At 65.6% G+C, this 53,233-nt stretch carries 55 protein-coding genes and 1 riboswitch (2 of these 56 running past the window's edge); of the genes, 25 read left to right on the top strand and 30 right to left on the bottom strand.

Annotated elements, in window-relative coordinates:
* The 9 genes from FLQ44_RS03690 to FLQ44_RS03730 form a co-directional block, all read right to left on the bottom strand.
* Positions 1-412: the 5' portion of a biliverdin-producing heme oxygenase gene (locus FLQ44_RS03690; protein WP_147693105.1), read on the bottom strand. Its footprint begins 176 nt before the window's first position; the window shows 412 of its 588 coding nt (coding positions 1-412); its start codon is at positions 410-412; its stop codon lies beyond the left edge, outside the window.
* Between the two features lie 67 nt (positions 413-479).
* Positions 480-3,452 carry a TonB-dependent receptor gene (locus FLQ44_RS03695; protein WP_147693106.1) on the bottom strand — a complete coding sequence of 991 codons (2,973 nt, stop codon included), beginning with the start codon at positions 3,450-3,452 and terminating at the stop codon, positions 480-482.
* 105 nt (positions 3,453-3,557) lie between these two features.
* A complete protein-coding gene (locus FLQ44_RS03700; RefSeq protein WP_147693107.1) occupies positions 3,558-4,592 on the bottom strand; it encodes a FecR family protein in 1,035 nt (344 codons plus the stop codon).
* Positions 4,589-5,068 carry a sigma-70 family RNA polymerase sigma factor gene (locus tag FLQ44_RS03705; protein ID WP_147693108.1) on the bottom strand — a complete coding sequence of 160 codons (480 nt, stop codon included), beginning with the start codon at positions 5,066-5,068 and terminating at the stop codon, positions 4,589-4,591. The genes FLQ44_RS03700 and FLQ44_RS03705 overlap by 4 nt, the downstream gene beginning before the upstream one ends.
* A 62-nt stretch (positions 5,069-5,130) precedes the next feature.
* Positions 5,131-6,684: a sensor domain-containing diguanylate cyclase gene (locus FLQ44_RS03710; protein WP_147693109.1), complete on the bottom strand. Its 1,554-nt coding sequence runs from the start codon at positions 6,682-6,684 to the stop codon at positions 5,131-5,133.
* Positions 6,685-6,889: 205 nt separating this feature from the next.
* A complete protein-coding gene (locus FLQ44_RS03715; protein WP_147693110.1) occupies positions 6,890-7,897 on the bottom strand; it encodes a class I SAM-dependent rRNA methyltransferase in 1,008 nt (335 codons plus the stop codon).
* 182 nt (positions 7,898-8,079) lie between these two features.
* Complete coding sequence (locus tag FLQ44_RS03720; RefSeq protein ID WP_147693111.1) at positions 8,080-8,820, bottom strand: sporulation protein; 741 nt, start codon at positions 8,818-8,820, stop codon at positions 8,080-8,082.
* Positions 8,821-8,973: 153 nt separating this feature from the next.
* Entirely contained in the window at positions 8,974-11,046 is a 2,073-nt protein-coding gene (locus FLQ44_RS03725) for an SEL1-like repeat protein (RefSeq protein ID WP_147693112.1), read from the bottom strand.
* 191 nt (positions 11,047-11,237) lie between these two features.
* Positions 11,238-12,206: a tetratricopeptide repeat protein gene (locus FLQ44_RS03730; RefSeq protein ID WP_147693113.1), complete on the bottom strand. Its 969-nt coding sequence runs from the start codon at positions 12,204-12,206 to the stop codon at positions 11,238-11,240.
* A gap of 124 nt (positions 12,207-12,330) precedes the next feature.
* On the opposite strand from FLQ44_RS03730, the gene FLQ44_RS03735 reads away from it, so the two are divergent.
* A complete protein-coding gene (locus tag FLQ44_RS03735; protein WP_147693114.1) occupies positions 12,331-13,455 on the top strand; it encodes a TPR end-of-group domain-containing protein in 1,125 nt (374 codons plus the stop codon).
* A gap of 84 nt (positions 13,456-13,539) precedes the next feature.
* Here the strand turns inward: FLQ44_RS03735 and thiC are convergent, their stop codons facing one another.
* On the bottom strand, positions 13,540-15,444 hold the full coding sequence (gene thiC / locus FLQ44_RS03740; protein WP_147693115.1) for a phosphomethylpyrimidine synthase ThiC: 1,905 nt from the start codon (positions 15,442-15,444) through the stop codon (positions 13,540-13,542).
* Between the two features lie 104 nt (positions 15,445-15,548).
* Positions 15,549-15,683: riboswitch (TPP riboswitch) on the bottom strand.
* Positions 15,684-15,812: 129 nt separating this feature from the next.
* On the opposite strand from thiC, the gene FLQ44_RS03745 reads away from it, so the two are divergent.
* The 3 genes from FLQ44_RS03745 to ung all read left to right on the top strand — a co-directional run bounded on the left by FLQ44_RS03745 (position 15,813) and on the right by ung (position 17,587).
* Complete coding sequence (locus tag FLQ44_RS03745) at positions 15,813-16,472, top strand: protein-L-isoaspartate O-methyltransferase family protein (protein ID WP_147693116.1); 660 nt, start codon at positions 15,813-15,815, stop codon at positions 16,470-16,472.
* Positions 16,472-16,798: a rhodanese-like domain-containing protein gene (locus FLQ44_RS03750; RefSeq protein WP_147693117.1), complete on the top strand. Its 327-nt coding sequence runs from the start codon at positions 16,472-16,474 to the stop codon at positions 16,796-16,798. Before FLQ44_RS03745 ends, FLQ44_RS03750 begins: the two co-directional genes overlap by 1 nt.
* 75 nt (positions 16,799-16,873) lie before the next feature.
* Complete coding sequence (ung, locus tag FLQ44_RS03755; RefSeq protein WP_147693118.1) at positions 16,874-17,587, top strand: uracil-DNA glycosylase; 714 nt, start codon at positions 16,874-16,876, stop codon at positions 17,585-17,587.
* A gap of 4 nt (positions 17,588-17,591) precedes the next feature.
* On the opposite strand, the gene FLQ44_RS03760 is transcribed toward ung, so the two are convergent.
* The 6 genes from FLQ44_RS03760 to FLQ44_RS03780 form a co-directional block, all read right to left on the bottom strand.
* On the bottom strand, positions 17,592-18,134 hold the full coding sequence (locus tag FLQ44_RS03760) for a cysteine hydrolase family protein (RefSeq protein WP_147693119.1): 543 nt from the start codon (positions 18,132-18,134) through the stop codon (positions 17,592-17,594).
* 565 nt (positions 18,135-18,699) lie between these two features.
* Entirely contained in the window at positions 18,700-19,065 is a 366-nt protein-coding gene (gene speD / locus FLQ44_RS03765) for an adenosylmethionine decarboxylase (protein WP_147693120.1), read from the bottom strand.
* Positions 19,062-19,220, bottom strand: coding sequence for a hypothetical protein (locus tag FLQ44_RS23500; RefSeq protein ID WP_170252749.1), 159 nt, complete (start codon positions 19,218-19,220; stop codon positions 19,062-19,064). Before FLQ44_RS23500 ends, speD begins: the two co-directional genes overlap by 4 nt.
* Position 19,221: 1 nt before the next feature.
* On the bottom strand, positions 19,222-20,688 hold the full coding sequence (locus FLQ44_RS03770; RefSeq protein WP_147693121.1) for a DUF4178 domain-containing protein: 1,467 nt from the start codon (positions 20,686-20,688) through the stop codon (positions 19,222-19,224).
* Between the two features lie 34 nt (positions 20,689-20,722).
* Positions 20,723-21,739, bottom strand: coding sequence for an SPFH domain-containing protein (locus FLQ44_RS03775; RefSeq protein WP_206208659.1), 1,017 nt, complete (start codon positions 21,737-21,739; stop codon positions 20,723-20,725).
* A gap of 142 nt (positions 21,740-21,881) precedes the next feature.
* Positions 21,882-22,283: a DUF350 domain-containing protein gene (locus tag FLQ44_RS03780; RefSeq protein ID WP_147693123.1), complete on the bottom strand. Its 402-nt coding sequence runs from the start codon at positions 22,281-22,283 to the stop codon at positions 21,882-21,884.
* A 67-nt stretch (positions 22,284-22,350) separates the two neighbouring features.
* On the opposite strand from FLQ44_RS03780, the gene FLQ44_RS03785 reads away from it, so the two are divergent.
* Complete coding sequence (locus FLQ44_RS03785; RefSeq protein WP_147693124.1) at positions 22,351-23,862, top strand: polyamine aminopropyltransferase; 1,512 nt, start codon at positions 22,351-22,353, stop codon at positions 23,860-23,862.
* Complete coding sequence (locus FLQ44_RS03790) at positions 23,862-25,457, top strand: NAD(P)-binding protein (protein ID WP_147693125.1); 1,596 nt, start codon at positions 23,862-23,864, stop codon at positions 25,455-25,457. Before FLQ44_RS03785 ends, FLQ44_RS03790 begins: the two co-directional genes overlap by 1 nt.
* 3 nt (positions 25,458-25,460) lie before the next feature.
* Here the strand turns inward: FLQ44_RS03790 and FLQ44_RS03795 are convergent, their stop codons facing one another.
* Positions 25,461-26,378: a LysR family transcriptional regulator gene (locus FLQ44_RS03795; RefSeq protein ID WP_147693126.1), complete on the bottom strand. Its 918-nt coding sequence runs from the start codon at positions 26,376-26,378 to the stop codon at positions 25,461-25,463.
* Between the two features lie 111 nt (positions 26,379-26,489).
* Here FLQ44_RS03795 and gstA point away from each other — a divergent pair, with 111 nt between their 5' ends.
* Together gstA and FLQ44_RS03805 are read left to right on the top strand one after the other, a co-directional pair.
* Positions 26,490-27,095: a glutathione transferase GstA gene (gstA, locus tag FLQ44_RS03800; RefSeq protein WP_147693127.1), complete on the top strand. Its 606-nt coding sequence runs from the start codon at positions 26,490-26,492 to the stop codon at positions 27,093-27,095.
* Positions 27,092-28,183, top strand: coding sequence for an NAD(P)H-dependent flavin oxidoreductase (locus FLQ44_RS03805; protein ID WP_147693128.1), 1,092 nt, complete (start codon positions 27,092-27,094; stop codon positions 28,181-28,183). Before gstA ends, FLQ44_RS03805 begins: the two co-directional genes overlap by 4 nt.
* Here the strand turns inward: FLQ44_RS03805 and FLQ44_RS03810 are convergent.
* Both FLQ44_RS03810 and FLQ44_RS03815 read right to left on the bottom strand, forming a co-directional pair.
* Positions 28,178-28,525, bottom strand: a complete 348-nt coding sequence (locus FLQ44_RS03810; protein ID WP_147693129.1) for a hypothetical protein — start codon at positions 28,523-28,525, stop codon at positions 28,178-28,180. The genes FLQ44_RS03805 and FLQ44_RS03810 overlap by 6 nt on opposite strands.
* Before the next feature lie 11 nt (positions 28,526-28,536).
* On the bottom strand, positions 28,537-28,935 hold the full coding sequence (locus tag FLQ44_RS03815) for a hypothetical protein (protein WP_147693130.1): 399 nt from the start codon (positions 28,933-28,935) through the stop codon (positions 28,537-28,539).
* A 208-nt stretch (positions 28,936-29,143) separates the two neighbouring features.
* On the opposite strand from FLQ44_RS03815, the gene FLQ44_RS03820 reads away from it, so the two are divergent.
* Positions 29,144-31,177: a M3 family metallopeptidase gene (locus FLQ44_RS03820; protein ID WP_147693131.1), complete on the top strand. Its 2,034-nt coding sequence runs from the start codon at positions 29,144-29,146 to the stop codon at positions 31,175-31,177.
* A 60-nt stretch (positions 31,178-31,237) separates the two neighbouring features.
* Here FLQ44_RS03820 and FLQ44_RS03825 read toward each other — a convergent pair whose 3' ends face one another.
* Positions 31,238-32,002 (bottom strand): response regulator, encoded by a 765-nt coding sequence (locus FLQ44_RS03825; protein ID WP_147693132.1) that lies wholly within the window; start codon positions 32,000-32,002, stop codon positions 31,238-31,240.
* Positions 32,003-32,208: 206 nt separating this feature from the next.
* Between FLQ44_RS03825 and FLQ44_RS03830 the strand changes: the two genes are divergently transcribed.
* Complete coding sequence (locus FLQ44_RS03830) at positions 32,209-32,781, top strand: hypothetical protein (RefSeq protein WP_147693133.1); 573 nt, start codon at positions 32,209-32,211, stop codon at positions 32,779-32,781.
* 2 nt (positions 32,782-32,783) lie between these two features.
* Here FLQ44_RS03830 and FLQ44_RS03835 read toward each other — a convergent pair whose 3' ends face one another.
* The gene (locus FLQ44_RS03835) at positions 32,784-33,452 is read right to left on the bottom strand and encodes a flagellar basal body L-ring protein FlgH (protein WP_206208649.1); all 669 of its coding nucleotides are present in this window, start codon (positions 33,450-33,452) and stop codon (positions 32,784-32,786) included.
* 190 nt (positions 33,453-33,642) lie between these two features.
* Between FLQ44_RS03835 and purT the strand changes: the two genes are divergently transcribed.
* Positions 33,643-34,845, top strand: coding sequence for a formate-dependent phosphoribosylglycinamide formyltransferase (purT, locus tag FLQ44_RS03840; protein ID WP_147693135.1), 1,203 nt, complete (start codon positions 33,643-33,645; stop codon positions 34,843-34,845).
* A gap of 86 nt (positions 34,846-34,931) precedes the next feature.
* Here purT and FLQ44_RS03845 read toward each other — a convergent pair whose 3' ends face one another.
* From FLQ44_RS03845 to FLQ44_RS03865, 5 genes are read right to left on the bottom strand one after another with little or no spacing between them, the layout of a single operon-like run.
* On the bottom strand, positions 34,932-35,681 hold the full coding sequence (locus tag FLQ44_RS03845; RefSeq protein ID WP_147693136.1) for a proteasome-type protease: 750 nt from the start codon (positions 35,679-35,681) through the stop codon (positions 34,932-34,934).
* Positions 35,681-36,472 carry a transglutaminase family protein gene (locus FLQ44_RS03850; protein ID WP_147693137.1) on the bottom strand — a complete coding sequence of 264 codons (792 nt, stop codon included), beginning with the start codon at positions 36,470-36,472 and terminating at the stop codon, positions 35,681-35,683. Before FLQ44_RS03850 ends, FLQ44_RS03845 begins: the two co-directional genes overlap by 1 nt.
* Positions 36,469-36,990, bottom strand: coding sequence for an arsinothricin resistance N-acetyltransferase ArsN1 family B (locus FLQ44_RS03855; protein WP_147693138.1), 522 nt, complete (start codon positions 36,988-36,990; stop codon positions 36,469-36,471). Before FLQ44_RS03855 ends, FLQ44_RS03850 begins: the two co-directional genes overlap by 4 nt.
* Complete coding sequence (locus FLQ44_RS03860; protein WP_147693139.1) at positions 36,987-37,910, bottom strand: alpha-E domain-containing protein; 924 nt, start codon at positions 37,908-37,910, stop codon at positions 36,987-36,989. The genes FLQ44_RS03855 and FLQ44_RS03860 overlap by 4 nt, the downstream gene beginning before the upstream one ends.
* Positions 37,907-39,340: a circularly permuted type 2 ATP-grasp protein gene (locus FLQ44_RS03865; RefSeq protein ID WP_147693140.1), complete on the bottom strand. Its 1,434-nt coding sequence runs from the start codon at positions 39,338-39,340 to the stop codon at positions 37,907-37,909. The genes FLQ44_RS03860 and FLQ44_RS03865 overlap by 4 nt, the downstream gene beginning before the upstream one ends.
* Before the next feature lie 323 nt (positions 39,341-39,663).
* On the opposite strand from FLQ44_RS03865, the gene FLQ44_RS03870 reads away from it, so the two are divergent.
* From FLQ44_RS03870 to FLQ44_RS03880, 3 genes are all read left to right on the top strand, one after another.
* On the top strand, positions 39,664-41,175 hold the full coding sequence (locus FLQ44_RS03870) for a GGDEF domain-containing protein (RefSeq protein ID WP_170252760.1): 1,512 nt from the start codon (positions 39,664-39,666) through the stop codon (positions 41,173-41,175).
* Between the two features lie 158 nt (positions 41,176-41,333).
* Complete coding sequence (locus FLQ44_RS03875; RefSeq protein ID WP_147693142.1) at positions 41,334-42,080, top strand: SDR family NAD(P)-dependent oxidoreductase; 747 nt, start codon at positions 41,334-41,336, stop codon at positions 42,078-42,080.
* Complete coding sequence (locus tag FLQ44_RS03880; protein WP_147693143.1) at positions 42,077-43,609, top strand: FAD-binding domain-containing protein; 1,533 nt, start codon at positions 42,077-42,079, stop codon at positions 43,607-43,609. Before FLQ44_RS03875 ends, FLQ44_RS03880 begins: the two co-directional genes overlap by 4 nt.
* Positions 43,610-43,697: 88 nt before the next feature.
* Here the strand turns inward: FLQ44_RS03880 and FLQ44_RS03885 are convergent, their stop codons facing one another.
* On the bottom strand, positions 43,698-44,300 hold the full coding sequence (locus FLQ44_RS03885; RefSeq protein ID WP_147693144.1) for an FMN-dependent NADH-azoreductase: 603 nt from the start codon (positions 44,298-44,300) through the stop codon (positions 43,698-43,700).
* A 121-nt stretch (positions 44,301-44,421) separates the two neighbouring features.
* Between FLQ44_RS03885 and FLQ44_RS03890 the strand changes: the two genes are divergently transcribed.
* The 4 genes from FLQ44_RS03890 (at position 44,422) to FLQ44_RS03905 (ending at position 47,734) form a co-directional block, all read left to right on the top strand.
* Positions 44,422-45,360, top strand: a complete 939-nt coding sequence (locus FLQ44_RS03890) for a LysR substrate-binding domain-containing protein (RefSeq protein WP_147693314.1) — start codon at positions 44,422-44,424, stop codon at positions 45,358-45,360.
* 42 nt (positions 45,361-45,402) lie between these two features.
* Positions 45,403-45,552, top strand: a complete 150-nt coding sequence (locus tag FLQ44_RS03895) for a DUF2256 domain-containing protein (protein WP_017507755.1) — start codon at positions 45,403-45,405, stop codon at positions 45,550-45,552.
* The gene (locus FLQ44_RS03900) at positions 45,549-46,826 is read left to right on the top strand and encodes a DASH family cryptochrome (protein WP_147693145.1); all 1,278 of its coding nucleotides are present in this window, start codon (positions 45,549-45,551) and stop codon (positions 46,824-46,826) included. Before FLQ44_RS03895 ends, FLQ44_RS03900 begins: the two co-directional genes overlap by 4 nt.
* A 116-nt stretch (positions 46,827-46,942) precedes the next feature.
* The gene (locus FLQ44_RS03905; RefSeq protein WP_147693146.1) at positions 46,943-47,734 is read left to right on the top strand and encodes a DinB family protein; all 792 of its coding nucleotides are present in this window, start codon (positions 46,943-46,945) and stop codon (positions 47,732-47,734) included.
* Between the two features lie 30 nt (positions 47,735-47,764).
* Here the strand turns inward: FLQ44_RS03905 and thiE are convergent, their stop codons facing one another.
* Both thiE and thiD read right to left on the bottom strand, forming a co-directional pair.
* Entirely contained in the window at positions 47,765-48,373 is a 609-nt protein-coding gene (gene thiE, locus FLQ44_RS03910; RefSeq protein WP_147693147.1) for a thiamine phosphate synthase, read from the bottom strand.
* Positions 48,370-49,224, bottom strand: coding sequence for a bifunctional hydroxymethylpyrimidine kinase/phosphomethylpyrimidine kinase (gene thiD, locus FLQ44_RS03915; RefSeq protein ID WP_147693148.1), 855 nt, complete (start codon positions 49,222-49,224; stop codon positions 48,370-48,372). The genes thiE and thiD overlap by 4 nt, the downstream gene beginning before the upstream one ends.
* 113 nt (positions 49,225-49,337) lie before the next feature.
* Here thiD and FLQ44_RS03920 point away from each other — a divergent pair, with 113 nt between their 5' ends.
* The 6 genes from FLQ44_RS03920 to FLQ44_RS03945 are packed head-to-tail and all read left to right on the top strand — an operon-like array spanning position 49,338 to position 51,979.
* The gene (locus tag FLQ44_RS03920) at positions 49,338-49,502 is read left to right on the top strand and encodes a rubredoxin (RefSeq protein WP_026107757.1); all 165 of its coding nucleotides are present in this window, start codon (positions 49,338-49,340) and stop codon (positions 49,500-49,502) included.
* A gap of 29 nt (positions 49,503-49,531) precedes the next feature.
* Positions 49,532-50,341 (top strand): M48 family metallopeptidase, encoded by an 810-nt coding sequence (locus tag FLQ44_RS03925; RefSeq protein WP_147693149.1) that lies wholly within the window; start codon positions 49,532-49,534, stop codon positions 50,339-50,341.
* A gap of 13 nt (positions 50,342-50,354) precedes the next feature.
* Positions 50,355-50,705 carry an MmcQ/YjbR family DNA-binding protein gene (locus tag FLQ44_RS03930; RefSeq protein WP_147693150.1) on the top strand — a complete coding sequence of 117 codons (351 nt, stop codon included), beginning with the start codon at positions 50,355-50,357 and terminating at the stop codon, positions 50,703-50,705.
* A 2-nt stretch (positions 50,706-50,707) separates the two neighbouring features.
* On the top strand, positions 50,708-51,124 hold the full coding sequence (locus FLQ44_RS03935; protein ID WP_147693151.1) for a CopD family protein: 417 nt from the start codon (positions 50,708-50,710) through the stop codon (positions 51,122-51,124).
* Positions 51,124-51,534 (top strand): DVU_2496 family lipoprotein, encoded by a 411-nt coding sequence (locus FLQ44_RS03940; protein WP_147693152.1) that lies wholly within the window; start codon positions 51,124-51,126, stop codon positions 51,532-51,534. The genes FLQ44_RS03935 and FLQ44_RS03940 overlap by 1 nt, the downstream gene beginning before the upstream one ends.
* Positions 51,518-51,979, top strand: a complete 462-nt coding sequence (locus tag FLQ44_RS03945; RefSeq protein WP_147693153.1) for a CYTH domain-containing protein — start codon at positions 51,518-51,520, stop codon at positions 51,977-51,979. Before FLQ44_RS03940 ends, FLQ44_RS03945 begins: the two co-directional genes overlap by 17 nt.
* Before the next feature lie 46 nt (positions 51,980-52,025).
* On the opposite strand, the gene FLQ44_RS03950 is transcribed toward FLQ44_RS03945, so the two are convergent.
* Positions 52,026-52,910 (bottom strand): LysR substrate-binding domain-containing protein, encoded by an 885-nt coding sequence (locus tag FLQ44_RS03950; protein ID WP_147693154.1) that lies wholly within the window; start codon positions 52,908-52,910, stop codon positions 52,026-52,028.
* A 100-nt stretch (positions 52,911-53,010) separates the two neighbouring features.
* Between FLQ44_RS03950 and FLQ44_RS03955 the strand changes: the two genes are divergently transcribed.
* Positions 53,011-53,233, top strand: partial view of an EamA family transporter gene (locus FLQ44_RS03955; RefSeq protein WP_147693155.1) — the 5' portion only. It continues 188 nt past the right edge of the window; 223 of the gene's 411 nt are visible here — the first part of the coding sequence; its start codon is at positions 53,011-53,013; its stop codon lies off the right edge, out of view.

Consider the following 53,233-nt stretch of genomic DNA (forward strand, 5'->3'; position numbering starts at 1 on the left):
CGTGGGAAAGGCCCAGGGCTTGTGCCATTTTCAGCAGGATGGCGGCGCCCAGCTTGCTGCCTTCTACCACGTATAGCCAGCCCATGGCGGTAGCCACGTCCAGCTGACTGTCGATGGGGGCGGTGGCGGTTTGGGCGGGCAGCGGGCAGCCCAGGTCGTCCAGGTCGGCGGCAATCAGGGCGTGGCGGCGGCGGCTGGCCAGGTCGCTGAACAAGGCGGCCAGGCCCGGGTTGTCGTACAGGGCGTCGGCGTCGCGCAGGAACAGGTATTGCGCTTGCAGAAACTGGCGGTAGTGGCTGTGGCTGGCAAACGGGCGGTAGGTCATGATGCGCTGGTCTAGCGCGTCATGGGTGGCGTGGGTGCTGGCTTTCAGGCGTTGGGTGCGGCTGAGGGTGTGTTCGCTGGTGTGCATGTTGGCAGTGTCTTTATGGTGGTGGTCAGGGTTGGCCGCACGCGGCGGCCTGCTGGTTTCGGGGTGCTCAGAAGCGTGCGCTGATGGCGGCCCGGTAGGTACGGCCCGGCCCTGGCATCAGGCTGAGGGTGAGCGGGTCCAGGTAGAAGCGGTTGGTAACGTTGTCTATGGCCAGCTCCACACTGGTGTGGCGGCTTAGCTGGTAGCTGGCAAACAGGTCCACGATGGTGTAGGGCCGGGTGAGTACCTGGTTGGCGGTGCCGTTGTAGCTTTCCCAGCCGCGGCCGGTGGCGGCCTGTTCTGCAGTGGGGCCGCTGGTGTACACCACGCGCGTGCCGGCACTGAGGGTGTCGTTTAGCCAGCGCCCGCCCAGGGTGAGGTTGGCGCTGAGCCGTGGCGGGATATGGTTGCGTACGTAGGCGGTGGAAAAGCCGGTGGGCGAGCAGTTACCCAGCGTGGCGTAGGGCCGGGTGGTGTAGAAGGTGCCGCTGTTTTCGTCGTATACGTCGTATTGCTTGATGCGGAAGTATTCGGCGGTTTGCTGGTCGCAGATTTGCACCTGGCGGTGGTAGGTGGCCGACAGCTCGCCAAAGAAGCCGCCGTTGTCGTAGCTGGTTTGCAGCTCCAGCCCTTTGATCCGGTAGCTGTCCATATTGGCGATGGTGAAGTTCTGCATGCCGGGCAGCCCTTTGAACGGGCGGCGCGTCAGGTAGCCATTGGTACGGTTGTCGAAGTAGGCCAGGCGGGCACGCAGCTTGTCGTCGGGTGCGAGCCAGCCATCGCGCAGCAGGCTGATGCCGATTTCACGGTTTTTGCTGCGTTCGGGTGCCAGCGGGTTCAGGTAGGGGGCTGATGAACCCAGGGTGGATTCCATCAGGCTGGGCATGCGCAGGCCTTCGCTGTAGCGGGCGTAGGCGCTAAGGCCGCCCCCCAGCTGTACGCTCAGGCCGGCCATGGGGGCAAAGCCGCTGTCCTGGCGGCGGAATGCCGGGGCGTATTCGTAGCGGGTGGCCAGCACGTCGCTGTATTCGTTGTTTTCGTCTACTTCCAGGCGGCTGGCTTTGGCGGGGTCGAAGCTGACCGGCGTACCGGACCACGGGTAGAGCTGGGTGCCAGCCTGCTGGCGGGGGTCGGTGGCGGCACTGTACTCGCCGTTGGCATCGGGCAGCCATTTCAGGTAACCCACTACTTCTTCCGTATCGCCTTCTCCCTGGTACACGTCGATCGTGCGATAGCGCTGCCGGGTTTCGTGGGCTGTCGTCTGTACGTTGTGGTCCTGGCTGGCAAAGCGGGTGTAGCGGCCGCCTAGCTCTAGGCTTAGCCAGGGGTTGGCCGCCCAGTCCAGCTTGAAGAAGGCGCTGTGTTCGTCGCGCTGGCCGCTGCGGATCGTGTCATTGCGGTTGATGTCTTCCATGCTGGTGAACACGCCCTTGCCCGGCCCGGTGCGCTCGCGCTGCAGCGACACGCCGTAGTCCAGCTTGAAGACGCCGGCAGCATTACGCAGCAGGCTGCTGTTGCTGATGTCGGCACCGCTGCGGGTGGCTGCGGTCTGCACGCGGTAGCGCGAGTCCAGCCATTCGTTACTGGTTTCACTCCAGGCCGGCAGTGGCTTGCCTTGCTGCGGGTTGCGGAACACGTCGCCGTTCATGGCATCGCTTTGCATGTCGGTGTGCCATACATTGGCTTTCAGGTGGATCAGCGGCTGTTCTGCCGGCGCCCACTTGTAGCGTGCGCTGTAGCTGTCCAGCAGCACATGGCTGGCAGGCCACTGCACGATGTAGCCGCTGTCGTTACGCAAGATCTGCGATGGCATGATTTCGCCGTAGTGGCTGTCGTAGCGGCGCCAGGCCAGCTCTAGCGTGCTGTCCTCGTCCGGGCGCAGTGTGCCTTTCAGTAGCAGCGAGTCGCTGCGGTTGGCCGTATTGTTGATTTCCTCGCCGGGGCGGTACACGGTGGTGACACCCACTTCCTGTACCGGGTTGGTGCCGCCAAAGTTCATCCAGTTGTTGTAGACGCGCAGCTTGTCGTAGCCGTGCTTGCCGGCAAAGTAGTTGCCCTGGTCGCGGTGGGCGTAGGCGGCGAGCAGCTCGTAGTGGTCCTGCCGGGTGGCCAGCGCCAGGCTACCGGCGCCGGCGCGGGTATCCAGCCCGGGGGCGTGCTGCCGTGGCGTAGCCTTGATATGGGCCTGCGGTGTGGCGGTATTGCTTTGCAGGCTGCCGCGCAGGCGCACGCCCAGGCGCTCGCCGGGCAGCAGCACGTCGGCAGCCTTTAGCGTGTCCATCTGCACCAGGCCGCCGACGGCACCCGCGCCTTGCGCCGCCAGGCTGGGGCCTTTTTCGATGGTGGCGCTGCTGATCAGGTCCGGGTCCAGGTAGTTACGGTCGGCGGCGCCAGCGTAGCCACGGTAGACGTGCAGCGACTGCACGGCACCATCGACCACAACCGGCACCCTGCCCTGCCCCTGCATGCCGCGCACGTTCACATCGACGGCCCCGCTGTTGCGGCCGTCGCCTACCTGCACGCCGGGTGTGCCCTTGAACATGTCGGCCACCGAGGTGCCGCGGAAGCGTTCTATTTGCTGCTGGCTGATGACGGCGCGCGAGCCGGCTTTGACATAGGGGCGGTCGGCCAGGGCGATATCGTCGTCGTCCAGCAAGCCGGCGGCCTGGCGTTGGCCGCGCACCTGCAGGGCAGACAGCGCGACATCGCCCTGGGCGGCGGCAGCCGGCTTGAGGGTGATGGTGCCGTCGCGGATCTCTGCGCGCAGGCCGCTACCCGCCAGCAGGCGTTGCAGGGCATCCCGTACGGTGAGCTGGCCTTGCAGCGCCGGGCTTTGGCGTGTGCGGGTAAGCGCCGCGTCTACCAGTAGCACCATGCCGGCCTGGCGGGCCAGCTCGTTCAGGGCACTGCCTAGTGGCTGTGCAGCAATGTTGAAAGCCTGGGGTAGCGCGGCTGGGGGCGCACTGTAGGCCGGGCTGGCAAAAGCCAGGCTAAGCGCTAGCAAAATCGGGCGCAGTGAGGGGGCGGGTGTGCGTGGCATGGTGGGTGTGCTTTGTTTGTATCAAAAATCATTCTCAATTGTGAAAACGATACAAAGCGGCAAACCCTGATGTTCAGGGTGAAATATTTTTTCAAAAAGGTATTTTCAGGGCAGTTTGTGCCCAGCCGCGCGCGCGGGGGTGATCAGCCACTGCCCTTGCTGCTGCACCACCACTAATGGCAGTACGCGTGGCAGTGCCCTGGCAAACTGTGCCGGCTGGTAGGCGTTAAACGTGCCGGTCAGGCGCAGCTGGCCGCTGGCGCTGTCGTGCAGCTGTAACTGGCTGTGGCCGTAGCGGTTGAACTCGGCGATCACCTCGGCTAGCGGGGTGTTGTCGAATAACAGCCGCCCGCTGCGCCAGGCGGCCACGGCCGCCGGGGGGACGGGCGTGATCTGGCTTAGCCGTGTGCTATGGCTGGCCAGCTGCTGCCCTGCCTGCAGGGTGGCTTGCTGTAGCGGCTGGCGGTCGTGGTCGGCATCGCTGCTGCTGGCGTATTGGCGCACCCTTACTTTGCCCTCGGCGACGGCTACCTGGTAGCTGCGGCCAACTTGACGCACGCTGAGGCGGGTGCCCAGCACGGTAACGCGCCGGCTACCGGCCAGCACGTGGAAGGGGCGCTGCTTGTCCGGCGCCACGCTGAACAGCGCTTGCCCGGCCAGCAGGCGGGTGTCGCGCTGCTGGCGGTACAGGGTGACGTGTACCCGGGTGGCGCTATCCAGGCTAAGCCGGCTGCCATCGGGCAGGGTTACCTGGCGCTGCTCGCCTACGGCGGTGGCCAGGGTGGCCTGATAGACCGGCTGTTGCTGCTGCCACTGGTGCCAGCCCAGGCTGCCGGCGATAGCACAGCACAGGCAGGCCGCCGCGGCCAGTGGCCAGCGGCTACGCTGTGGCGCTTGTACTTGCAGCATGGGGGGCAGGTTTTGGCGCAGTGCATCACGCTGTGCCGGGCTGGCCTGCCCTAGCAGGCTGTCTACCGCAACCAGCTGCTGCCAGGCTTGCGCATGGGCCGGGTGGCTTGCCAGCCATTGCTGCCATGTGGCGTGCTCGCGCGCAGACAAGCCTTGCTGCTGGCGTAGTTGCCACTGTGCGGCCTGGTGGTCGATGCTGTCTTGTGTGGGCGTGAGGGGCGTAGTGTTCATGGCGTATCCTGCCCGGCCATGCCCTTTTTGCACGCCAGCATGCCGTTAATGATGTGTTTTTCTACCATATTGACCGAGATGCCCATCTGCCCGGCAATGTCGGCGGTGCTCAGGCCATCAAACTTGTACAGCACGAAGGCTTGCCGGCAGCGGGGTGGCAGCCCTGCTACGATGTCTAGCAGCCGGGCCAGCGATTGCTGGGCCGCCACGGTGCGTTCCGGCTCGCAGCCTGGGGCGGCGGCCAGCTCGGTATCGTCCAGTGCTTGCTCGGGGTGGCGTTGCTGCTGGCGGTGCTGGTCGATGAGCAGGTGGCGTGCGGTGGTGTAGAGCAGTGCGCGGGGCTGCGCGGGTAGCTGCTGGCCATGGCTGGCCAGTACGCGGGCATAGCTTTCCTGCACCACGTCTTGTGCCTTTTCCCGGCAGCCGGTACTGCGCGCAATGAAATTCAGAAGTTCGTGGTAGTAATGCTCGAGCACTGCAACAGCCTGTCCTGTAAAGCGCGGAGTCTAGCATGCTTGCAAACAGGAATCACTATCAATTATGGCGTGGCCAGCCCGGCGCGGTTGCGCCCGGCGGCCTTGGCCTGGTACATGGCAGCGTCGGCGCGGGCGATCAGGTTTTCTGTGGTTTCGCCGGCAATATTCAGTGTGGCCACGCCAATGCTGGCGGTGATGTGCAGCGCCTCGCCATGCCACTGCAGGGGCAACAGGGCCAGGGTGTGGCACAGACGCTGGGCCAGCTGGATGGCGTCTTGTTCCAGCTCTTGCGGCAGCAGGATGCAGAACTCTTCCCCGCCCCAGCGGGCCAGGCTGTCGATTTCGCGCAGCGTGCGCCGTAGCTGGCGGCTGACTTCTTTCAGCACATAGTCACCTGCAGGGTGGCCCAGCTGGTCGTTCAGCGCCTTGAAGTGGTCCAGGTCCAGCATCAGCAGGCTGAAGCGTTGCTGATAGCGGTTAAAGCGTTGCTGGCTTTGCTGGCAGCGTTCCAGAAAGGCGCGGCGGTTGAGCAGGCCGGTCAGGGGGTCGAGCGTGGCCTGGCGCGCCAGCTCGGCCTCGGCGGCCTGGCGGGCCAGCTCCAGGCCGCGTACATGCAGCAGGTTGCCGATGCCGTCTGACAGGGTGGTGAGGTGGTCGACGATTTCCTGGTCAAAGCCCCCTGCCCGGTTGGCCAGAACCAGTACGCCCATGACTGACAGGTGGAAAAAACACGGGATGATCAGCAGCGACTGGATGCCCTGCAGCCCGCCGCTGTCGTCGTACAGGGCGGGCTGGTTGATGACCAGTGGCTCGCCCTCGGCAATGGCGTGGCCGTAGATGTGGTCGAAGCCGTACAGGCGGTAGCTACGGTGATGGTGGCTAAGCTGCGGCATGAGCCATTGCCGTGCCGTGCTGTCCAGGTGCGCAATGCTGGGGATATCCAGATAGCAGCTGTCGCTGTCGTCTACCTGGCAGCTGGCAATAAAGCCCAGCGTGGTCTGGCTCATGGCCAGCAGCGAGTGCAGGATGGTATTGCAGGCGGTACCCAGGTCGCGGTCTAGCAGAAAGCTGCTTTGTGCCTGATTGATGGTGAGCAGCAGCTTGCTTTGCCATTCGGCTTGCTGCAGCAGCATGCGCTGGCGTATCAGCTCGCACAGGATATCGGCCAGCTGTTGCAGCCGGGCTTGCTGGCGGGGGCTGAAGCGCCGTGGGCGGTGGTCCAGCAGGCAGAGCGTGCCGATGACATGGTGCGTATCCAGGCGCAAGGGCGCACCGGCATAAAAACGGATGGCTAGCGCCCCGGTTACCAGCGGGTTGTCGGCAAAGCGCTGGTCTTTCAAGGTATTGCCCACGACCAGCATGTTGCCCTGTGATACCACGTGGGTGCAGAACGATACGTCACGCGGTGTCTGGCACAGGTCTACACCCACCTTGGCCTTGAACCATTGTCGCTCGCCGTCTACTAGCGATATCAGCGCAACCGGCACGCGAAACAGTTCTGCCGCCAGCTGTACCACGTGGTCGAACGCTACTTCGGGCGGGGTATCCAGCAAGGCGGTGCGCGCCAGCAATGCCAGCCTGGCCAGCTCATGCGGTGGGGGTTCGGGTGTGTGCATATGCCCCTCCAGGGCTGGGCGGCCAGGGTAATGCTGTGCGGGGACAGGCTGGCAGTATGCGGCGGGAGCTCGCTGTGTAAACGTGCGGCCTGCATGGTCTGCTTGTATATATTGTTATATCGATACTGCATGCAACATAGCAAAAAGCCCGGCTGCGGCCAACCTTGCGGGTGGCGACAGCCGGGCTTTTGTGCGGCGATGTAGCTTAAACGTGCAGCAGTACCATTTTCAGCGGCGGGTTGCCGTCAAAGGTAGGGAAGTCGTCTTCCGGCGTGATCCATTCGGCGTCGCGTACGGTGCGGCCGGCTTTCTCGGCGCTGCGCTTGAGCTGGGCCAGCCAGGCATCGCGGTCTACCTGCGACACGTTGTTGCAGCAGATCAGCACGCCGCCTTCGGCCGTGGCCAGCAGGGCCGGCTTGAACAGCGCCGGGTAGTCGTTGATCAGGTCTACCACGCCGAACGGGCTCTTGGCGTAGCGTGGCGGGTCCAGGAAGACCAGGTCGAACTGGCGGGCTTCCAGCACCGGGAACGGGGGCATTTTCTTGCCGCGTACCATCTTGGGCTGGCCAATGCCGGACAGCTGGCGCAGCGCGGCAAAGCAGTCGCTTTCTACGCAGCGCGGGCGGGTCGCCAGGCTGTTGATCTTGGCGTTGGCACGCGCTACCTGCAGGCTGGATTCGGCAAAGTCCACGTTCATCACAAAGCTGGCACCGGCTTTGGCCGCGGCCACACCCACACCGCCGGTGTAGGCGAACAGGTTCAGCACGCTTTTGCCTTCGGCCAGCTGCATCACGCGGCGGCGGCCGGCGCGCAGGTCAAGGAACAGCCACGGGTCCTGGCCCTGGTGGCGTGCCTGGAAATGGTATTTCACGCCGAGCTCGCGGATGGTGCGCGGGGTCTGGGCGGCTTCCAGCTGGTCTTCCGGCAGGCGGTTGCCAATGCGCGAGTTGGCGCCGCTGCGGTCGTTGTACACCGCAGTGAGGCCCAGCGGGGCGTAGTGCGCCAGGATGGCTTGGTGCTCGTCTTCGCTTAGCGGGGTGTGGAAGGTTTGCAGCAGCAGCACATCGCCGTAGCGGTCGATGGTCAGGCCCGGGCGGCCTTCGGCGCTGCCGTGAAACAGGCGGTAGGTATCGGTTTCTTCGCTGGCCAGGCGGGTGAGCAGCGCGGCGCGGTGCGCGTCGGCGGCTACAAGCAGTTCGGTCAGGGTGGACATGGTGTTCTCGCAGACAAAAGAAGGCGGCCGGCAGCACAGGGCTCCGGCCGAGATAGGGTAATTGTACGCGCTTGCCCGCTATGAGCTGGTTTTTTTACGCTAGCCTGTCAAATCCCTGTGCTGATGCGTGCCTTCTTTTATCAATGCTGGCGAGAGCGCGGGTGCAGGCGATGGCAAAAATTTTACAGCGGCAGCTGGCGGCGCAGCTCGTCGGCCCAGTTGCGGCTGGCAAAGTCCGGGCCCATGGCCAGCGAGCGGTAGAAGTCGCCGCCAAAGCGCGAGTCTACCTCGATCAGTACATGGGTCTCGTTGCCCCACGGCAGGAAGGTGAGCTCGATTTCCTGGATGCGGAAGTTGCCGCCACGCGGTTTGAGCTCCATTTCCTGATAGCAGCCCAGGGTGCTGGCCACATTACCGATGCGCGCGGTGCCCACTTCGACATCGGTGCTGTACAGGCCCCAGCCCAGCTGCTCGAATGCGGCCAACAGGGCGGCTACCTGCGGTGTGGGGTGTACTTCCAGCAGGTCGCGGTCGCTGGCGTCCACGGCCGAGGCAATGGCCAGGTCGGTGTGAATCCACACGGCCAGCGGGCGGCCATAGTGGGCCAGCGCGTTGATGGGCGTTTCGGCGGGCAGCTGCAGCTGGAAGGGGAACTGGCGCGTTTCGCCGGCTTTTACCGTAAAGCGCTGGCTGACCAGAATGCTGCCCAGCGGCAGCGCGCCGCGTACTTCGTGGTCGCCAGATTCTTGCTCTGCTTCCACCATCAAGACCAGCTCGATCTTTTCGATGTCCTGGTCGGCATTGCCGCCTTGTACCACTACGCGGCCGGTCAGCATGTCGCCAGGGCGCAGGCGCGGGTTGTCCAGCTGGGTATCGACTTTGGCGCCACCGACGCCGATAGAGGCAAGCAGTTTCTTGAACATGATGTTTCCGTAGGTAAGTGCGGGTGCCGCCTGTGGCCCCCTGGCGCTACAGACCAGCTGTGCCCGGCCGGGTTCCGGCCTGGCGGTGCTGCAGGCGACAAAAGCAAAAAAAAACCGCAGCGCCAGGGCTGCGGTGGGGTGAGCGGTGCCGGTTTACTTTTTAACCGGTGCGGCTTCCGGTGCCACGGCAGCATTCAGCTGTGCCGATAGCTCGGTGATGGCCTGGCTGGCGGCGGCCTTCATTTTGCTGGCCTTGGCCGAGGGCTTGCCGGTTTTGGCAGGCTTGGCCGTTTCCGGTGCATCGGTACTGGCAGCGCTGGCCGTTTTGTCGGCTACCTTGGCGGCCACTTTACCGGCTTTGGCCGGGCGGCCAGCCAGTACCGGGCGTACATACACTACATAGCGTTCGATTTCAGCCAGCAGCTTGCCCGGTACGTTCATGCGGCGGGACAAGTCCTGTGCGCGCGCCAGCTGGGCGCGGCCCATGTCTTGTTCCAGCTGCGCCAGGTTGTTGGCTGCCAGAGTGTCGCCCTGGGCGCGGGCCAGGTTATGCAGGGCATAGGATACGGTGGCGTCTTTCGGTACGCCCTGGCCGTAGTAGTACATCACGCCCAGGTTGTTCAGGCCGCCTACGTTGTACTGTGCTGCGGCCTTGCGGTACCAGGCCACGGCTTCGTCGTTGCTCTGCTTCACGCCCTGGCCGTTTTCATACATGCCACCCAGGCTGAACTGCGCATCGGCATTGCCGCTACGGGCGGCTTTGCGGTACCAGTTGGCCGCTTGCTCGTAGTTCTGCTCGGTGCCTTGGCCGTTGTAGTACTGCGCGGCCAGGGCGACTTGTGCCGATACATTGTCTTGTGCGGCGGCTTGCTGGTTCAGGGCAAAGGCGCGTTTCGGGTCGAACGCTACGCCGCTGCCTTTCATGTGCAGTGCGGCCAGGCTGGCTTGTGCCTGGGCATCGCCCTGTGCGGCTGCCTTGGCATACCAGCTGGCTGCCTGGGCGTAATCCTGCGGCAGCTCGTTACCCTTCTCGTACAGCTGCGCCAGGCTGGTTTGCGCGCCGGCGTGGCCCTGGTTGGCCGCTTTGTTGTACCACATGGCGGCATCGGCCAGGTCTTGCGCGGTGCCCTGGCCTTTTTCCAGCATCTGGCCCAGGCTGTACTGTGCGTTGGCATCGCCCTGTTCTGCGGCTTTCACGAACCAGCTGGCGGCCAGCTGTTCGGTTGCGCGGCGGTGCCATACGGCGGCTTGTGCCGGGTCTTTCGGTACGCCCAGCCCGCTTTGGTACAGGTTACCCAGTACGGCTTGGGCATTCGGGTGGCCCTGAACGGCGGCTTTGCGGAACCAGTTGGCCGCATTCACGTAATCCTGCTCTACACCACGGCCTTGCTGGTACATCTGTGCCAGGCTGAACTGGGCATCGGCATCGCCCTGCTCGGCGGCCTTGGCAAACCAGTCGGCGGCGGCGGTGTAGTCTTGCGGTACGCCCACGCCGTTATGGAACATGGTGGCCAGGCTGGCTTGTGCTTCTACATAGCCTTGCTCGGCGGCTTTGCGGAACCACTTGGCGGCTTCTACCGGGCTTTTTTCTACGCCACGGCCTTGCTGGTACTGCACACCCAGGTTGTACTGCGCCTGGGCGATGCCTTGCTCGGCCGCTTTGCGGTACAGCGTGGCGGCCTGGGCGGCGTTGGCCGGAATGCCGGCGCCGTTTTGTACCATGTCGGCCAGGCTGGTTTGTGCCTGGGCGTTACCGCTCTTGGCGGCTTTGCGGTACCAGTAGGCAGCGCCGGTAACATCCAGCTGCTGTACGCGGCCGCTCTGGTACAGGGCGGCCAGGTTGGTTTGCGCAACGGTATTGCCCAGCTCCGCGGCCTTGCGGTACCAGCTGGCGGCAGCGGCCAGGTCTTGGGTAACGCCATTACCCTTTTCGTACAGCTGGCCCAGGTTCAGCTGCGCGTCGGCGTAGCCCTGCTCGGCGGCCTTGCGATACCAGTTGGCCGCTTGTTCCAGGTTTACCGGTGTGCCCAGGCCCTTGCGATACAGCTCGCCCAGCTGGTATTGCAGGCTGGCATTGCCCTGCTCGGCTGCCGGTGTCCACTCGCGCAGTGCCGCGGCAAAGTCACCTTTGTTGAAGGCGGTACGGCCTTCCTTGATACCGGCAAAGGCCGGTGCGGCAAGCATCAGGCTGGTAACAATGACAGTCGTTGCGAGGCGTTTTTTCATATGCGTTTCTTTGTGAGTTGGGCGCCATGCCGGGCTGGCGTATCAAGTCTGGCCTGTGGCGGCAGTTGCCGCAGGGCCGTGCACGTTGCGGAATTCTTTAAACGTTAATCATATCGTGTTGAAGCCGCAAAGACATGACCGTTTGACGAAAAATGTCTGGCAGCTAGCCTCTTGCGCGTTTTTTGCAACCCTTACTTGCGTGGCGCCGCGTCTTTTTCTGCTTGCTGTAAGTGCTGGCGGGCGGTTTCCAGCAGCGCCCGGCCCTCGCTTTCGCGCTGGCTGCTGATGTAGAGCCAGCCCAGCGCCTGCTGGGTGATGGCGTAGGCGTGGTGCTGGCTGCCCAGATTGAGCGCCAGCAACGTAAGGGCTTGCAGGTACAGCGTTTCGGCGGCGGCGTAGTCCTGCTGGTAGTGGTAGCAGTAGGCCAGCTCACGCGTGATGATGGCGGCGTGCAGGCCGTCGGCATTGCCACGCCGTGTTTCGCCTTCCAGCGCGTCTTGCAGTAAACCGATAGCACGCTCGTACTGCTTCAGCTGCTGTAGCGCAGCACCCAGCCGGGCCTGGGTGTAGAGCGTGTCCGGGTGGTCGGCTGGCAGCCTTTTCTGGCGTATGACGAGCGCCCGCCCCAGCTGCTCGGCGGCTTTGTCGTACTGTTTTTGCTGCTGGTAGAACAAGCCCAGCGCGTGGCGCGACGCTGCGGCGGCCAGGCTTTCGCTACCGGCCAGCTGGTCGCTGGTTTGCAGTGCGGCTAGCAGCAGTTTTTCCGCGCTGCCAGGCTGGGTAGGCGCCAGCAGGCGGGCGTAGGCTTGCTGCGATTCGGCCACCAGCAGGTGATGCGGGCCAAATGCTTGAATCCGCAGCGCCAGCGCCTGGCTGGCGGCCTCCAGTGCGGCGGCAGTTTCCTGGCGGCTGCGCAGTACAAACTGCAGCCGGTGCAGGATATCGGCCTGCAGCGCCGGCTGGCTGGCCGGTGCGCGCGCCAGCAGCGCGCGCAGCTGCTGCTCCGACTCGCCCAGCCGGCCCTGCATGGCCGGGCGGGCGGTGTTTTCCAGTAGCGCCGGCCAGTCTTCCTGGCCGCTGTCAGGCGGGCTGGCTACCTGGCCCAGGGCCAGGGCGGGTAGCAGCAGGAACAGTGGCAAGATGGCGCGGGGCTGGGTCATGGCGTGTATCTGGGTGGAATCCGCCCATTTGACCCCGCCGCCCGGCGCGATGCAAGCGCCATGTGCAGGCCGTTGTGCACGGGGGATGCTGATAGAATACGGCATTGCCCGCCGGATACCCGCCATGCCCCGCGCCATCCACCTTGTACGCCCTACCCTGTTTGCCGCCGCGCTGTGTGCGGCCAACCTTGCTGTTGCCGCCCAGCCCGCCAGCGCGCCGTTTACCCCGGCGCAGCAGCAGGCCATCCGCCAGATCAGCGCCAGCGCCGCCCAGGCGCAAGTGCCACTGGTGGCCAGCGCAGCCGCCGCCAGCGTGGCCAAAACCATAGAAGGCGAAAAGCAGGCCATCGCTGTGGCCAAAGACGCGCTGGAGGTTGGCCGCAAGTCGGTGGATTGGTGGTTGAGTGCGCTTGGTCTCTTGATGGCTTTTGCTGGTTTTGGTATCCCGTTTTGGATGGGTCGCCAGCAGAAAGCGGAATGGAAAGAACGACTGGACGAAATTTCCGGCAAATTGGCAGAAGCCAATTCTGCCAAGGAGAAGGCTGAAACAGCACAACGGCACGCGGAGCAATATGCGAATGAAATTGAAACTTTGCTACAAACAGCTCGTGAAAAGACTAGTTTGATTCCGAATGCAGAGCAGATGAAGGGTGAATTATCAGTAGATGTTCTTGAAAAAATGCGAAATGAGAAGCCCGGGCAAGTAGTAGAACTGATCAAGCAAGCATGGGCTGCGGATGTCAAAAACGATTGGGTCGAGGCCAAATCGTTGTGGTCGTTGCTGAGTCTGATTGAGAGCCACGAAGCTAACGTCTGGTTTAACCTTGCTTTTGCCGAGCAGCATTCGGGCCAAGACTGGCAGCAAGTTTGTGAGGCTTATCAACGCGCTCATCTGTTACAGCCGAATGCAATTGCTTGTTACAACTGGGGTAGTGCTTTATTGAGTTGGTCACACACTTTACAAGGTGAGGAGCGGCTTACTAAGCTTGCCAAGGGAGAGGAAGTGCTGCTGATGGCGAGAAAACTAGGTGAACCGAATCCATATAATTTTGCTTGCCTGCGCGCCGTGCAGCAGCGCCCTGACGAAGCCCGCACCTTGCTGGAAGAAACCCGCGCTGCCGGTTTCCTGCCCGATTTTGCCCACCTGAGCACCGACCGCGATCTGGATAATCTGCGCGGGCTGGACTGGTTCCAGGCGCTGCTAGAAGATGTTCAGCAGCAAGAGGCGGCCAGCCAAGCTGTGGCGTAAACGCTGCTACTGTTTAAATCGCAAAAAAAGGTTGGCCGCATTACCTGCGGCCAACCTTTTTGTTTCACGTGAAGCAATCGCCGTTTAGGCCTTGTCGTACAGCTTGGCGCCGCCTTTCACGAACTCGATGGCTTTCACTTCCATGCCCTTCTGCAGCGCGTCCTGCTCGCTGATGCCTTGCTTGGCGGCAAATTCGCGCACGTCCTGGGTGATCTTCATGCTGCAGAAGTGCGGGCCGCACATGCTGCAGAAGTGGGCCACCTTGGCGCTGTCTTTGGGCAGGGTTTCGTCGTGGAATTCGCGCGCTTTGTCCGGGTCCAGGCCCAGGTTGAACTGGTCTTCCCAGCGGAACTCGAAGCGCGCCTTGGACAGCGCGTTGTCGCGGATCTGCGCGCCGGGGTGGCCTTTGGCCAGGTCAGCGGCGTGGGCGGCCAGCTTGTAGGTGATGATGCCTTCTTTCACGTCGTGCTTGTTGGGCAGGCCCAGGTGTTCTTTCTGGGTGACGTAGCACAGCATGGCGGTGCCGTACCAGCCGATTTGCGCGGCGCCGATGGCCGACGTGATGTGGTCGTAGCCGGGGGCGATGTCGGTGGTGAGCGGCCCCAGGGTGTAGAACGGCGCTTCGTGGCACCACTCCAGCTCTTTATCCATATTCTCTTTGATGAGCTGCATGGGTACGTGGCCGGGGCCTTCGATCATCACCTGCACGTCGTGCTGCCAGGCGATTTGCGTGAGCTCGCCCAGGGTTTTGAGCTCGCCCAGCTGGGCGGCGTCGTTGGCGTCCCAGGCACTGCCGGGGCGCAGGCCGTCGCCCAGGCTGAAGGCCACGTCGTAGGCCTTCATGATCTCGCAGATCTCGGCAAAGTGGGTGTACAGGAAGTTTTCCTGATGATGCGCCAGACACCATTTGGCCATGATGGAGCCGCCACGCGACACGATGCCGGTCATGCGGCCGGCGGTCATCGGTACGTAGCGCAGCAGCACGCCGGCGTGGATGGTGAAGTAGTCCACGCCCTGCTCTGCCTGCTCGATCAGCGTGTCCTTGAAGATTTCCCAGGTCAGGTCTTCGGCCTTGCCGTTGACCTTTTCCAGCGCCTGGTAGATGGGCACGGTGCCGATGGGTACCGGGCTGTTGCGCAGGATCCACTCGCGGGTTTCGTGGATGTTCTTGCCGGTGGACAGGTCCATGATGGTGTCGGCGCCCCAGCGGATGCCCCAGGTCATTTTGTCCACTTCTTCGCTGATCGACGACGTTACGGCGCTATTGCCGATATTGCCGTTTATTTTGACCAGGAAGTTGCGGCCGATGATCATCGGCTCGCTTTCGGGGTGGTTGATGTTGTTGGGGATGATGGCGCGGCCGGCGGCGATTTCCTGGCGCACGAATTCGGGGGTGATGGTGTCGGGCAGCTGGGCGCCAAAGCTGTGGCCGGCGTGCTGGCGGGTCATCAGCTCCAGCAGGCGGGTGTTGCCGGTGGCCTGCAGGCTGTCGATATAGGCTTGGCGGTTCAGGTTTTCGCGGATGGCGACGTATTCCATTTCTGGCGTGATGATGCCGCGGCGGGCGTAGTGCATCTGGGTCACGTTCAGGCCGGGCTTGGCGCGGCGTGGCTGGCGCGTCAGGTTAAAGCGCAGGTCGGCCAGCTTGGGGTCGGCTTCGCGGGCGCGGCCGTAGTCGCTGGACAGGCCCGGCAGCAGCTGGGTGTCGTCGCGCTCGGCGATCCACGCGGCACGTAGCGCCGGCAGGCCGGAGCGGATGTCGATCTGCGCTTGCGGGTCGGTGTAGGGGCCGCTGGTGTCGTATACATAGATGGGCGGGTTGGTCTCGCCGCCAAACTGTGTAGGCGTATCGGCCTGGCTGATTTCGCGCATGGGCACGCGGATATCGGGGCGGCTGCCGCTAACGTGGATCTTGCGGGAATTGGGCAGGGGCTGGATGGCGGCGGAATCCACCACCATCTGGGTGTTCAGTGTTGCAGGCGCGTTCATCGGTGCGGGTTCTCCAAGGCGATGAAACGGCGCAAGGAGCGGCCCGGGCTGGCCCGGCTGCCAGCTTGGCCGCATGCCGGGCGGAACAAGGCGCGGCGGGCGGTGTCTGGCAGATTACGCTTCCCTACGCCGGTATTATCCGGGTCAGGTTCGAAGGGTAACTCTCACCCACGGTGCTTATGCTGTTCGCAAATTGGTGCGAATGGTACACAAGCGCTGCAGGACCCCTAGCGATGCTGTGAAGGTAAGGTAAATGTGGGATAATCGCAAGTTGCCATCTAGTGGACGATTGTGGAAGCAGGGTTGCCACAGCCCGGCTTTCAGAATCGCCCTTAGTCTATTTGTCTTGGATCCCCCGGAGTTTCCGAATGAATTTCGAACAAGCCCGTTTCAACATGGTTGAGCAGCAAATCCGTCCGTGGGATGTGCTCGACACCTCCATTCTCGACCTGCTGTTCCACGTGAAGCGCGAAGACTTCGTGCCGGTAGAAAAGCGCCAGCTGGCGTTTGTGGACATGCAGCTGCCACTGGAAAACGGCACCGCCATGCTGGAGCCGAAAGTCGAAGCCCGTCTACTGCAAGACCTGCAAGTAAAAGCCAGCGACAAGGTACTGGAAGTGGGTACCGGTAGCGGCTACCTCACCGCCCTGCTGGCTGCTGTGAGCCAGCACGTGTACAGCGTGGACCTGGACGCCGAGCAAAGCGAGCGTGCTGCGGCCAACCTGAAAACCGCCGGCATCCGCAACGTGACCCTCAGCGTGGGTAACGGTATCGAAGGCGTGCCAGGCCAGGCCCCGTTCGACGTGATCTGCGTAGGCGGCTCCACCCCGGTGGTGCCGGAAGCGCTGAAAGCCCAGCTGGCCGTAGGTGGCCGCCTGGCCGTGATCGTGGGCGATGCCCCGGTGATGATTGCCAAGGTCATCACCCGCGTGGGCGAAAACGCCTACCAGGAAGCGGTAAGCTTCGACACCAACCTGCCGCGCCTGCAGCAGCTGGACGCCATCGAGCCGTCGCGCTTCAGCTTCTGATGATCCGCGAAATTACCGCCGTAGAGCTGTCTACCTGGCTGGCAGACAGCAGCCGCCCGCAGCCCTACCTGCTGGACGTGCGCGAAGACTGGGAGCTGGCCTTGTGCCGCATCCCGGGCTCGCAGCAGATTGCCATGCACCTGATCCCGATGCGCCACAACGAGCTGCCGGACGATGCGCCCATCGTCACCATCTGCCACCATGGTGTGCGCAGCTTTCAGGTGGGCCTGTTCCTGCAGAACGCCGGTTTCGAGCAGGTGCTGAGCCTGCGCGGTGGCGTGGAAGCCTGGGCCAACGACGTTGACCCGAGCATGGCGCACTATTAAGCGCCTGCTGCCGCACCGCCAAGCCGCCCCTGCCGGGCGGCTTTGTTTTTGCCCCTCATCTACTGGAAACTTGCCATGCACTACCTCGCCCCCGCCCTGGCCACCCTGCCTGCCGCCTGGCAAGCCGTACTGCAGCAGCCGGCTACTGCGGCCAACTTGCAGCAAATAGACGCCAAGCTCGCCGAACGCGCCGCCGGTGGTGCCGTGATTTATCCGCCAGCAGACCAGATTTTTCACGCGTTGCAGCACATGGACCCTGCCGCCGTGCGTGTGGTGATTCTGGGGCAAGACCCCTACCACGGTGCCGGCGAGGCGATGGGGCTGAGCTTCTCGGTGCCAGCCGGGGTGAAGATACCGCCCAGCCTGCGCAATATGTACAAGGAGCTGGCCAGCGACCTCGGCATCGCCCCGGCCAGCCACGGCGACCTTAGCCACTGGGCACAACAGGGTGTGCTGTTGCTGAACACCTCGCTTACCGTGGAAGCAGACTGCGCCGGCAGCCACGGCAAGTTCGGCTGGCAGGCGGTGACCGATGCGCTGATCGACGCGGTGAACGCGCACAACCCCGGCTGCGTGTTTTTGCTGTGGGGCAACTGGGCGCAGGGCAAAGCCGAGCGCATCGACGCCAGCCGCCACGGCGTGTTCAAGGCCGTGCACCCGTCGCCACTGTCGGCCAGCCGCGGCTTCTTCGGCTCGCGCCCGTTCTCGCAGGCCAACGCCTGGCTGCAAGCGCACGGCCGTGAGGGCATCGACTGGGCACTGCCCGCGCCGCAAGGTGGTTTGTTTTAACACGCTAGGCCTGAAACACGATCTGGCTGCTGGGTACCACCTGCGCAAACGCCCCGTGCAGCGTGGCGTTGTGGTGGGCGATGATCTGGCTGGCGGCCAACTGCGGCGTATCCATGCAGCTATGGGCATCGGCCGCCAGGATGCATTGCAGCCCGTGTACGTTGGCCGCACGGCAGGTTGTATCTACACAGTACTGGGTTTTCATGCCGGCCAGTACCAGCTGGCCGATGTCTCGCGTCTGCAGCCACGCTTGCAGCTCGGTACCGGCAAAGCAGTTTGGCCGGGTCTTGTCGAAAATATAGTTATGCGCCGGGTCCAGCCCCAGCTCAGGCAGCAGCTGCCATGCGGCGCTGCCTGCTGCAATCGGCGAGCCCGCCGGCCCGGTGTGGCGGGCTGCCAGTACGGGTGAGCCGGCGGCGCGTGCCTGGCTTACCAGCAGCTGGATATTGGCCAGCAAGGCTTCACGCTGCCAGGGCGCGTCGGGCGCATGGTACAGGCCATGCTGCATATCGATGAGTAGCAATGCACTACGGATGGGGTGAGACATGGTAGCTCCTGACGGATAAAGCCCGCGGACAGGAGCAATGCACCCCGGCCCGGATGGGCGGGGTGGATGGGGTTCAGTGCGGCAGCCGCCAACCTCCCCGACCCCGCATGGCGGTCGTGGTGGTGGTGGTTGTGGTGAACAGGCTGGCTGCTTTCATGGTCTTATCGTTTCATGCCAAGAGAATGACGTCAACCGCCACGTCTACTTAGCCGCGCGTCACGCAGCGCTGTAGCGCTCATCAGGCAACAACGGCCATTTCCCCCTTTCGTGTTTTTTGTGGTTTTCGTGGCAAAAAGACTTTTTTAGCCACGAAAGCACACGAAATGCACGGAAAATGCAGCAATTTGTATCGTTTTGGTCTCGCCCATCAAGCAGCCACGGCTGTTTTTTCCTTCTGTGTCTTCTGTGTGTTTCTGTGGCAAAAAGCCATTTATTAGCCACGAAAGCACACGAAAGGCACGAAAAAAGCAGAAACCGGTATCGCCACTCGGTGTGTGCTCGCACTGACCCACCAGCGGATCATTTCTTCCGCCTTCTTCATGTGTTTCCGTGGCAAAAATGATTTTCAGAGAGGTATAGCCACAGGCAGTTGGCCGCGCGCCACGCAGCGCTGTTCGATGCGGCCAACTTGCAGCGCCTGCTGCAGCACCGCTAGGGCGGCGGTGTGGGCGGTGCTGCCGCATAGAAACAGATCGACCGCCGCGTAGCCGTGCTCGGGCCAGGTGTGGATGCTGATGTGCGATTCGGCCAGCAGCAGTACACCGGTTACGCCCAAGCCGGCGCCAAAGTGATGAAAGTGGCCGGCCAGTACGTGCGCCCCGGCGGCGTGGGCGGCGGCGTACAGTGCCTGCTCCACCGTGCCGGTGTCGGCCAGTGCGGTGGCCGGGCACTGGTATAGCTCGGCCAGCAGGTGTTCGCCCAGGTGGCTCATTTGTGGCCGCCCGAGAAGCCGCCACTGCCACTGCCGCCGTAGTAGCCGCCGCTGCTGCGGTAGCTGCCGCCGTCGTCGCTGTTGCTGGCGTAGTTGATGGCGGTGCTGACCGCGACGATGGCCAGGCAGTAGAGGATATAGGTGAGGCGGCTCATATCAGGTGTCCAGTGGCAGCCACAGGATGACCGTGGCGATGAAGCAGATGGCCAGGGTGCCGCCGGTATCGCCGGCTAGTAGCAGCGGTGCGTTGACCAGCCACAGCAGCAGGCTGGCGGCTATGCCCACGGGGCGTAGCGCCGCTTTGCTGCTGGCGGCGGCCTGTGGTTTGAACGCGGTGGCCACGGGGGCGGCTTGGCCAAACCAGCGCGCCAGCTCGGCCGGGCTCACGCTGCGGCTGCTGCTCCAGGTAAGCTCGTGCGGGCTTTGTTCGCAGGCCAGCACGGTGTTGCCGTCGCTGCTGATGTATTCGCGGATGCTGACGCGCTCGCCCACGCGGGCGCGCCACGGGAAGGCGCCGGCGGCGTAGGCAATGTGCGCGTCGTAGGCGGGGTAGCGCGCGGCAAAGCGGTTTTTGCCCCAGCTGGCTTGCTGCGGGCCGGCCTGGTCTACCCAGATGTCCATCAGCGTGCCCAGCCACCAGCCGTTGCCGGTTTCGGTGAGCCAGCGCAGGCCCAGCTGCGGTTCGTACAGCAGGTATTCGTTCCAGCTGCTGTTGCGGTCTTCGATTTCTTCCCAGCCCAGCAGGCCGATGATGGTCCACACCTTGCCGTCGATGGTGGCCTGGCTGCCGTTGGCCAGCGTAAAGCGCAGTGTGCTGGCCTGCTGTGCCTGGTGCTGGCCCAGTACGGTAGCGCGTTCGCCCTGGATGTCTACTTCGCTGCCGCAAGACGGGCAGTTCAGATGGGTGGCAGTACCGGCGCGGTAATCCAGGCTGGCACCGCATTGCGGGCAGGCTAGCTGCTGCACGCTGCCCTGCAGCTTGCCGGTGGCGGCGGTGATCGCGCGTTCGTCGCGCAGGCGCTGCATGTTCAGCTGCTTGAGCGTTACCGCCTCGCCTAGGTAGAGCTGTGGCGGGCTGCCGTCGCTGTAGTCCAGCGTGAGGAAGCCCCCGCCGCAGCGGGCGTCGGCTACCGGGGCATCGTAGCCGGGCTGTAGCTGGCGCGGCAGCTCGCCCTCGCCGGCCACGCAGCGCGCGCGGCGGATGTCGCTGAAGATGAAGCTGTCTTTGCCTTGCGGCCATACCTGGCCTGCCAGCAGGCTGTCGAACGCCGGGGCGCTGTTGCACGGGCCTTGCGCGTGGGTGAGTACGTACTGGCCCAGGCTATCGGCCAGCCAGGCGCTTTGGCCGTCGTCGAACAGGATGTGCCACTCGTTCCACACGCCTGCGTCGTACTGCAGCTGGATGCGGCCAACCACGGTGAACTGGCGGCCGCGCCAGATGCCGCTACTGGCGATTTGCAGCGGCGAGTAGTCGCCCAGCAGCGCGGCCATCTTGCCGATGTCGCGCACGCTGTCGGCGTCGCGCAGCAGTGTGCTCTGGCAATAGGGGCACACCGCCAGCACCGAGCTGGTGGCGTGAAAGCGCACCTCGGCGCCGCAGGCGGGGCAGGCGACGCGGTACATCAGGCGGGGTTGGCCGCAGGCTGGGTGGTCATGCTTAGCCCACCAGTTTTCTCAGCACGTCGGCTTTGGCCGTGTCGTAGTCGGCCTGGGTGATCAGGCCGCCGTCCAGCAGGCTTTTGAGCTGCGCCAGCTTGGCCTGTGGGCTGTCGCTGGCGTCGGCTGCCGGTGCGGCGGGCGCTGCCGGGGCCGGCGCGGCCAGGCTTTGCTGGATGGCTTGGCCCATCACTTGCCCTACGCCCAGGCCGGCAGACAGTGCGGCGCCCAGGCCGGCCAGGCCGCCTTCGTTTTGTGCGGCCAGCGGGATAGCCTCGGCGGCTTGGTAGCGGGTGTACTGGTTCAGGTCGCCGGCCATGCCGATGGCGATGCGCTTGTCGATGGCTTTTTGCAGCTCTTCCGGCAGCGAGATGCTTTCCACGGCAAAGCTGTCCAGCGCCAGGCCGTAGCGGGCAAAGGCCGGTGTCAGCGCGCTGTAGATGGTGTCGCCCATCAGGCCCTGGTTGGCCGCCATGTCCAGAAACGGCACGGCGCTGCCGCCCAGGGTGCTGGCCATGGTGGACACCACCAGGTTGCGCAGCTGTTGTTCTACGTCGTCTACGGTGTAGCGTTCACGCGTGCCGCTGACCTCGGTGTAGAACAGCTTGGGGTCGGTGATGCGGTAGCTGTAGATGCCGAAGGCGCGCAGGCGCACCATGCCGAAGTCTTTATCACGCAGCGTCACCGGCTGCGGCGTGCCCCATTTGCGGCCCAGCTGCAGGCGGGTGCTGAAGAACACCAGGTCGGACTTGAAGGGCGATTCGAACAGCTTGTCCCAGTTTTTCAGGTAGGTCAGTACCGGCAGCGTCTGGGTGGTGAGCTTGTGCATGCCGGGGCCGAATACGTCGGCGATCTTGCCTTCGTTGATGAACACCGCCATTTGCGACTCGCGCACGGTCAGGCTGGCACCGTACTGGATTTCGTTGTCCTGCATCGGGTAGCGCCAGGCCAGCACGCCGTCGCCCTCCTCCTGCCATTCCAGGATGTCGATGAACTGCTTGGAAATGAAGGAAAACAGACTCATGGCGAAGACTCCATCAAGGTTGGCCGCAGCCGGTACGTAAACAAATGATCGCGCCCGCACCCCTCATCCTGCGCTTTGCGCCACCTTCTCCCTGAGGGAGAAGGCTGTCGTAGAAGCACGCGGCGCGCGATCAGTTTCAGGACAGGCTGCCGGCGTTCAGTACGCCCACCGCCAGCTGCACACTGCCGGCCAGCAGGCCCATGGCGGTGTTGTTGTCTTGCAGTGCTTGCTGCAGGTCGCGCACGCAGCGCGACAGCAGCATGTGTACGGCAATCTGTACCAGCAGCGCCAGCACGCCCCACAGCAGGAATTTTTCTACCGTATTGAGGTGCCAGGCGCTGGACGCCAGCGTCAGCGAAAAACCCACCAGCGCGCCGCCAAACGACAGCGCCGCGGCCTGGTTGTGCTGGCGGATCAGCTGCATTTCGTCCAGCGGGGTCACGCGGCAGTACAGCAGGGTAAACAGCGCCAGCAGCAGCGCGCCGCTGCCCACGTAGGACAGGTAAGCCAACAGGGCTGGCAGGAAGGCGGTAGACATATGCGGCGTCCTTGGCAGGCTTGGGCAATAATGCTAACCATTCTACCCACGTTTCATGAAAGCCTGCATGCGCGATCGTCTGCTTATCCTGTCGGTGTTTGTGGTGGCGTCCTGCGGCCTGGCCTACGAGCTGATTGCCGCGGCGCTGGCCAGCTACCTGCTGGGCGATTCGGTGCTGCAGTTTTCGTCCATTATCGGCTGCTACCTGTTTGCCATGGGCGTGGGCTCGCACCTGTCGCAGTACGTGAAAGACGAGCGCGTGCTGGATACCTTCATCGAGATCGAGCTGTTGGTGGCGCTGCTGGGCGGCCTGTCTGCCAGCGCGCTGTTTGCCGTGTTTGCCTGGAGTGGCGAGTCGTTCCGCCTCACGCTGTACGCGCTGGTGTTCCTCACCGGCGCCATGGTGGGCATGGAGATTCCGCTGGTGATGCGGCTGCTGCACCAGCGCCAGCAGCGCTTTGCCGAGCTGGTGAGCCGCGTGCTCACTTTCGACTACCTGGGCGCGCTGGCGGTGTCGCTGCTGTTCCCCATCGTGCTGGCGCCGCGGCTGGGGCTGGCGCGCTCGGCGCTGCTGTTCGGCCTGAGCAATGTGGCGGTGGCGCTGTGGACCTGCCGCGTGTTCCGCGCCGAGCTGTTGCGGCCAACCGTGCAGTACCTGCGCAGCCTGCTGGTACTGCTGGTGCTGGGCGGGGGCTTTATTGCCGCCGACGAGCTGACGCACTGGAACGAAAAAGCCGTCTACGGCGACGACGTGATCCACGCCGAAACCACGCCCTACCAGCGCCTGGTGCTCACGCGCTGGAAAGGCGACCTGCGGCTGTACATCAACGGCAACCTGCAGTTTTCCAGCCGCGACGAACACCGCTACCACGAGGCGCTGGTGCACCCGGTGCTGGGCGCGCTGCCGTGGGCGCAGCGGGTGCTGATCCTGGGCGGCGGCGACGGCCTGGCCGCCCGCGAGGTGCTGAAGTACCCCCATGTGCAGCAGGTCACGCTGGTGGACCTGGACCCGGCCATGACCGGCCTGTTTGCCCGCAGTGCGCCGCTGGTGGCGCTGAACGGTGGCTCGCTAAGCAACCCGCGCCTGCGCGTGGTCAACGACGACGCCGCGCGCTGGCTGGAGCAGCATGCCGAGGTGTTCGACGCCATCATCGTGGATTTCCCCGACCCGTCCAGCTTTGCGCTGGGCAAGCTGTACTCGGTGCCGCTGTACCGGCTGCTGTCGCGCCACCTGGCCGATAACGGGCTGGCCGTGGTGCAGTCCACCTCGCCCTACCACGCGCCGCGTTCGTACTGGAGCATCAACGCCACGCTGCGCGCCGCCGGGCTGGCCACCACGCCCTACCACGCCTACGTGCCGTCGTTTGGCGAGTGGGGCTTCATCATCGCCGCCCATCGCCCCGGCTACACGCCGCCGCAGGCCTACCGCGTGCCGCTGAAGTTTCTGGACCGCGAAGCCACGCGGCAGATGTTCTTCTTCCCGCCCGATATGCGGCCGTGGCAGGTAGAACCGAACCAGCTCAACGACCAGCGCCTGGTGCACTACTTCGAGCAGGACTGGTCGCAGGTGATTCGCTGATGCAGCGCCGCGACTTTCTGCGCACCGCCGCCGCGCTGGCCGGCTTGCCCGTGCTCACCGGCTGCCAGCAGCTGCTGGGCTGGGGCCTGCCGATCGAGGTGTTGCGCCCCGGCATGGCCGCCGGCCACCGCCTGCGCCACGCCGCCGCGCTGCCGCCGCCCGGCAGCCAGCGCCGCGTGGATACCGTGATCGTGGGTAGCGGCGTGGCCGGCCTGTTTGCCGGCTGGCGGCTGGCGCGCGAAGGCTGCCGCGACTTTGTGCTACTGAACGGGCCGGAGCCGGACGGCAACGCCGCCGCCGGCGCCTTCGACGGCTGGCGCTACCCCACCGGCGCGCACTACCTGCCGCTGCCCTCGCCCGAGTCGGCGCACGTGCGTGCGCTGCTGGCCGACATGGGCGTGATCGAAGCCGGTAGCGACAGCCTGCGGCCAACCTTTGACGAACGCGTGCTGGTGCACGCGCCGGACGAGCGGCTATGGCGCGACGGCCAATGGCAAGACGGCCTGCTGCCGCGCGGCCTGGGCGCCACCGACGACGCGCAACAGCAGCGCTTTTTGCTTCACGTGAAACAATTGCAGCAACAGCACGGTGCCGACGGCCGCCGCGTGTTTACCGTGCCCACCGCGCTGGCCTCGCAAGACCCGGCCTGGCGCGCGCTGGATAAGCAGAGCTTTGCCAGCTGGCTGGCGGCGCACGGCTACACCGCGCCCGGCCTGCTGTGGTACCTGGACTACTGCTGCCGTGACGACTACGGCAGCACGCTGGCGCACACCTCGGCCTGGGCTGGCCTGCATTACTTTGCCGCCCGTGGCGGCCACGCGGCCAACGCCGAGGACGGCGCGGTGCTCACCTGGCCGGACGGGCTGAACCCGCTGCTGCGCCACATGCGCGGCCGCATCGGCAGCCAGCGGCAGCTGGACGGCGCCGCCTGGCGCATCCGGCAGCAGGGCAAACAGGTGCAGGTGGATTATGTGGATGCAGGTGGCGCGCAGCGGCTGCTGGCGCGGCGCGTGATCGTGGCCACGCCGCTGCACGTGGCCTGGCACCTGCTGCCGCAGCTGCCCGCACTGGGGTTTGAACGCGCCCACCTGCCGCCGCGTGCGCCGTGGCTGGTGGGCAATGTGCTGCTGGACCGCTTCCCCGCCGAGCCAGCCAGCCAGCCGCTGGCCTGGGACAATGTGGTGTACGGCAGCCGCAGCCTGGGCTACGTGGTGGCTACCCACCAGCTGATTCGCGCCGCGCTGCCCGAGCGCACCGTGTTCACCACCTACCACGCCTTTGCCGATGCGGCGCCCGCCGCCACGCGGCAATGGTTGGCCGCAGCCAGCGCCGACGCGTTGTTTGCCCACGCCACGGCAGACCTGTACGCCGTGTACGGGCCACGGCTGCGCCGCCATATGTTGGCCGCACGCCTCACCGTGCGCGCCCACGCCATGGCCAGCCCGCAGCCGGGTTTTCTGGCCAACCCCGGCCTGGCGGCACTGCGCGCTGCAGATGGCCCCATCCTGTTTGCCCACGCCGATTTGTCCGGCCTGTCGCTATTTGAAGAAGCCGCCTGGTGGGGCGACATCGCCGCGCAGCGGGTGCTGGGCTGAGGTTTAACTGCCCGGTGCCGGCAGGGCTAGCAGGTAGTCCACCAGCACCCGTACCCGTGGCGCTAGCGTATTGCCCGCCGGGTACAGCAGCGAAAACGGCCGGCTGCAGCCGCCGTAATCGCTTAGCACCTCCTGCAGTTCGCCGCGCGCCAGCGCGTCGGCCACGATGAAGCGGTAGGTCTGCAGCAGGCCGCCGCCGTGGCGCGCCAGCGTCACGCAGCCCAGCAGGTCGTCACTTACCATCAACCCGCCGACGGTAGGCCGGCTGGTCTCCACGCCATCCAGCCGGAAGCGCCACGGCACCGGCTGGCCGCTGCTGGGCAGGCGGAACTGGATGCAGTCGTGGCCGGCCAGCGCGTCCGGGTGGGGCGGTATGCCGCGTGCCTGCAGGTAGGCCGGTGCGGCGCACACCACCAGCTCGGCGTGCAACAGCGGGCGCGCTACCAGGCGCGAATCGGGCGGCGTGCGGCCGCGGATGGCCAGGTCGACGTTGTCGGCGATCAGGTCGGCGTTGTGGTTGCTCAGCTGCACTTCCAGCGTAATGTCGGGGTAGCGCGCACGGAAGGCGGGCAGCAGCGGCAGCAGCCACAGCTGGCCCAGCGGCGTGGGCGCACTCAGGCGCACGTGCCCGCCGGGGGTGCGCTGGGCGTCGGCCAGGTCGCGCTCGGCGGCAGCCAGCAGGGCCAGCACGTCGCAGCACTGGCGGTAGTATTGCGCGCCCGCTTCGGTGAGCCGTATCTGGCGGGTGCTGCGCACAAACAGGCGCACGCCCAGCCGCGCCTCCAGCCGGGCAATGGCACGGCTGACCGCAGGCTGCGTCAGGCCGGCCTGCACGGCGGCGGCGGTAAAGCTGCCCAGGCGGGCCACCTGGCAGAACAGCGCAATGCTGCCCAGATTGTCGGCAGTGGCAGAACGGCTCATGCATGACTCCCGGTAATGACTGAAATGCATGATCCCGTATTTTTCTGCATGAATACAAGGCTTAAGGTGCAGGTGTCGCCGCCGTCTGCGGCCAACTTGCGGAGCCCTGCCATGCAACTTTATTACTCGCCGAACGCCTGTTCCCTGGCCATTCACATCCTGCTGCGCGAAGCCGGCCTGCCATTCGGGCTGGTACGGGTAGACCTGGCCAGCCATCGCACCGAACACGATGGGGACTTTTATACCCTCAACCCCATGGGCCAGGTGCCGCTACTGCAGCTGGACGATGGCCGCACCCTGGGTGAAGGCGCCGTGATTGCGCGCTACCTGGCGCAGCTGGCCCCGGACGCGGGCTTGATGCCGGCCCCCGACAGCCACGCCTACTGGGCCGTGGCACAGTGGCAGCACTTTGTGGCGACCGAGCTGCACAAAGGCTTTACCCCGCTGTTTAACCCGCAATTGGGGGCCGAGGCCAAGGCGGTACTGCGCCCGGCACTGGCCGCCAAGTTCGCCCTGGTAGATCGTGTACTGAGCGGCCAGCGCTGGCTGGGTGGCGAGCAGTTCAGCGTGGCCGATGCCTATTTGTTTACCGTGGCGCGTTGGGCCGGGTTTGTCGGGCTATCGCTGGACGGGCTGGTGGCCTTGCAGCGCTTCATGCAGCAGGTGGCGGCCCGCCCGGCCGTGCAGGCGGCGCTGGCCGCCGAGGGGGTGGCATGACGGCCTGGCAGGGTGGCCCGCTGCAACGCCGGCTCGGGCTACGCTACCCCATCGTGCAAGGGCCGTTTGGCGGTGGCCTGTCCAGCGCACGGCTGGTGGCGGCGGTGGCCGAGGCCGGTGGACTGGGCTCGTTCGGCGTGCACCATCTGGATGGGGACGGCATTGCCCGCGTGGTGGCCGATATCCGCGCGCTGACGGCCCGCCCGTTTGCCCTGAATCTGTGGCTGCCGTTCGAGGACAGCGAAGCTATCGCCGCCGATACCAGCCGCCACGCGGCTTACGCGGCGGCACTGGCGCCCTACTTTGCCGAGCTGGGGGTGGCACTGCCGGCTGCGCCTAGCCGTTATGCACCAGCGTTTGACGAGCAGGTAGAGGCGGTGCTGGCGGTACGCCCGGCAGTGTTGAGCTTTGTGTTTGGCGTGCCGTCGCCCGGCCTGCTGGCACGTTGCCGTGCCCTGGGCATTGTCACCATCGCTGCCGCTACCACGGTAGCCGAAGCGCAGGCGCTGGAAGCAGGCGGGGTAGACATGATCGTGGCCAGCGGCAGCGAGGCAGGCGGGCACCGGGTGTCGTTTCTGGCACCGCCAGAGCAGGTGCTGACCGGTACGCTGGCGCTGGTGCCGCAGGTAGTAGACGCCGTGCGGGTACCGGTGATTGCCGCCGGTGGCATGGCCGATGGCCGCGGGGTGGCCGCAGCGCTGATGCTGGGGGCGGCCGGGGCGCAGCTGGGCACGGCTTTTCTGGCGTGCGAGGAGTCAGCCGCCGCTAGCTTGCACCGGCAGGCGCTGTTCAGCCCCGCTGCGGCAGACACCGCGCTGACGCGTACTTTTAGCGGCCGCTTGGCGCGTGGCATACGCAACCGGCTATTGCGTGAGGGGGCAGCCCTGACGCCCGCGCCCTACCCGGTGCAAAACTGGTTGATGGGCGAGCTCAAGCGCGCGGCTTTTGCCGCCGGGCGCAGCGACCTGGGGTCGCTATGGTGCGGGCAGGCCGCGCCGCTGTTGCAGCATCGCCATGCCGCGGCGCTGATGGCAGCCCTGGTGGCGCAAGCCGAGCAGCTGTTGGGCGCGTCGTGCCAGCCTTTATAGCTGCCGCCGGTAGTGGTTGCGTATGTCTACCACGCCCTGTTCCAGTTTCTGCGTAAAGTCGATCAGCACATTGTGGCGGTTGGCACAGTCGGCATAGGCACTGCGGGCGCGCTGGATTTCCTGCAGCAGCTGGCGGGTATTGGCGCTGCTACCCAGCGCGAGCGGCGGCAGCGACTCGCAGCGTAGCTTGCTGCCGGGCGGTGCCTGGGCGGGTAGCCTGGCATCCGGGTAGGGTGTGAGCGTGGCGGATGGCGGCGCGCTGGCAGGCTGGCCGGTTGTACTGGCGCAGCCGGCCAGTGATAACAGGCATAGTAGCGCCAGGGCGCAAGGGATGCGGGGCATGCGGCTCTCCTTTAGTAGTGAACCTGGCCGCTTTCATTCAGCAGGCGGATTTCTTCTGCGCTGGGGGCCGCGTCGGCAGGCCGGCTGGCCAGTTGTTGTGCCAGCTGTTGCCGCCTGGCTGCGGTTTCGGCCTGTATGGCTTGCAGGGCGGCTTCGGCGGCGGCCGGGTATGGCAGGCTGGTCAGGGTGCCATCGGCGCCGGGCTGGGCTGGCTGGGTGGGCAAGGTGCTGAGCACGGGGGGCGCGGCTGCGGGGCCGCTAGCCGCCTGGTAGGCGGCATTCACAGCGCCGCCACTCACCAGAAACACGGCAGCCAGCGCCAGCAAGGTACGCAGGGGGTTTTTCTTTAGCTCTTCCAGAAAGCGTTTCAGTGCCACGGCTTCCTGCAGGTGCTCGAATAGCGGCAGCATGGTGGGCTCCTCTACCGCTTTGGGGTATGGCGGTGCAGCCATCATGCCGTGCCCGTGCGCTGGCGATAAAACCCTTTACGGCGCACTAGCCGCATGGCGGGTACGGCTAGCCAGAAGGACAGCTTGTGCCAAGCTGGTGGCATTATGGCTTTGTGTTAGAGTGCCATTTTGGCTGACCCGGCCATCTTCTCCCGATAGAAAGGCTGCCATGCGCACCAATCCACTGCTAGCTGAATGGGGCACGCCACAGCAGTTTCCCCCGTTTGACCAGATTGCCGCCGAGCATTTCGTACCGGCTTTCGATGCCCTGTTTGCTGCCCACCAGGCCGAGCTGGACGCTATTGCGGCCAACCCTGCCGCCCCCGATTTTGCCAATACCGTGGAAGCGCTGGCCGAGAGCGGCCTGCTGCTGGAACGCGCCAGCTTGCTGCTGGACAACCTGTCCGCCTCGGTAGGCAGCGAGGCACTGCAGGCCGTAGAGCGCGATATGGCGCCGCGCCTGGCCGCCCACCACAGCAGCGTGTACCTGAACGCCGCGCTGTTTGCCCGCCTGGACGCGGTGTACCGCGAGCGCGCCGCGCTGGGGCTGGACGAAGAACAACAGCGCCTGCTGGCGCGCCTGCACCGCAACTTCGTGCGTGCCGGTGCGCGGCTGGCTGGCGCGGCGCGTAGCCGCTTTGCTGCCATCGAATCGCGCCTGGCCGAGCTGCAAACCGCGTTCAGCCAGAACGTGCTGGCCGACGAGGGCGAATACGTGCTGCCGCTGGGCGAGGATGACATCGACGGCCTGCCCGGCTACGTGCTGGACGCCGCGCGTAATGCTGCCGCCGAGCGCGGCCTGGCGGGCTATGCGCTGACGCTGTCGCGTTCGGCGGTGATCGGTTTTCTGACCTATGCCACCCGCCGCGACCTGCGCGAACAGCTGTGGCGTGCCTGGACCAGCCGTGGCGAAAACCCGGCCCGTGCCAACGCGCCGCTGGCGCGCGAGATCCTGGCGCTGCGTACCGAAAAAGCCGCGCTGCTGGGCTACGCCAGCTACGCCGACTACGCGCTGGAAGACCGCATGGCAGGTAAACCGCAAGCGGTATACGACCTGCTGGCGCAGGTATGGGAGCCGGCCAAGCAGCGTTTTGCTGCCGAGAAAATCCTGCTGCAGCAGGAGGCCGCCCGCCAGGGCCTGCCGCAGGATATCCAGCCGTGGGACTGGTGGCTGCTGGCCGAAAAAGTGCGCGTGGCGCGCTACGCGCTGGACGACGCCCAGATCAAGCCCTACTTCAGCCTGCCGCGCATGCAGGCCGCCATGTTCGACGTGGCCGGCCGCCTGTTTGGCCTGCAGTTCACCCCGCGTGACGACCTGCCGCGCTACCACCCCGACGTGCGGGTGTGGGAAGTGCGCCGCGGCGAGGCGGCTATCGGGCTGTTTATCGGCGACAACTACGCCCGCCAGGGCAAGCGCGGTGGTGCGTGGATGCATTTGTTCCAGCAGCAAAGCGGCAAGGGCGACGCCCGCGTGCTGCCCATCGTCATCAACAACAACAACTTTGCCAAGGCCGGCAGCGGCCCTACCCTGCTGAGCTTTGACGACGTGCGCACGCTGTTCCACGAGTTTGGCCACGCGCTGCACGGCCTGCTGTCCGATGTGCGCTACCGCCTGCTGTCCGGCCCCAATACGCCGCAGGATTACGTGGAGCTGCCGTCGCAGCTGCTGGAAAACTGGGCGCTGGTGCCCGAGGTGCTGGCCGAGCACGCCCGCCACGTGGACAGTGGCGAGCCGATACCGCCGGCGCTGGTGGCGGCCATCAAGGCCGCCAGCACCTTCAACCAGGGTTTCGAGACAGTACGCTACAGCGCATCCACGCTGATCGACCTGGCGCTGCACCAGCGTAACGACGCCGACGGGGTGGATATCCTGGCGTTTGAAGCGGCCGAGCGCACGCGCCTGGGTGTACCGCCGGAAGCCGGCATGAACCACCGCCTGCCGCACTTTGGCCACGTGTTTTCCGACGACTACTACGCTGCCGGCTACTACGTGTACATGTGGGCCGAGGTGCTGGAAGCCGAGGCGTTTGCGGCGTTTGAAGAAGCCGGCAACCCGTTTGATGCGGTACTGGCCGACAAGCTGCAGCGTTACATCTACAGCGCGGGCGATGCGCGCGAGCAGCGGGCGGCGTTCCGCGCCTTCCGCGGCCACGACCCGCAGGCGGCACCGATGCTGGAAAAACGCGGCCTGCTGACGCTGTAAGGTTGGCCGCATGGCACGTAGCAAGGCCGCCCTGCCGGGCGGCCTTGCTACGTGTGGCCGCTAGGCGGCGCTGATCTGGGCGTCCAGCATATAGCCCTCGCCGCGTACGGTGCGGATCAGGCTGGGCTTGCGCGGGTCGTCGCGCAGCTTGCCGCGCAGGCGCGAGATCAGGATATCAATGCTGCGGTCGAACACATCCACCGTGTCGCCGCGGGTCAGGTCCAGCAGCAGCTCGCGGTCCAGTACCGTGTGCGGGCGCTGCACCAGTACCGACAGCAGGCGGAATTCGGCACTGGATAGCGGTATCACCGTACCCTGCGGGTCGTGCAGCTGGCGCAGCGTGCTGTTGAGCAGCCAGTTGCCAAAGCGGATGCGCTGGTGGCCGGTGTCGGCCAGTGCGGGGGCGGCCTGGCTGCGGTTGCGGCGCAGCACCGAGTGCAGGCGGGCCACCAGCTCGCGGGTATCAAACGGTTTGGACAGAAAATCATCGGCGCCGATTTCCAGGCTGATGATGCGCTCGGTCGGGTCGTTGCGCGCGCTCATCATCAGGATGGGGATAGCCGACTGGCTACGCAGGCGCTTGCACAGGCTCAGGCCGTTTTCACCGGGCAGCATCAAGTCCAGCACGATGGCGTCAAAATGCTGGCGCGCTAGCCAGGCTTCCATTTCGCGGCCGTCTGCCGCGCCTTCGGCCACCATGGCAAAGCCGCCCAGGTATTGGCAAATCAGCTCGCGTATGGCCTGGTCGTCGTCTACCACCAGAACGCGCAGGCTATCGCCGGCAAGATGGATCGGTGCCGCAGGGGCGTCTGTCATGTGCTGCATGGTGTATCCGTGTCATGCCTGGCTGGCCGCGTGGGCGGTGCCGGGTGCTGTATAGAGTGAAGGTGGCGTCAGGTACAGCTTAATGGGGCAATGCAGCATCGATTTGTGCTCTTTGTATAAGTTTTCATACAAACTGGCCAAACGGCAGCAATACGGGCTCTCGTAGACTGCAGCAAATCACTGCTGCCGCTTTGCGGCCTGTCGCCATGTCTATTCGCCTGCTTTTACGCCCGGCACTGTTCGGTTGCCTGGGTTTGTTGTCCGGCTGCATTACCGTACAAAGCCTGCCCAGCCCGGCGCGCGATGTGTTTACCCTTTCGTTTTCCGTGGCCAGCGAAATGCAGGCCATGGCAGAAAAGGCTGAGCAGTCGATGGCGCGCAGGCCGGCGCCGTACAAGAAGATTTGTATCGAATGGAACGAGGCAGTGACCGTGCCGGACATGCTGTCGGTGATCGAGGCGGCTTTGCGCCGGCGCCAGGTGGACGCCCAGGTGTACGCTCCCGGTACGGCGCCTGCCGCCTGCGTGATGCTGCTGTACGCGGCCACCCGTGCGTGGGAAGAAGATGCCGCTTATCTGAGCTTTGCCAGCATCGCCCTGCAGCAAGGCGGCAAGACGCTGGCCAAAGTCACCTACGAGCCGCGGATGCTGTCGCTGGACCGCTGGGCCAGTACCGAGGCCAAGCTGGTTTTCTTGCTGGACGAGCTGATTTCGCAGCCGCCGCGGCCCAGTTTTGCTGCACCGGCCAGCCCGCTGCCGTCGCCGCCCGCGGGCAAATAAGCTCAGTACAGGGTGACCGCGGCACCGAACAGGAACTGCACCCAGGCCAGCACGCTGGCGTCCAGTGGCTTGTTCTGGTTGATCTGGTCCAGGCGGGCGTTGATCACGTAGCGCGACGAGATGCTGTTGTCAGGCTGCAGCTGGGCACCGTTGATGATGCCGGAGAAGCGCAGCATGGTCTGTTTGCCATTAAGCAGCACGATCTTGTCGCCGCCCACCACCAGGTAGCCGTTGGGCAGCACATCCAGCACCGATACCATCATGTTGCCGCTGACCTTGGTGCGGTTACTGGCCTTGCTGTCGTCCTTGTCGGCGAGCGAATAGCTGGAATTCACATCGACATCAAACACCTCTTTCACCAGCCCCGGCAGCGTATGCAGCGCACCGGGGCCTTTTACCGTATTGGCACCGGTGGCCTTGTCGTCCAGCGCACGGCTGGTGCTGCTGCTGACGTCTTCTTCTATGCTCACCGTTACGGCATCGCCTACGTGGCGGGCGATTTGCGTTTCGAAAAACAGCTTGGCAGTAGACGGGTTGAAAATGCCGCCGTCACCCGGCGAGGCCAGGATGGGTTTGGGCTGGGGGTAGCTGCTGGTAGGTAGTTGCACCACGGACTGGGTCGTGCAGGCAGCAAGCAGGAGCAGGGGGCAGAGCAAGGCTAGGCGGCGCATGGTACGGTTCCGGTTTGTGGTGTCCGGTATCATTCAAGCAGCCGCGTGTATCGCGCATATCGCGGCATGGTCGCCACTTTGTCCCGCACTGCAACAAGCCGTTTACAAAGCCGATACGCAGCCTGCCTGCCACGGCGGCGGTGGTTTGGCATACCATACCGGCTGTCATTCTGGCTTTCGGGAGCTTGTCATGCGTATTGGTACCCCTCTTTCTGCGTCGGCACGGCGCGTCATGCTGCTGGGCAGTGGTGAACTGGGCAAAGAAGTGGTGATTGCCCTGCAACGGCTGGGGGTGGAAACCATCGCGGTGGACCGCTACCCCGACGCGCCTGCCATGCAGGTGGCGCACCGCAGCCACGTGATCAATATGGCCGATCCGGCCGCGCTGCGGGCACTGGTCGAGGCCGAGCGCCCGCACCTGGTGGTGCCGGAAATCGAAGCCATTGCCACCGAAGAGCTGCTGCGCATCGAGGCTGACGGCCTGGCCGAGGTGATCCCCACCGCGCGTGCGGCCAACCTCACCATGAACCGCGAAGGCATCCGTCGCCTGGCGGCCGAGGAGCTGGGCCTGCCCACCTCGCCGTACGCCTTTGCCAGCAGCCTGGCCGAGCTGCAGGCCGCCATCGACGCCGGTATCGGCTACCCCTGCCTGGTGAAGCCGGTGATGTCGTCCAGCGGCAAGGGGCAATCGCTGCTGAAGGGGCCTGGCGACGTGGCCGCCGCGTGGGACTACGCCGTGAGCGCTGGCCGCGTGGACAAGGGCCTGGTGATCGTGGAAGGCTTTGTCGATTTTGATTACGAGATCACGCTGCTGACCGTGCGTGCCAACGACGGCCACGGCGGCGTGGCCACGCACTTCTGCGCCCCGGTGGGCCACCTGCAGCAGCGCGGCGACTACGTGGAGAGCTGGCAGCCGCAGGCCATGAGCCCGCTAGCACAGCAGCGTGCGCAGGAGATGGCCGCCAAGGTCACTGCCGCGCTGGGTGGCCGTGGCCTGTTTGGCGTGGAGCTGTTCGTGAAGGGCGATAAGGTGTGGTTTTCCGAGGTCAGCCCGCGCCCGCACGACACCGGCCTGGTGACGCTGGCCAGCCAGCGCTTTAGCGAGTTCGAGCTGCACGCGCGCGCCATTCTGGGCCTGCCGGTGGACGTGAGCCTGCGCACGCCGGCGGCGTCGGCGGTGATCTATGGCCGCCTGGAAGCGGCGGGTATTGCGTTTGATGGTGTGGCCGAGGCGCTGGCGGTGCCGGGGGCGGATATCCGCTTGTTTGGCAAGCCGGAAAGCTTCGAGCGCCGCCGCATGGGCGTGGCGGTAGCCTACGCCGACGATGTGGACAGCGCCCGCGAGCGCGCCCGCCTGGCCGCCGGCAAGGTGGTGCCGGTAGCCGGTAGCTGACGCTTGCGGCCAACGTTGGCCGCAGCAGTATACAAACAAGGGCAAGCCGTATGGCTTGCCCTTGTGCATGGTGGCACCGCGCAGGCTTAGTCTGGGCCGTCGCCGTCCTTGAACCACAGCGCATCCGGCAGCTGGCCGAACACCTCGCGCAGGCCCTCGCCCCAGCCCTGGCGTAGCTGCAGGAAATACGGGTCGTCTTCCGTCACGCGGTGGCGTGGCGGAAAACGGAAGTCGTCACGCGGCTGCCACAGCAGGTCGATAGGCAGGCCTACCGACAGGTTGGAGCGGATGGTGGAGTCGAACGAGATCAGCGTGCACTTGATGGCTTGCGCCAGCGGCGTGCCGTGGCGGATAACGCGGTCGATGATGGGTTTGCCGTATTTGGCCTCGCCTATCTGCAGATATGGCGTGTCCGGCGTGGCCTCGATAAAGTTGCCCTGCGGGTAGATCTGGAACAGCCGCGGCGCTTCGCCGCGGATCTGCCCGCCCACCAGAAAGCTGCAGCTGTAGTCCACGCCCTGGCTTTGCGTATAGCCGCTGCCGTCGCGCGCCAGTACTTCGCGGATGGTGGCGCCCACCAGCTCCGCGGCTTCGTACAGGTTTTTTACCGTGTGCAGGTTGGCCGCATCGTGCGTCAGCCGGCTTTTCAGCAGGCTGACCACGCTTTGTGTGGTGGCCAGGTTACCTGCATTCAGCAGCACGATCTGGCGCTCGCCAGGCAGGCTGAATACATTCATTTTGCGGAACGTGGCCACGTGGTCCACCCCCGCGTTAGTGCGTGAATCGGAGGCAAAAATCAGCCCCTCGTCCAGCACCATGCCTACACAATACGTCATTACTGATCGGCCTCCGATACCCTGGCGTGTGTTTGCAGGGCTTCGCTGCCGCCGCCGCGGCGCACGCCGCGTACCGGGCTGGCGTCGCTGTAGTCCAGCCCCACGGCCAGTTTCAGGTGGTGGCGGTCGGGCTGCTGGCGGTTGCTGATATCGAAGCCCAGCCAGCTGTCTGCCGCGTAGACCTCGGCCCAGGCGTGGCTGGCCACGTGGGTGTCACGGTCGCTGAGCAGATAGCCGCTGACATAGCGCGCCGGCAGCCCCAGGCTGCGGCACGCCGCGATAAAGACATGGCTGTGATCCTGACACACCCCGGCGCCCAGTGCCAGTGCCTGGGCGGCGGTGGTGCCGGTGTGGGTGATGTCGGTGGTGTAGGGCATGGCGTCTGCCACCGCGTGCATCAGCGCCGTCAGCCCGGCCAGCGGGTTGGCCGCAATGGCGTCGGCGTGCGCTGCCGCCAGGGCGCGGATGGCGTCGCTGGCTTCGGTCAGCGGGCTGTCGCGCAGGAAGACCGGCGCCGGCAGCGTTTCTGGCTGCTCGGCCCAGCCATCGCTGGTTTCTACTACGCCACGGGCTTTCAGGCGGATTTCGCTATGCGGGGTATCCAGCGTCAGCACGTGCAGGATATTGCCAAAGGCGTCTACGCCCTCGCTGGCCACGCCTGGCAGGTCCAGCTGCCAGCTGATGATGTGCTGGTGGCCGCTGTTGCCGGGGGTCAGGCGCAGGTACTGGGTGCTATGGCTGACGATGTCGTCGTAGCGATAGACCGTTTCGTGGTCGATGGTCAGTTTCATGATGCCTCCACGAGATCGCGGGTAAGGGGGAGTTGCCAGTAGGCCACGTCCAGCCAGCGGCCGAACTTGCGGCCAACCTGTTCGAAATGGGCTACCTGCCGGAAGCCCAGCGCACGGTGCAGGCCGTCGCTGGCGGGGTTGGGCTGGGCCACGCCGCCAATCACGGTGTGCAGGCCCAGCATGGCCAGGCGGCGGATCAGCTCGCGGTACAGCAGCTTGCCCACGCCCTGGCCTACGGTGGCCTGGCGCATGTAGATGCTGCTTTCCACGGCGTGGCGGTAGGCCGGGCGGGCGCGCCAGCGCGTGGCGTAGGCGTAGCCCAGCATGTCGCCGCTGGCTTCGGCCACCAGCCACGGCAGGCCCTGCGCCTGGGTGCTGGCGATGCGTTCGGCCATATCGCTGACGGCCACCGGTTTTTCCTCGAACGAGATGGTGGTGTACTCGATGTAGGGGTTGTAGATGGCGCAGATGGCCGCGGCGTCGTCCGGCGTGGCCTCGCGGATGCATAGCTCGCTCATGCGGCCTCCAGGTAGGCACCGTGAATGGCGTCGCCCAGGCCGTGAATCTGGCTGAGGAACTGGGTGAGGTAGGTGTGCAGGCCGTCATCCAGAATGCTGTCGATCTGCCCGTAGCTCATTTCGGCGTGCAAGGTGGCGGCCAGCCGTTTGGCGCGGTGGCCGGTGTCGCCCTTGATGCGCGGCAGCAGCTCGGCGATTTCGTCCACGCAGGCACGCAGCGAGCGCGGTACGTCGGGGCGCAGGATCAACAGCTCGGCCACGCGGCGCGAGCTGAGGGTGTCGCGGTACAGCTCGTGGTAGGCCTCGAAGGCACCCAGCGAGCGCAGCAGCGCGCCCCACAGGTAGAAGTCGGTTGCGCTGTCTTCTGCCTCGTTGCCCACCAGGTGCGACTTCACGTTGATCAGCCGTGCGGTGTTGTCGGCGCGCTCCATGAAGGTACCCAGGCGCACGAAAGAGAACGCGTCGTTGCGCTGTATGGTGCCGTAGGTGGTGCCGCGAAACAGGTGCGAGCGCTCTTTTACCCAGTCGAAGAAACCGGCCAGCGGGCGGCCATCCAGCGCCATATAGCGTGCTTCCAGCCAGGTGGCGTTGATGCTTTCCCACATTTCGCCGGTGATCTTGCCGCGCACGGCGTGGGCATTCTCGCGGGCAAATTTCAGGCAATTCACGATGCTGGCAGGGTTGGCCGCATCAAATGTCATGAAGTGCATCACGTCGCTGGCGTAAAGCTGCGGGTGGCGGGCGCGGCAGGCTTCCAGCGCGCCGGTGGTGGCCAGCGCGGCGCTAATGTCGCTGCCGCCGCGCGACTGTGGCAGCAAGGACAGGCTGTGGGTCACATCCAGCAGGCGCGCCAGGTTTTCGGCGCGTTCCATATAACGGCTCATCCAGTACAGCTGGGATGCGGTGCGCGAGAGCATCATGATTGGTCCTCCAGAATCCAGGTGTCCTTGGTGCCGCCGCCTTGCGACGAATTCACCACCAGCGAGCCTTCTTTCAGTGCCACACGGGTCAGGCCGCCGGCCACCATGGTGATGTCACGCCCGGACAGCACAAAGGGGCGCAGGTCGATGTGGCGCGGCGCAATGCCGGATTCCACAAAAGTGGGGCAGGACGACAGGCACAGCGTGGGCTGGGCAATGTAGTTACTGGGGTCGGCAATAATGCGTTGGCGGAAGTCTTCGATCTCGGCGCTGCTGGCGGCCGGGCCGATCAGCATGCCGTAGCCGCCGGCGCCGTGGACTTCTTTCACTACCAGCTCGTGCAGGTTGTTCAGCACGTGGTCCAGCTCAGCCGGGCGGCGGCACATCCAGGTGGGTACGTTTTGCAGCAGCGGCTCTTCGGACAGGTAAAAGCGGATCATGTCCGGCACGTAGGGGTAGATGGACTTGTCGTCGGCGACACCGGTGCCGATGGCGTTGGCCAGGATCACGCCGCCGGCGCGGTACACCGACAGCAGGCCCGGCACGCCCAGCATGCTGTCGCCGCGGAAGGCCAGCGGGTCCAGGAAGGCGTCGTCGATGCGGCGGTAGATCACGTCTACCTGCTTGTTGCCGGCGGTGGTGCGCATGTACACGCGGTTGTTCTTCACAAACATGTCCTGCCCTTCCACCAGCTCCACGCCCATTTGCTGCGCCAGGAAGGCGTGCTCGAAATAGGCGCTGTTGTGGTGGCCGGGGGTCATCACCACCACGGTGGGGTTATCTACCGCGCTGGCGTGGCGCAGGGTGTTCAGCAGCAGCGTGGGGTAGTGCTGTACCGGCGCTACCGCGTGGCTGGCAAACAGCTCGGGGAACAGCCGCATCATCATCTTGCGGTTTTCCAGCATGTAGGACACGCCGGACGGCACGCGCAGGTTGTCTTCCAGCACGTAGAAGTTGCCGTCGCTATGGCGGATCACGTCCACGCCGGTGATGTGCGCGTAGATGCGGTGCGGCAGGTCCAGACCCTGCATGGCCGGCTGGTACTGGCTATTGGAAAACACCTGCTCGGCGGGAATCAGCCCGGCTTTCACAATGTGCTGTTCGTGGTAGATGTCGTGCAGGAAGGCGTTCAGTGCGGTAACGCGCTGGCGCATGCCGGCTTCCAGTGTCTGCCAGTCGCTGGCGGGGATGATGCGCGGCACGGTATCGAACGGGATCAGCCGCTCGGCGCCGGAGTCGTCGCCGTACACGGCAAAGGTAATGCCCACGCGGTGGAACATCAGGTCGGCCTCGGCGCGCTTGCGCGCCAGGGTTTCGGGCGGCTGCGAGTGCAGCCAGCGGGCAAAGTCGCGGTAGTGCGGGCGGATGCCGCCGCTGTCGAGCAGCATCTCGTCGTAGTGGCCGGACTCGGGTAGGGTCAGGGCATGCATGGCACTCTCCTGCGGTAGATGTCTTGTATTGAACAGCAAGCCCTGTGCCAGTGCGCAACGGGGGGTGTACGGGTGCTTTTGCCCCGAAATGACGCATGGAAAAGCACCTTTGCAGGGTGTGCTTCATGCTGGTGCAATATGCCCCCGATTGGCCCATGATATGGCTGGCGGGCGGCGCTTGCCGTGTCATATTCGCAAGTCGTATATTGCGAACTTCGACTTATCGAATTAAGCCTATGGGCCCCGCTCCTTCAGATGTTCCCACCCCGCCACCGCCAGGTACGGCCGCGGCAGGGTGCTACCAGCCGCTACCGCTGGCTGTGTTGAGCGAGGCCGCTGGCCGCCCCCGCTGGCAGCTGGTATCGGCTTGGCTACTCTCGCTCGTGGCTAGCCTGTGGCTAGGCGTGATGCAGCTTGATGGTGGCTGGTATGGCTTTCAGATACACGCTGGCGAGCTGTCTTTTGTGCTGAGCATTTATCCGCCGCTGACGATCAGTACGCTGTGGGTGCTGTGTATCGGCTATGCCTGGGGGGCATCGCTAGCCTACCTTACCACCTTCATGGTGGGCATGTTGTCCGGTTTGCCGGTGGGCTGGGCGCTGGTGTTTGCCTTTGCCAACCCGCTGGGCTTGCTGGTGATGGCGCAGGTTTACCAGCATGTGCAAGTCAGCTATCTGCCGCGCACCCTGCCCGCGCTGATGTTTTTTATCACCATCAGCTTCATTTCCGGCATTGCCAGCGCCACCGGCTCGTTTATCTGGAGCTACTACAACGACTTGTCTGCGCTGGGGGCGTTTCAGGCCTGGCAGGGCTGGTGGGCGGGTAACTTTCTGCAAACCGTTGTCACGTGCGGGCCATTGCTGTTGCTACTGGCGCCACAGCTGATGCGCTGGCGCCAGCAACACTGGCCCCGTTTTGGCCAGGCACCCGCCATGGGCCAGCGCTGGGCGTGGCTGGTGGCGCTCTTGTCGCTGGCGGGGGTCATTGCCTTTTTGTGGTTGTCGTTCATGCTGGCAGACCGCAGTGTCATGGCCTTGCCCGGTAGTAGTGCGCAGCAGTGGCAACAGCGTGCCATGCTGTACCGCGATTCGGCCATGTCGGTGTACTGGGTCATGTCCGTGTTGCTGTTTGCCATGGTGTTTCTGGGTTACCGCTTTTTTACCCAGCGCACGCTGCAGTTACGCCAGGCCGCCGAGCGGGTGGCCTACGAGCGCGATCTGGCCCTGCGCCGCCAGGGCGAGGCCGAGGTGGCGCGTAATGCCTTGCATCAGCTCAACCAGGAGCTGGCAGCCCGCATTCGCGAAGTAGAGCTGCTGCAAGCGCAGCTACGCGAACAGGCCATGCGCGACCCGCTTACCGGCCTGCACAACCGCCGTTACCTGCATCAGCGTTTGCCCGCTTTGCTGTTGTCGGCACAAACCGCCGGCCCGCAGCTGTGCGTGGTGCTGCTGGACCTGGACCATTTCAAGCGGGTAAACGACCAGCATGGCCACGCCACTGGTGACGCGGTATTGCGGCACTTTGCCGCCCTGCTGCTGGCGGCGGTACGCCCTGCCGACGGGGTGGTGCGCTACGGTGGCGAGGAGTTCTTGCTGCTACTGCGCGGCTACCCTACAGAGCAGGTCGATGCCTTGCTGCGCGGCTTGCAGGCTGCTTTTGCTGCCAGCAGCTTTGCGGTACCTGCCGGGCAGCTAAGCGGGCTGAGTTTTTCCGCCGGCATCACCTTTGGCGGCAGTGTGCACGATAGCCAGGACGCTTTGCTGCAGCAGGCGGACGACGCGCTATACCAGGCCAAGGCAGCCGGGCGGCACACCTGGCGGCAGTACCGGCCTTAGACCTGGGCCTGCGGCCCACTTGCCCCTGCCCTGCTGCTGGCGGCCAACCGTCGCACGCGGGTAGCGCAGCCATAAATGCGGGCTTGTTCAGGCAGCCATATCGATTCATGGCATTTCTGTATATGATTTGTATTGGACAAATCATATAGGTCATGGCCATGCAAACCATCTGGATTACCGGCGCCAGCGGCGCTATCGGCAGCGCGCTGGCTCGGCGGCTATCGCCTGGCCACCGTCTGGTACTGAGCGCACGGCGCGAGCCCGAGCTGGCGGCGCTGGCCGCCAGCCTGCCCGGCGAGGTACTGCTGCGGCCACTGGATACGCTGGACGCCACCGCGGTGCGCGACACGGTGGCAGGGTTGGCCGCAGACGGCGTGGCGCTGACCGGCCTGGCCCACTGCGTGGGCAGCACGCTGATCCGCCCGCTGCACCTGACCGCCGAAGACGACGCCTGGCAGCTGATGCAGCACAACTGGCTCAGCGCCGTGCATGTGCTCAAAGCCTTTGTCGCCGCGGCGCTCAAGCACAAGCAGCCCGCCAGCGCGGTGCTGGTGGGCTCGCTGGTGGCGCAGGCCGGCTTTCCCAACCACGAGGCCATCGCTAGCGCCAAGGCGGCGGTAGCGGCACTGGCACAAAGCACCGCCGCCAGCTATGCCGAGCGCGGTATCCGCGTGAACTGCGTGCACCCGGGGCTGACGGTATCGGCGCTGTCGGCACGGCTTACCGGCACGCCGGAAGCCATCGCCCGCAACGCGCAGGCCAACCCGATGCAGCGCGTGGGCCAGGGTGACGACACCGCCGCGCTGATCGCCTTTCTGCTGTCGCCCGAGGCCGGCTGGATGACCGGCCAGAATATCGGTGTAGATGGCGGCCACGGCGTGATTCACCCCCTGCCCAAGGCATGAGCTATAGCGTTGTCTGGTTCAAGCGCGACCTGCGCCTGGCCGACCACGCCCCGCTGTGCGCCGCCGCCGCGCGCGGCCCCGTGTTATGCCTGTACGTGGTGGAGCCGGGGCTGTGGCAGCAGCCGGACGCCTCGGCGCGGCAGTACCATTTCTTGCGCGAAAGCCTGCACGACCTGGCCGCCCAGCTGCGCGAGCGCGGCCTGCGCCTGTACGTGGCGGTGGGCGAGCTGGCCGAGGTGCTCACGCAGCTGCACGCGCAGGCCCCGTTTGACGCGCTGTTTGCCCACGAGGAAACCGGCAACGACTTTACCTACCGCCGCGATATCGCCGTGGCGCGCTGGTGTGCGGCCAACCGTGTGCACTGGCGCGAGTGGCCACAGTTTGGCGTGGTGCGCGGCCGCCTGAACCGCGACCACTGGCAGCCGCAGTGGGAAACCCTGATGGCCGCCCCGCTGCTGCCGGTGCCGCCGCTGCAGCAAGCTGCCCTCAGCTGGCCGCCGGTGCACCTGCCGGGTGCGGCGGCAATGGGCTTGGGCGATGGCGATGCCCCCGCCCGGCAGCCCGGTGGCCGCCAGGCGGCGCTGGCGGTGCTGGATGATTTTCTGCTGGATCGCGCGGCGCGCTACCGTGGTGGTATTTCGTCGCCGCTGTCTGCCCCCACGGCCTGCTCGCGTTTGTCGCCGTATCTGGCGCTGGGCTGCCTGTCGATGCGCGAGGTGGTGCAAGCCAGCCGCGCCACCCTGGCGCAGCTACACGGTGACGCCACGGCCAGCCGCCGCGTGGCGGGCATTCGCGCCTTTATCAGCCGCCTGTACTGGCACTGCCATTTCATCCAGAAGCTGGAAAGCGAGCCGGCGCTGGAATGGCGCAACCTGCACCGCGGCTACGACGGACTGCGTGAAAACGACTGGGACGAGGCGCGTTTTGCCGCCTGGCGCGACGGGCGCACCGGCTGGCCGCTGGTGGACGCCTGCATCGCCATGCTGCGCCACACCGGCTGGCTGAACTTTCGCATGCGCGCCATGCTGGTGTCGGTGGCCGCTTACCCGCTGTGGCTGCACTGGCGGCCGGTGGGGCTGTGGCTGGCGCAGCAGTTTGTCGATTACGAGCCGGGCATCCACTGGAGCCAGCTGCAGATGCAGTCCGGCACCACCGGCATCAACGTGCCGCGCATCTACAACCCGCTGAAGCAGGCGCGCGAGCACGATCCGCACGGCCGCTTTGTGCGGCAGTGGCTGCCACCGCTGCGCCGGGTGCCCGACGTGTGGCTGTTCGAGCCGTGGCGCATGCCGCCCGATATCCAGGCGCGCTGCGGCGTGCAGGTTGGCCGCGACATCCCGCAGCCGCTGGTGGACGTAGAAGCCGCCACCCGCGAGGCCAAGGCGCGGCTGTTTGCGCTGCGTGCCCGGCCCGAGGTGCGCGCCGGCAAGGCCGCCATTGTGACGCGGCACGGCTCGCGCAAGCGCGGTGCAGCCGGTGGCCGCCGCCAGCCGCCGGCCACGCCCGGCCAGCTGAGCCTGGACTGGTAGCGTGCGCGCCGCCCGGTTGGCCGCCCGCACAAAACAACACGGCCGCGCCCTGTTGCCAGGGGCGGCCGTGTCGGTTAGCGCAAAATGCTTAAGCAGCAGCGATGGCGGCTTCGGCAGCGGCCAGGGCGGCAGCCTTGGCGTCCGGGCCCATGGCCACGCCTTCAGCGCGCACGAAGGACACGTCGGTAATGCCCAGGAAGCCCAGCACGGTCTTCAGGTAGTCTTCCTGGAAGTCCATCTGCTGGCCTTGCTCGTTGCTGTACACGCCGCCACGGGCCGATACCACGTACACCTTTTTGCCGCCGGCCAGGCCGACCGGGCCGGTTTCGGTGTACTTGAAGGTGCGGCCGGCCACGGCCACGCGGTCGATCCACGCTTTCAGCTGCGACGGCACGCCAAAGTTGTACATCGGGGCGCCGATCACCAGCACGTCGGCGGCCAGGAATTCGGCGATCAGCGCGTCGCTGCGGGCGGCTTCGGCTTGCTGCAGCGCGCTCCAGTCGGCTTTGTCGGTAAAGGCAGCGCCCAGGATTTCGCCGGACAGGTGCGGAATCTCGTTGGCGGCCAGGTCGTGGTAGGTCACCTGCGCGTCGGCGTGGCGGGCGGTCAGGCTGCTGACCAGCGCCTGGGTCAGGCCGCGGGATACCGAGTTGGTGGCGAGGATGCTGGAATCGAGGTGCAGGATGTTCATGGTGCGGCTCTGTTGGGGGTGTGTGCCGCACGCTGCGGCGATGTGTGTACTGTAAATCTGCTACCAATCGCGCACTAGACCGCTAGAATCGGATTCATTGTTCCACTGGCGAGACAATGTGATGCAAGACCTGAACGATTTGCTGTTTTTTGCCAAGGTCGTCGAGCACGGCGGCTTCAACGCTGCCAGCCGTCAGCTGGGCGTGCCCAAGTCGCGGCTGTCGCGGCGCGTGGCCGAGCTGGAAGCGCGCATCGGCGTGCGTCTGCTACAGCGCACCACGCGCCGGCTGGCGCTGACCGACGTGGGCGCGCAGTACTACCGCCACTGCCAGGCCATGCTGGCCGAGGCCGAGGCGGCCGAAGAAACCATCGCCCGCCACACCGCCGAGCCGCGCGGCCTGGTGCGCGTGAGCTGCCCGGAGCTGCTGGCCAAGACCCTGCTGGCGCCGCTGCTGCCGGCTTTCATGGCGCGCTACCCGCAGGTGCGCATCACGCTGGAAGTCACCGGCCGCCGCGTGGACCTGATCAACGACGGCATCGACGTGGCGCTGCGCGTACGGCAGCGGCTGGACGACAGCGCCAGCATCGTGGCGCGGCCGCTGGCGCAAAGCGAAAGCGCGCTGGTCGCCAGCCCGGCGCTGATTGCGGCGCAGGGTTGGCCGCAACACCCGGCCGCCCTCACCGCCTGGCCGGCGCTGGTGATGAGCCGCCCCGACGGCCGTGGCGAATGGCCGCTACTGGACGAAGTGGGTCAGCTCACCCGGCTGGACATCGCCGAGCCACGGCTGATGAGCGACGACCTGCTGGTGCTGCGCGAAGCCGCCATCGCCGGCTGCGGCGTGGCGCTGCTGCCGCTGATGGTGTGCCACGATGCGCTGGCCGACGGCCGCCTGCAGCGTGTGCTGCCCGGCTACCGCACGCCGGATGGCATCCTGCATGCCGCGTTTCCCGGGCGCCGCCACCTGATACCGGCGGTGCGTTGTTTTATCGATTTTCTGGTGGAGGCCATACCGCCGCAGCTGGCGCGTTGCGAAACGCACGGCTTGCCGCTGCCCGGCTGAGCAAGCACAGCCCGCGCCGCCACCGTTGCAAGGAGAGCAAGCATGAAAATGCGCAAGAAAGCCGACCTGCCCAGCAAGGTGTGCGCCGCCTGTGGCCGCCCGTTTAGCTGGCGCAAAAAATGGCAGGCCGTGTGGGACGAGGTGAAGTACTGCTCCGACCGCTGCCGCCACACGCGGCGGAGCGCGTCATGAGCGCCGTACTGTACTGGTTCCGCCACGACCTGCGCCTGGGCGACAACCCGGCGCTGTGCCAGGCGCTGGCGCAGGCCGACACCCTGCTGCCGGTGGTGTGTCTCGATGACGGCTGGCAGCCGCACTCGCCGTGGCCGTTTGCCCGCCTGTCGCCCGCGCGGCAGCGGGTGCGTGCCGACGCCCTCGCTGCGCTGGATGCCGCCCTGCAGGCGCGGGGCAGCCGCTTGCTGGTGCTGCACGGCGCGCCGCAGCAGGTGTTGCCGCCGCTATTGGCGCGCCACGGCCTGCAGCGCATCGTGGCCGAGGACATCGCCGCGCCCGAGGAGCAAGCGCAGGTGGCCGCCTTGCGCCAGGCCGGGCTATCAGTAGACACCGTGTGGCAGAGCACGCTGCTGGACCCGGCCAGCCTGCCGTTTGCCCCCGCCGCGCTACCGGCCAGCTTTACCGCCTTTCGCCAGCGGGTAGAGGCCGCCGCGGTACGCCCGCCCGCACCGTTGGCCGCACCGGCACAGTTCCCCCCGCCACCGGCCGGCGTGGACTGGCAGCCGCTGCCGCACGCCACCGCCGAGCCCGACCCGCGCAGCAGCCTGCCCTGGCACCTGCCCGCTGCCCACGCAGGTGAAGCGGCCGGCCTAGCGCATCTGCAGCAATACCTGGCGCGTGACCTGCCGCGCACCTACAAAGCCACCCGCAACGGCCTGATCGGGCGGGATTACTCCAGTAAATGGTCGTTGTGGCTGGCACTGGGCAGTGTGTCGGCGCGCACGCTGTACGCCGCGCTGCAGGGCTACGAGGCGCAGCACGGCGCCAGCGACGGCAGCTACTGGCTGTGGTTCGAGCTGCTGTGGCGCGATTACTTCCGCCTGCTGCACCGGCAGTACGGTGCCCGGCTGTACCGTGGCAGCGGCCTGCACGGCCAGCCGCCGGCGCCGATGGACAGCGCGGCGTTTGCGCGCTGGTGCCAGGGCTGCACCGGCCATACTTTTATCGATGCCGGCATGCGCGAGCTGGCCGCCAGCGGCTATCTGTCCAACCGCCTGCGCCAGAACGTGGCCAGTTATCTGATTCACGACCTGGGCGGCGACTGGCGCGCTGGTGCGGCGTGGTTCGAGTCGCAGCTGGTGGATTACGACGTGTACAGCAACCAGGGCAACTGGCTGTATCTGGCCGGGCGCGGTACCGACCCGCGCGGCAGCCGCCGCTTCAACCCCGACAAGCAAGCCGCCGACTACGACGCCGACGGCGCCTATCGCCGGCTGTGGGGCACGCGCTAGCCGCTGCGGCCAACCTTGGGCACTGGCAATAAAACCACAGCCTGACGCCCTGGCGCTTGCCGTGGCGATACGAGGAAAGTAATGTATCAAAACGATACGTTACTTAAAGGGCTGTTATGCACAACCGCTTTGACCAGTTTCGCCAGATTGCACTGGGCCGCCAGCTGGAGGCGCTGATCGACCACCCGCAGCGCTACACCGAATACGCCGTGTTGTCGCGTGCCGGCCTGCCCGCCGTCACCGCCATCGTGCACACGCTGCAGCGCTGCTTTCCCGAGCTGGACGCCGACCAGAGCGCGCGCCAGTTTTGCGGCGCCATGGTGGGCGAGGTCATGCGCCGCCACGGGCACGCGCTGCTGCGGCCGCGTGGCCGCGTGCCGGGCGGCTACTTTAGCTATGGCGCGGTGTGGTCGCCGCTGCCGGTGGCGCGCGATTTTGCCACCCTGCTGGCCGAGCTGGCTGCCATGCCGCAGCGCGTGGCCGACAAGCTGGCGGCGATACCGGCAGCGCGGCGCGGCGAGCGCCCCGCCGGCACGGCCTTTAGCGCACTGGAGCACGCCTGCCACCTGCGCGACCTGGACCGCGACGCTTTTCTGCCGCGCATCCACGCCATGCTGGCCAGCCCGCTGGCCGAGCTGCACGGCGTGAACGGTAGCGAATGGGCGCAGCAGCGCGGCTATCAGCAACAGGACTTTGCCGCCGCGCTGGCCGGCTTTGCTGCGGCGCGGGCGGCGTTACTGGCGCGGCTGCAAGCGTGCGGCGAGGCCGAGCAGGCACGGGTAGCGGTATGGGAAGGCCAGCGCCGGCTGACGCTGGCCGAGCTGGTGGCCGACATGGCCGACCACGACGCGACGCACGGGCTGGAAATCGACGAGCTGCTGCTGGCGCTGGACGGCGTGGCGGTGTGAGGCGGCGCGGCCAACGTTGGCCGCACCCGATCAGGAATACAGCGCGGCCAGGGTGGCGGCGCGTTCGGCGATGCCGTCGCCGTCGAACAGGCTGCCGATGACGGCAATGGCGTCGGCACCCGCCGCCACGACCTGGCCGGCGTTGGCGGGGCTGATGCCGCCGATGGCCACACGCGGTACGCCCAGGCTGGCGGCGTCGGCAAACAGCGACAGCGGCGCGTGCACGGCGCCGGGCTTGGTGCCGGAGGCAAACACGGCACCAAAGGCCACGTAGCTGGCGCCGGCGGCCACGGCGCTGCGCGCCAGGTCCAGGCTGTTGTAGCAGCTGGCGCCGATGATGGCACCGTCGCCCAGGCGGGCGCGGGCGGCGGCGATGGCGTCGTCGTCGCGCCCCAGGTGCACGCCGTCGGCACGGATGGCTTCGGCCAGGGCGACGTCGTCGTTCACGATAAACAGCGCGCCGCGGCTTTGCGCCAGGCTTTTCAGGATATTGGCTTGCCACAGGCGGCGCACGGCGTCGCTGCCTTTGTTACGGTACTGCAGGATGCGTGCGCCGCCGTCCAGCGCGGCGCTGACTTGCTCGATAAGCTGTTCGCTGTTGTCGGTATCGGGGGTAATGGCGTACAGGCCGCGGATCATGGTGTATCGGTGTCCTTGTTATCGTCTTCGCTGGCGTCGTCGTTGGCCCAGAACAGGCGGTCGGGAATGTACTGGCCCATGCCGGGGCGAAAGCCGTAGCGCAGCGCCTGCCAGGTGAAATCCTGTGCTTCTTTTACCGCCTCGGGCACGGCCAGGCCGCGTGCCACCAGGCCGGCAATGGCCGACGCGAGCGTGCAGCCGGAGCCGTGGAAGCTGCCGTTCAGCCGTGGCCAGGTGTCGGCGCGAATCTCGCCGGCCAGGTCGTACAGGCGGTTTTCCACGTCGCGCGTGGCTTCGTGGGTACCGGTGATGAACACGTAGTCGCAGCCCAGGCGGGTAAGGCGCTTGGCGCAGTCGGCAATGCTGAGGCTTTCTTCGTCTTCGTCCTCGTTGGCCGCCAGCCGGCGTGCTTCCACGCTATTGGGCGTGAGCACGGTAACTTGCGGCAGCAGCACGTCGCGCAGCACGTGGATCAGCTCTTCGCGCGATAGCTCGTCGCCACGGCCGCTGGCCAGTACCGGGTCGTAGATCAGCGGGATGTCGGGGTAGTCGCTGGCCAGCTCGGCAATGGCCACGGCGTTGTCGATGCTGCCTATCATGCCCACCTTGAACGCCGCTACCGGCATGTCTTCCAGCACGGCGCGGGCTTGGTCCAGCACCCATTCGTCGTCGATTACCATGAAATCCTGCACCCCGCGCGTATCCTGCACGGTAATGGCGGTAATCACCGATAAAGGGTGGCAGCCCATGCTGGCCAGGGTAAGGATATCGGCCTGGATGCCGGCGCCACCGGTAGGGTCAGACCCGGCCAGGGTCAGCACGATGGGGGGGAGCGGGTTGTCAGGGCTCAAGGCTTGACCTCTTTTCTTGCAGCTGGATTTACAATAGGGGCAATGCGGTGTGCCGCGCGGCGATTGTAACGCGCCCCCCATGACTTCATATTACTCTTTCAAAGGCTAACGCTATGCAAACCTGGATGTGTCTGATCTGCGGCTTTATCTACGACGAAGCGGCAGGCCGCCCCGAAGACGGTATCGCGCCGGGTACCAAGTGGGAAGACGTGCCCATGAACTGGACCTGCCCCGATTGTGACGCCCGCAAGGACGACTTTGAAATGATGGCTTTCTGAGCCCTCTGCAAGCTGAAAGGCAAACCACCATGAACAAGCTGGCTACCCGTACCGCTACCGCCCTGCTTCTGGCTGCTACGCTGGCAGGCTGTGTCAACACTACTTCCAGCGGCGAGGTAGGCGTCAAGCGCAAACAGTTCGTCCTGCTGTCGTCGCAAGAGGTAGACCAGCAGTCTGCCCTGGCCTATAGCCAGGAGCTGGCCAAGGCCAAACAGGCTGGCGCGCTGAATGCCAATGCGGCCACCACGCGCCGTGTGCGCGCCATTTCCGACCGCCTGATCCGCCAGGTAGGTGCCTTCCGCCTGGACGCCATGAAATGGCAGTGGGAGGTAAACGTGGCCAGCGTGGACGAGCTGAACGCCTACTGCATGGCCGGCGGCAAGATCATGGTGTACACCGGCCTGATCGACCAGCTGAAAGCTACTGACGACGAGCTGGCCACGGTGATTGGCCACGAGATTGCCCACGCCCTGCGCGAACACAGCCGCGAAGGCATGAGCGAGGCCTACGCCAAGCAAGCCGGCCTGAATATCGTGGGTCAGCTGGCCGGGCTGTCGCAGACATCCATGCAGTTGGCCGCACTGGCCACCGACGTGGCGCTGTCCAAGCCGCATAGCCGCGTGATGGAAACCGAAGCCGACACCATTGGCCTGGAGCTGATGGCACGTGCCGGTTACAACCCGCAGGCCTCGGTATCGCTGTGGCAAAAGATGAAGCAAGCCGGTGGCGCTAGCGGCCCGAGCTTTATGTCTACGCACCCGTCGGGCGACGCGCGTATTGGCGAGCTGCAACGCCTGATCCCTAAAGTTATGCCGCTGTACCAGGCCGCCAAGCGTTAATAAAGCGTTTCACGTGAAACTTACCCCCGCCCGGCTGGCCGAACTGCAAGCTTGTGCGCTGGCGCTACCCGGTGCCCGCCGCGAGCTGCTGTGGGACGGCGTGACGGTACTGAAGGTGGAAGGCAAGATGTTTGCCACCTTCGTGGCCGACGCGCTGGCCTATAAGGTAGCCGATGCTGATTTTCTGGCGCTATCCGGCCTGCCCGGCGTGCGCCCGGCCCCCTATCTGGCGCGGGCGCACTGGATCAGCGTCGCCAGTACCGAGGCGCTGATCGTGGCCGATTTGCAGGCAGGGTTGGCCGCATCGCACCGGCTGGTGCTTTCCAAACTCCCCAAGAAAGTACGCACCGCGTACGGACTGTGACCATGGCCTACTTGTATATCAAGGCGTTTCACCTGTTTTTTGTCATCTCGTGGTTTGCCGGCCTGTTTTACCTGCCGCGCCTGTTTGTGAACCTGGCCATGGCCGCGCCAGGTGCCGAGTACGACCGCCTGCTGCTGATGTCGCACAAGCTGCTGCGTTTCATGACCCCGCTGGGCGTGCTGGCCATGGCGCTGGGCCTGGTACTGTGGCTGGGCTACGGCGTAAGCGGTGGCTGGCTGCACGCCAAGCTCACACTGGTGGCCGGCCTGATTGCCTACCACGGCTACTGTTTCAAGCTGCAGCGCGACTTTATCGCCCGGCAAAACACGCGCAGCCACGTGTGGTTCCGCTTCTTTAACGAGCTGCCGGTGCTGGTGCTGCTGGCGGTGCTGATTCTTGTGATCGTGAAACCGTTCTGATGAAACTGCTGCTCCCCGTAATACTGGCCACCCTGCTGGCCGGCTGCCAGCGCGACGACTGTACCGACGGCGTGTTCGTGCTGTCTGGCACTGACTGGGGCGATACCCCGGCGGCCACCACCGCTGCCCTGCCCGGCAAGCTGTTACCCGGCCAGGTACCACCCGGCCTGCAGCGCGCCAGCGACGGCCACTACCCCGGCACCAAGGCGTACTGCAGCGTGATTGCTGCGCGCAGCGACTACAGCGATGCGCTCAAAGGCGGCCGCCTGCAGCCGGGCCAGCCCTGGCATGTGTACCGGCTGGACGCCCGTTGGCCGCAAGACGTCTACCCTTACCGCGAGGCCGACTGGCGCCTGAAAGCCCCGGCCCGCCCCATCAAGAAAGAGGAATCCCATGGCAGTGGAAATTGAACGCCGTTACCGCGTAAACGGTGAGGCCTGGCGTGGCCTGGCCGAAGGCATGCGCTACCGGCAGGGTTACCTGTCGGTAGAAAAAGAACGCACCGTGCGCGTGCGCGTGGTGGGCGACCAGGCCTGGCTCACGCTGAAAGGCCAGATCAGCGAGATCAGCCGCCACGAGTTCGAGTACCCCATTCCGCTAGCCGAGGCGCAAACCATCATGGATGCCATGTGCCCGATGGTGGTGGACAAGCTGCGCTACCGCATCGAGATGGCCGGCTTTGTGTGGGAAGTGGACGAGTTCTTCGGCGAAAACGCCGGTTTGGTGCTGGCCGAGATCGAGCTGCCGTCGGAAGACACCGCATTCGACAAACCGGCCTGGCTGGGCGAAGAAGTTACCTTCGACGGCCGCTTTACCAACGCCTACCTGTCAAAGAATCCGTTTAGCCGCTGGTAAGCGGCTTCGGCAAACTGGCCGCCACCCCTGTGGGCTGGCGGCTTTTTCATGCCTGCTGTACGGGCAAGGGTTGGCCGATAGTGGCCAAGGCGCGGCCAAATAGCGCCGCCAGCGCGCGCGCCTGCGGGTGCTGGCTGCCCGGCGGCCGGTATACCGCCAGCGGCACGGTACCCAGCGCCGGCAGGCGCGGGTGGCGCAGCACGATGCTGTCTGGCGGCGCGGTGTCCGGCAGCAGGCCGGCCACGCCCAGGCCCGCGCGTACCGCCGCCTGTACCGCCGGCAGGCTGGCGCTTTCAAACACGATGCGCCACGGCTGGCCGGCCTGGTCCAGCGCCGCAAGCATGCGGTCGCGCCAGCTGCACGGCGGAGCAAACATCACCAGCGGCAGCGCGCCATCCGGCAGCGTGAAATAGCGGTCGGCGTACCAGTGCAGCGGGCAGCCGTGGGTTTCGTCGGCCACCACCGCCGCCGGCTGCTGCGGTAGTGGGGTGCACACCATGATATCCAGCTCGCCTTGCGCCAGCGCCGGGAACAGCCCCTTGCTCAGCCCCAGCTGCACCGATAGCCGCAGGCCGGGCTGATGCGCGGCGAAATCGGCCAGCACCTGCGGTAGGCAGCTACCGGCCAGGTCTTCCAGCAGGCCGATGCGCAGCGGCGCGCTGTCGTCGTCGGCGCTGGTGTAGTGGCCGGTCATGCCGTCGGTCAGCGCCAGCAGGCGGCGGGCGTGCGGCAGCAGGCGCTCGCCGGCGGCGGTCAGCACCACGCCGCGCGTGCTGCGCTGTAGCAGGCTATTGCCCAGTAGCTGCTCCAGCTTGCGCAGCTGCAGGCTCAGCGCAGGCTGGGTCTTGTTCAGCTGTTGCGCGGCGCGGTTGATGCTGCCGTGGTTCACGATGCTGACAAAGCTGCGCAGCAGGCTGGTGTCGAGGTCCATGGTTATAAGCCTTGCTTATGATTGTGCTCGAAAATGGCAGTCTACCTATAGCCAGGGTTGGCCGCTAGCATGGGTCATCATCCCTTTACCGGAGCGCACCATGTATCTGGCTGCCCTGTTGCTGGCCGTTGCCGGCTCGATTGTTTATCACCTGTCCATCAAGCAGATCCCGGCCGGGATCAACCCTTTCCTGACGCTGGCCATCAGCTACGGCCTGGCCATGCTGGTATGCCTGGCGGCCCTGCCTTTTGTCGCCGGCAGCCGCCAGCTGGGCGCGCTGGACTGGAGCAGCGCCGGCGTGGCGCTGGGCATTCTCGGTATCG

The sequence above is a fragment of the Vogesella mureinivorans genome (genome assembly GCF_007644035.1).
Taxonomy (GTDB): Bacteria; Pseudomonadota; Gammaproteobacteria; order Burkholderiales; family Chromobacteriaceae; genus Vogesella; species Vogesella mureinivorans.

What these genes read in the sequence shown, in the direction of transcription:
- FLQ44_RS03875 (WP_147693142.1), top strand. Translation starts at nt 41,334, where the DNA reads ATGCAAACCATCTGGATTACCGGCGCCAGCGGCGCTATCGGCAGCGCG.
- FLQ44_RS03905 (WP_147693146.1), top strand. Translation starts at nt 46,943, where the DNA reads ATGCACAACCGCTTTGACCAGTTTCGCCAGATTGCACTGGGCCGCCAG.
- FLQ44_RS03830 (WP_147693133.1), top strand. Translation starts at nt 32,209, where the DNA reads ATGTCTATTCGCCTGCTTTTACGCCCGGCACTGTTCGGTTGCCTGGGT.
- FLQ44_RS03945 (WP_147693153.1), top strand. Translation starts at nt 51,518, where the DNA reads ATGGCAGTGGAAATTGAACGCCGTTACCGCGTAAACGGTGAGGCCTGG.
- FLQ44_RS03745 (WP_147693116.1), top strand. Translation starts at nt 15,813, where the DNA reads ATGAATTTCGAACAAGCCCGTTTCAACATGGTTGAGCAGCAAATCCGT.
- FLQ44_RS03850 (WP_147693137.1), bottom strand. Translation starts at nt 36,472, where the DNA reads ATGAAACTGACCATCGACCACGAAACGGTCTATCGCTACGACGACATC.
- FLQ44_RS03810 (WP_147693129.1), bottom strand. Translation starts at nt 28,525, where the DNA reads ATGCCCCGCATCCCTTGCGCCCTGGCGCTACTATGCCTGTTATCACTG.
- ung (WP_147693118.1), top strand. Translation starts at nt 16,874, where the DNA reads ATGCACTACCTCGCCCCCGCCCTGGCCACCCTGCCTGCCGCCTGGCAA.
- FLQ44_RS03845 (WP_147693136.1), bottom strand. Translation starts at nt 35,681, where the DNA reads ATGACGTATTGTGTAGGCATGGTGCTGGACGAGGGGCTGATTTTTGCC.
- FLQ44_RS03820 (WP_147693131.1), top strand. Translation starts at nt 29,144, where the DNA reads ATGCGCACCAATCCACTGCTAGCTGAATGGGGCACGCCACAGCAGTTT.
- FLQ44_RS03760 (WP_147693119.1), bottom strand. Translation starts at nt 18,134, where the DNA reads ATGTCTCACCCCATCCGTAGTGCATTGCTACTCATCGATATGCAGCAT.
- FLQ44_RS03780 (WP_147693123.1), bottom strand. Translation starts at nt 22,283, where the DNA reads ATGTCTACCGCCTTCCTGCCAGCCCTGTTGGCTTACCTGTCCTACGTG.
- FLQ44_RS03860 (WP_147693139.1), bottom strand. Translation starts at nt 37,910, where the DNA reads ATGATGCTCTCGCGCACCGCATCCCAGCTGTACTGGATGAGCCGTTAT.
- FLQ44_RS03855 (WP_147693138.1), bottom strand. Translation starts at nt 36,990, where the DNA reads ATGAGCGAGCTATGCATCCGCGAGGCCACGCCGGACGACGCCGCGGCC.
- FLQ44_RS03700 (WP_147693107.1), bottom strand. Translation starts at nt 4,592, where the DNA reads ATGAACACTACGCCCCTCACGCCCACACAAGACAGCATCGACCACCAG.
- FLQ44_RS03770 (WP_147693121.1), bottom strand. Translation starts at nt 20,688, where the DNA reads ATGTACCGCGTCGCCTGCCCCGCCTGCGGCGCCGAGGTGCGCTTTCAC.
- FLQ44_RS03730 (WP_147693113.1), bottom strand. Translation starts at nt 12,206, where the DNA reads ATGACCCAGCCCCGCGCCATCTTGCCACTGTTCCTGCTGCTACCCGCC.
- FLQ44_RS03925 (WP_147693149.1), top strand. Translation starts at nt 49,532, where the DNA reads ATGAACAAGCTGGCTACCCGTACCGCTACCGCCCTGCTTCTGGCTGCT.
- FLQ44_RS03750 (WP_147693117.1), top strand. Translation starts at nt 16,472, where the DNA reads ATGATCCGCGAAATTACCGCCGTAGAGCTGTCTACCTGGCTGGCAGAC.
- FLQ44_RS03795 (WP_147693126.1), bottom strand. Translation starts at nt 26,378, where the DNA reads ATGAGCCGTTCTGCCACTGCCGACAATCTGGGCAGCATTGCGCTGTTC.
- FLQ44_RS03710 (WP_147693109.1), bottom strand. Translation starts at nt 6,684, where the DNA reads ATGCACACACCCGAACCCCCACCGCATGAGCTGGCCAGGCTGGCATTG.
- FLQ44_RS03940 (WP_147693152.1), top strand. Translation starts at nt 51,124, where the DNA reads ATGAAACTGCTGCTCCCCGTAATACTGGCCACCCTGCTGGCCGGCTGC.
- FLQ44_RS03865 (WP_147693140.1), bottom strand. Translation starts at nt 39,340, where the DNA reads ATGCATGCCCTGACCCTACCCGAGTCCGGCCACTACGACGAGATGCTG.
- FLQ44_RS03950 (WP_147693154.1), bottom strand. Translation starts at nt 52,910, where the DNA reads ATGGACCTCGACACCAGCCTGCTGCGCAGCTTTGTCAGCATCGTGAAC.
- purT (WP_147693135.1), top strand. Translation starts at nt 33,643, where the DNA reads ATGCGTATTGGTACCCCTCTTTCTGCGTCGGCACGGCGCGTCATGCTG.
- FLQ44_RS03920 (WP_026107757.1), top strand. Translation starts at nt 49,338, where the DNA reads ATGCAAACCTGGATGTGTCTGATCTGCGGCTTTATCTACGACGAAGCG.
- FLQ44_RS23500 (WP_170252749.1), bottom strand. Translation starts at nt 19,220, where the DNA reads ATGAGCCGCCTCACCTATATCCTCTACTGCCTGGCCATCGTCGCGGTC.
- FLQ44_RS03885 (WP_147693144.1), bottom strand. Translation starts at nt 44,300, where the DNA reads ATGAACATCCTGCACCTCGATTCCAGCATCCTCGCCACCAACTCGGTA.
- FLQ44_RS03895 (WP_017507755.1), top strand. Translation starts at nt 45,403, where the DNA reads ATGAAAATGCGCAAGAAAGCCGACCTGCCCAGCAAGGTGTGCGCCGCC.
- FLQ44_RS03815 (WP_147693130.1), bottom strand. Translation starts at nt 28,935, where the DNA reads ATGCTGCCGCTATTCGAGCACCTGCAGGAAGCCGTGGCACTGAAACGC.
- FLQ44_RS03835 (WP_206208649.1), bottom strand. Translation starts at nt 33,452, where the DNA reads ATGCGCCGCCTAGCCTTGCTCTGCCCCCTGCTCCTGCTTGCTGCCTGC.
- FLQ44_RS03790 (WP_147693125.1), top strand. Translation starts at nt 23,862, where the DNA reads ATGCAGCGCCGCGACTTTCTGCGCACCGCCGCCGCGCTGGCCGGCTTG.
- gstA (WP_147693127.1), top strand. Translation starts at nt 26,490, where the DNA reads ATGCAACTTTATTACTCGCCGAACGCCTGTTCCCTGGCCATTCACATC.
- FLQ44_RS03825 (WP_147693132.1), bottom strand. Translation starts at nt 32,002, where the DNA reads ATGCAGCACATGACAGACGCCCCTGCGGCACCGATCCATCTTGCCGGC.
- FLQ44_RS03935 (WP_147693151.1), top strand. Translation starts at nt 50,708, where the DNA reads ATGGCCTACTTGTATATCAAGGCGTTTCACCTGTTTTTTGTCATCTCG.
- thiC (WP_147693115.1), bottom strand. Translation starts at nt 15,444, where the DNA reads ATGAACGCGCCTGCAACACTGAACACCCAGATGGTGGTGGATTCCGCC.
- FLQ44_RS03880 (WP_147693143.1), top strand. Translation starts at nt 42,077, where the DNA reads ATGAGCTATAGCGTTGTCTGGTTCAAGCGCGACCTGCGCCTGGCCGAC.
- speD (WP_147693120.1), bottom strand. Translation starts at nt 19,065, where the DNA reads ATGAGCCACCTGGGCGAACACCTGCTGGCCGAGCTATACCAGTGCCCG.
- FLQ44_RS03890 (WP_147693314.1), top strand. Translation starts at nt 44,422, where the DNA reads ATGCAAGACCTGAACGATTTGCTGTTTTTTGCCAAGGTCGTCGAGCAC.
- FLQ44_RS03735 (WP_147693114.1), top strand. Translation starts at nt 12,331, where the DNA reads ATGCCCCGCGCCATCCACCTTGTACGCCCTACCCTGTTTGCCGCCGCG.
- FLQ44_RS03805 (WP_147693128.1), top strand. Translation starts at nt 27,092, where the DNA reads ATGACGGCCTGGCAGGGTGGCCCGCTGCAACGCCGGCTCGGGCTACGC.
- FLQ44_RS03785 (WP_147693124.1), top strand. Translation starts at nt 22,351, where the DNA reads ATGCGCGATCGTCTGCTTATCCTGTCGGTGTTTGTGGTGGCGTCCTGC.
- thiE (WP_147693147.1), bottom strand. Translation starts at nt 48,373, where the DNA reads ATGATCCGCGGCCTGTACGCCATTACCCCCGATACCGACAACAGCGAA.
- FLQ44_RS03900 (WP_147693145.1), top strand. Translation starts at nt 45,549, where the DNA reads ATGAGCGCCGTACTGTACTGGTTCCGCCACGACCTGCGCCTGGGCGAC.
- FLQ44_RS03725 (WP_147693112.1), bottom strand. Translation starts at nt 11,046, where the DNA reads ATGAAAAAACGCCTCGCAACGACTGTCATTGTTACCAGCCTGATGCTT.
- FLQ44_RS03695 (WP_147693106.1), bottom strand. Translation starts at nt 3,452, where the DNA reads ATGCCACGCACACCCGCCCCCTCACTGCGCCCGATTTTGCTAGCGCTT.
- FLQ44_RS03720 (WP_147693111.1), bottom strand. Translation starts at nt 8,820, where the DNA reads ATGTTCAAGAAACTGCTTGCCTCTATCGGCGTCGGTGGCGCCAAAGTC.
- FLQ44_RS03715 (WP_147693110.1), bottom strand. Translation starts at nt 7,897, where the DNA reads ATGTCCACCCTGACCGAACTGCTTGTAGCCGCCGACGCGCACCGCGCC.